This window comes from Lactobacillus sp. 23-2 (assembly GCF_044902225.1).
GTDB lineage: Bacteria > Bacillota > Bacilli > Lactobacillales > Lactobacillaceae > Lactobacillus > Lactobacillus absianus.
The window spans coordinates 142,972-200,444 of sequence record NZ_JAOQBX010000001.1 but is presented as its reverse complement, the minus strand read 5'-3'; the positions used below and the strand labels follow the sequence as shown (position 1 = coordinate 200,444).

54 protein-coding genes, 2 pseudogenes and 1 other annotated feature (1 of these 57 running past the window's edge) are annotated in these 57,473 nt (G+C 52.9%); of the genes and pseudogenes, 50 read left to right on the top strand and 6 right to left on the bottom strand.

Annotation, left to right across the window (positions count from 1 at the left end; translation table 11 throughout):
- The 16 genes and pseudogenes from purS to pcp all read left to right on the top strand — a co-directional run.
- Nucleotides 1–93 carry the 3' end of a phosphoribosylformylglycinamidine synthase subunit PurS gene (gene purS / locus OCH80_RS00885; RefSeq protein ID WP_154547736.1) on the top strand. 156 nt of this gene lie to the left of the window's left edge, so the window shows 93 of its 249 coding nt (coding positions 157–249); the start codon falls outside the window, past its left edge; its stop codon occupies nucleotides 91–93.
- Nucleotides 93–767 carry a phosphoribosylformylglycinamidine synthase subunit PurQ gene (purQ, locus tag OCH80_RS00880; protein ID WP_404537149.1) on the top strand — a complete coding sequence of 225 codons (675 nt, stop codon included), beginning with the start codon at nucleotides 93–95 and terminating at the stop codon, nucleotides 765–767. Before purS ends, purQ begins: the two co-directional genes overlap by 1 nt.
- Nucleotides 767–2,989, top strand: coding sequence for a phosphoribosylformylglycinamidine synthase subunit PurL (gene purL, locus OCH80_RS00875; RefSeq protein WP_404537148.1), 2,223 nt, complete (start codon nucleotides 767–769; stop codon nucleotides 2,987–2,989). Before purQ ends, purL begins: the two co-directional genes overlap by 1 nt.
- Nucleotides 2,965–4,449, top strand: a complete 1,485-nt coding sequence (gene purF / locus OCH80_RS00870) for an amidophosphoribosyltransferase (protein ID WP_404537146.1) — start codon at nucleotides 2,965–2,967, stop codon at nucleotides 4,447–4,449. Before purL ends, purF begins: the two co-directional genes overlap by 25 nt.
- A gap of 2 nt (nucleotides 4,450–4,451) precedes the next feature.
- The gene (purM, locus tag OCH80_RS00865; protein ID WP_302187808.1) at nucleotides 4,452–5,489 is read left to right on the top strand and encodes a phosphoribosylformylglycinamidine cyclo-ligase; all 1,038 of its coding nucleotides are present in this window, start codon (nucleotides 4,452–4,454) and stop codon (nucleotides 5,487–5,489) included.
- A gap of 14 nt (nucleotides 5,490–5,503) precedes the next feature.
- Nucleotides 5,504–6,052: pseudogene (purN, locus tag OCH80_RS00860) on the top strand (phosphoribosylglycinamide formyltransferase); the annotation flags it as partial.
- A 45-nt stretch (nucleotides 6,053–6,097) separates the two neighbouring features.
- Complete coding sequence (gene purH / locus OCH80_RS00855) at nucleotides 6,098–7,642, top strand: bifunctional phosphoribosylaminoimidazolecarboxamide formyltransferase/IMP cyclohydrolase (protein ID WP_404537172.1); 1,545 nt, start codon at nucleotides 6,098–6,100, stop codon at nucleotides 7,640–7,642.
- A gap of 12 nt (nucleotides 7,643–7,654) precedes the next feature.
- Nucleotides 7,655–8,920, top strand: coding sequence for a phosphoribosylamine--glycine ligase (gene purD / locus OCH80_RS00850; protein ID WP_404537144.1), 1,266 nt, complete (start codon nucleotides 7,655–7,657; stop codon nucleotides 8,918–8,920).
- Between the two features lie 596 nt (nucleotides 8,921–9,516).
- A complete protein-coding gene (locus OCH80_RS00845) occupies nucleotides 9,517–10,713 on the top strand; it encodes an ABC transporter substrate-binding protein (RefSeq protein ID WP_404537142.1) in 1,197 nt (398 codons plus the stop codon).
- Between the two features lie 130 nt (nucleotides 10,714–10,843).
- Nucleotides 10,844–11,722 (top strand): branched-chain amino acid ABC transporter permease, encoded by an 879-nt coding sequence (locus OCH80_RS00840; RefSeq protein ID WP_154547750.1) that lies wholly within the window; start codon nucleotides 10,844–10,846, stop codon nucleotides 11,720–11,722.
- A 14-nt stretch (nucleotides 11,723–11,736) separates the two neighbouring features.
- The gene (locus tag OCH80_RS00835) at nucleotides 11,737–12,714 is read left to right on the top strand and encodes a branched-chain amino acid ABC transporter permease (protein WP_302187805.1); all 978 of its coding nucleotides are present in this window, start codon (nucleotides 11,737–11,739) and stop codon (nucleotides 12,712–12,714) included.
- Nucleotides 12,715–12,726: 12 nt separating this feature from the next.
- Nucleotides 12,727–13,503, top strand: a complete 777-nt coding sequence (locus OCH80_RS00830; protein ID WP_404537140.1) for an ABC transporter ATP-binding protein — start codon at nucleotides 12,727–12,729, stop codon at nucleotides 13,501–13,503.
- Between the two features lie 13 nt (nucleotides 13,504–13,516).
- Nucleotides 13,517–14,221, top strand: coding sequence for an ABC transporter ATP-binding protein (locus OCH80_RS00825; RefSeq protein WP_154547801.1), 705 nt, complete (start codon nucleotides 13,517–13,519; stop codon nucleotides 14,219–14,221).
- A 422-nt stretch (nucleotides 14,222–14,643) separates the two neighbouring features.
- The gene (locus tag OCH80_RS00820) at nucleotides 14,644–15,801 is read left to right on the top strand and encodes a trans-sulfuration enzyme family protein (RefSeq protein ID WP_404537138.1); all 1,158 of its coding nucleotides are present in this window, start codon (nucleotides 14,644–14,646) and stop codon (nucleotides 15,799–15,801) included.
- Nucleotides 15,802–15,843: 42 nt separating this feature from the next.
- A complete protein-coding gene (locus OCH80_RS00815) occupies nucleotides 15,844–16,971 on the top strand; it encodes a trans-sulfuration enzyme family protein (RefSeq protein ID WP_404537136.1) in 1,128 nt (375 codons plus the stop codon).
- 1 nt (nucleotide 16,972) lies between these two features.
- The gene (gene pcp, locus OCH80_RS00810) at nucleotides 16,973–17,599 is read left to right on the top strand and encodes a pyroglutamyl-peptidase I (RefSeq protein WP_404537134.1); all 627 of its coding nucleotides are present in this window, start codon (nucleotides 16,973–16,975) and stop codon (nucleotides 17,597–17,599) included.
- 63 nt (nucleotides 17,600–17,662) lie between these two features.
- On the opposite strand, the gene OCH80_RS00805 is transcribed toward pcp, so the two are convergent.
- Nucleotides 17,663–18,367, bottom strand: a complete 705-nt coding sequence (locus OCH80_RS00805) for a YjjG family noncanonical pyrimidine nucleotidase (RefSeq protein WP_404537132.1) — start codon at nucleotides 18,365–18,367, stop codon at nucleotides 17,663–17,665.
- Between the two features lie 2 nt (nucleotides 18,368–18,369).
- On the bottom strand, nucleotides 18,370–18,729 hold the full coding sequence (locus OCH80_RS00800) for an arsenate reductase family protein (protein WP_404537130.1): 360 nt from the start codon (nucleotides 18,727–18,729) through the stop codon (nucleotides 18,370–18,372).
- A gap of 160 nt (nucleotides 18,730–18,889) precedes the next feature.
- Nucleotides 18,890–18,968: a sequence feature (ribosomal protein L21 leader region), on the top strand.
- Between the two features lie 14 nt (nucleotides 18,969–18,982).
- Between OCH80_RS00800 and rplU the strand changes: the two genes are divergently transcribed.
- The 13 genes from rplU to OCH80_RS00735 all read left to right on the top strand — a co-directional run bounded on the left by rplU (nucleotide 18,983) and on the right by OCH80_RS00735 (nucleotide 30,174).
- On the top strand, nucleotides 18,983–19,294 hold the full coding sequence (rplU, locus tag OCH80_RS00795) for a 50S ribosomal protein L21 (protein ID WP_154547766.1): 312 nt from the start codon (nucleotides 18,983–18,985) through the stop codon (nucleotides 19,292–19,294).
- A 15-nt stretch (nucleotides 19,295–19,309) separates the two neighbouring features.
- Entirely contained in the window at nucleotides 19,310–19,609 is a 300-nt protein-coding gene (rpmA, locus tag OCH80_RS00790; RefSeq protein WP_195837381.1) for a 50S ribosomal protein L27, read from the top strand.
- A 158-nt stretch (nucleotides 19,610–19,767) separates the two neighbouring features.
- Nucleotides 19,768–20,874, top strand: a complete 1,107-nt coding sequence (locus tag OCH80_RS00785; protein ID WP_404537127.1) for a M24 family metallopeptidase — start codon at nucleotides 19,768–19,770, stop codon at nucleotides 20,872–20,874.
- Nucleotides 20,875–20,943: 69 nt separating this feature from the next.
- Entirely contained in the window at nucleotides 20,944–21,510 is a 567-nt protein-coding gene (efp, locus tag OCH80_RS00780; protein WP_154547770.1) for an elongation factor P, read from the top strand.
- 19 nt (nucleotides 21,511–21,529) lie between these two features.
- Nucleotides 21,530–21,967 carry an Asp23/Gls24 family envelope stress response protein gene (locus tag OCH80_RS00775; protein WP_206988391.1) on the top strand — a complete coding sequence of 146 codons (438 nt, stop codon included), beginning with the start codon at nucleotides 21,530–21,532 and terminating at the stop codon, nucleotides 21,965–21,967.
- Complete coding sequence (nusB, locus tag OCH80_RS00770; protein WP_154547774.1) at nucleotides 21,967–22,365, top strand: transcription antitermination factor NusB; 399 nt, start codon at nucleotides 21,967–21,969, stop codon at nucleotides 22,363–22,365. The genes OCH80_RS00775 and nusB overlap by 1 nt, the downstream gene beginning before the upstream one ends.
- Before the next feature lie 52 nt (nucleotides 22,366–22,417).
- Nucleotides 22,418–23,269: a bifunctional methylenetetrahydrofolate dehydrogenase/methenyltetrahydrofolate cyclohydrolase gene (locus OCH80_RS00765; RefSeq protein WP_206988389.1), complete on the top strand. Its 852-nt coding sequence runs from the start codon at nucleotides 22,418–22,420 to the stop codon at nucleotides 23,267–23,269.
- A complete protein-coding gene (xseA, locus tag OCH80_RS00760) occupies nucleotides 23,256–24,635 on the top strand; it encodes an exodeoxyribonuclease VII large subunit (RefSeq protein ID WP_154547778.1) in 1,380 nt (459 codons plus the stop codon). The genes OCH80_RS00765 and xseA overlap by 14 nt, the downstream gene beginning before the upstream one ends.
- Nucleotides 24,628–24,870: an exodeoxyribonuclease VII small subunit gene (locus OCH80_RS00755; RefSeq protein ID WP_154547780.1), complete on the top strand. Its 243-nt coding sequence runs from the start codon at nucleotides 24,628–24,630 to the stop codon at nucleotides 24,868–24,870. Before xseA ends, OCH80_RS00755 begins: the two co-directional genes overlap by 8 nt.
- A 9-nt stretch (nucleotides 24,871–24,879) precedes the next feature.
- Nucleotides 24,880–25,749 (top strand): polyprenyl synthetase family protein, encoded by an 870-nt coding sequence (locus OCH80_RS00750; protein WP_154547782.1) that lies wholly within the window; start codon nucleotides 24,880–24,882, stop codon nucleotides 25,747–25,749.
- Nucleotides 25,749–26,564 carry a TlyA family RNA methyltransferase gene (locus OCH80_RS00745; protein WP_154547784.1) on the top strand — a complete coding sequence of 272 codons (816 nt, stop codon included), beginning with the start codon at nucleotides 25,749–25,751 and terminating at the stop codon, nucleotides 26,562–26,564. Before OCH80_RS00750 ends, OCH80_RS00745 begins: the two co-directional genes overlap by 1 nt.
- Before the next feature lie 15 nt (nucleotides 26,565–26,579).
- Nucleotides 26,580–28,268 (top strand): DNA repair protein RecN, encoded by a 1,689-nt coding sequence (gene recN / locus OCH80_RS00740; RefSeq protein ID WP_404537123.1) that lies wholly within the window; start codon nucleotides 26,580–26,582, stop codon nucleotides 28,266–28,268.
- 292 nt (nucleotides 28,269–28,560) lie between these two features.
- Nucleotides 28,561–30,174 carry a peptide ABC transporter substrate-binding protein gene (locus tag OCH80_RS00735; protein WP_404537121.1) on the top strand — a complete coding sequence of 538 codons (1,614 nt, stop codon included), beginning with the start codon at nucleotides 28,561–28,563 and terminating at the stop codon, nucleotides 30,172–30,174.
- A 101-nt stretch (nucleotides 30,175–30,275) separates the two neighbouring features.
- Here OCH80_RS00735 and OCH80_RS00730 read toward each other — a convergent pair whose 3' ends face one another.
- Complete coding sequence (locus OCH80_RS00730) at nucleotides 30,276–30,581, bottom strand: hypothetical protein (protein ID WP_404537119.1); 306 nt, start codon at nucleotides 30,579–30,581, stop codon at nucleotides 30,276–30,278.
- 343 nt (nucleotides 30,582–30,924) lie between these two features.
- Here OCH80_RS00730 and gmk point away from each other — a divergent pair, with 343 nt between their 5' ends.
- The 10 genes from gmk to OCH80_RS00680 all read left to right on the top strand — a co-directional run bounded on the left by gmk (nucleotide 30,925) and on the right by OCH80_RS00680 (nucleotide 42,592).
- Nucleotides 30,925–31,539 (top strand): guanylate kinase, encoded by a 615-nt coding sequence (gene gmk / locus OCH80_RS00725; RefSeq protein ID WP_154547262.1) that lies wholly within the window; start codon nucleotides 30,925–30,927, stop codon nucleotides 31,537–31,539.
- A 1-nt stretch (nucleotide 31,540) separates the two neighbouring features.
- Nucleotides 31,541–31,762, top strand: a complete 222-nt coding sequence (rpoZ, locus tag OCH80_RS00720) for a DNA-directed RNA polymerase subunit omega (protein WP_154547260.1) — start codon at nucleotides 31,541–31,543, stop codon at nucleotides 31,760–31,762.
- 61 nt (nucleotides 31,763–31,823) lie between these two features.
- A complete protein-coding gene (gene priA, locus OCH80_RS00715; RefSeq protein ID WP_404537116.1) occupies nucleotides 31,824–34,211 on the top strand; it encodes a primosomal protein N' in 2,388 nt (795 codons plus the stop codon).
- A gap of 18 nt (nucleotides 34,212–34,229) precedes the next feature.
- The gene (gene fmt, locus OCH80_RS00710) at nucleotides 34,230–35,186 is read left to right on the top strand and encodes a methionyl-tRNA formyltransferase (protein ID WP_404537114.1); all 957 of its coding nucleotides are present in this window, start codon (nucleotides 34,230–34,232) and stop codon (nucleotides 35,184–35,186) included.
- Entirely contained in the window at nucleotides 35,170–36,495 is a 1,326-nt protein-coding gene (gene rsmB / locus OCH80_RS00705; RefSeq protein ID WP_404537112.1) for a 16S rRNA (cytosine(967)-C(5))-methyltransferase RsmB, read from the top strand. The genes fmt and rsmB overlap by 17 nt, the downstream gene beginning before the upstream one ends.
- 5 nt (nucleotides 36,496–36,500) lie before the next feature.
- Nucleotides 36,501–37,256, top strand: a complete 756-nt coding sequence (locus OCH80_RS00700) for a Stp1/IreP family PP2C-type Ser/Thr phosphatase (protein ID WP_206988379.1) — start codon at nucleotides 36,501–36,503, stop codon at nucleotides 37,254–37,256.
- The gene (gene pknB / locus OCH80_RS00695) at nucleotides 37,246–39,270 is read left to right on the top strand and encodes a Stk1 family PASTA domain-containing Ser/Thr kinase (RefSeq protein WP_404537110.1); all 2,025 of its coding nucleotides are present in this window, start codon (nucleotides 37,246–37,248) and stop codon (nucleotides 39,268–39,270) included. The genes OCH80_RS00700 and pknB overlap by 11 nt, the downstream gene beginning before the upstream one ends.
- Complete coding sequence (rsgA, locus tag OCH80_RS00690; protein WP_302188393.1) at nucleotides 39,271–40,164, top strand: ribosome small subunit-dependent GTPase A; 894 nt, start codon at nucleotides 39,271–39,273, stop codon at nucleotides 40,162–40,164.
- 9 nt (nucleotides 40,165–40,173) lie between these two features.
- Entirely contained in the window at nucleotides 40,174–40,860 is a 687-nt protein-coding gene (locus OCH80_RS00685) for a thiamine diphosphokinase (protein WP_404537109.1), read from the top strand.
- Nucleotides 40,861–41,020: 160 nt separating this feature from the next.
- Nucleotides 41,021–42,592, top strand: coding sequence for an ATP-binding cassette domain-containing protein (locus tag OCH80_RS00680; RefSeq protein ID WP_404537107.1), 1,572 nt, complete (start codon nucleotides 41,021–41,023; stop codon nucleotides 42,590–42,592).
- Nucleotides 42,593–42,763: 171 nt separating this feature from the next.
- On the opposite strand, the gene rpmB is transcribed toward OCH80_RS00680, so the two are convergent.
- On the bottom strand, nucleotides 42,764–42,949 hold the full coding sequence (gene rpmB / locus OCH80_RS00675; RefSeq protein WP_154547246.1) for a 50S ribosomal protein L28: 186 nt from the start codon (nucleotides 42,947–42,949) through the stop codon (nucleotides 42,764–42,766).
- A 186-nt stretch (nucleotides 42,950–43,135) separates the two neighbouring features.
- Here rpmB and OCH80_RS00670 point away from each other — a divergent pair, with 186 nt between their 5' ends.
- The 11 genes from OCH80_RS00670 to OCH80_RS00620 all read left to right on the top strand — a co-directional run bounded on the left by OCH80_RS00670 (nucleotide 43,136) and on the right by OCH80_RS00620 (nucleotide 55,002).
- A complete protein-coding gene (locus OCH80_RS00670; RefSeq protein ID WP_154547244.1) occupies nucleotides 43,136–43,498 on the top strand; it encodes an Asp23/Gls24 family envelope stress response protein in 363 nt (120 codons plus the stop codon).
- A gap of 20 nt (nucleotides 43,499–43,518) precedes the next feature.
- Nucleotides 43,519–45,183, top strand: coding sequence for a DAK2 domain-containing protein (locus OCH80_RS00665; protein ID WP_404537105.1), 1,665 nt, complete (start codon nucleotides 43,519–43,521; stop codon nucleotides 45,181–45,183).
- Nucleotides 45,183–47,222 (top strand): ATP-dependent DNA helicase RecG, encoded by a 2,040-nt coding sequence (recG, locus tag OCH80_RS00660; RefSeq protein WP_404537103.1) that lies wholly within the window; start codon nucleotides 45,183–45,185, stop codon nucleotides 47,220–47,222. The genes OCH80_RS00665 and recG overlap by 1 nt, the downstream gene beginning before the upstream one ends.
- Nucleotides 47,223–47,248: 26 nt before the next feature.
- Nucleotides 47,249–48,241 (top strand): phosphate acyltransferase PlsX, encoded by a 993-nt coding sequence (plsX, locus tag OCH80_RS00655; RefSeq protein WP_404537101.1) that lies wholly within the window; start codon nucleotides 47,249–47,251, stop codon nucleotides 48,239–48,241.
- Nucleotides 48,242–48,347: 106 nt separating this feature from the next.
- A complete protein-coding gene (gene acpP / locus OCH80_RS00650; RefSeq protein ID WP_154547236.1) occupies nucleotides 48,348–48,590 on the top strand; it encodes an acyl carrier protein in 243 nt (80 codons plus the stop codon).
- 439 nt (nucleotides 48,591–49,029) lie between these two features.
- The gene (locus OCH80_RS00645; RefSeq protein ID WP_404537099.1) at nucleotides 49,030–50,028 is read left to right on the top strand and encodes an ABC transporter ATP-binding protein; all 999 of its coding nucleotides are present in this window, start codon (nucleotides 49,030–49,032) and stop codon (nucleotides 50,026–50,028) included.
- Between the two features lie 16 nt (nucleotides 50,029–50,044).
- Complete coding sequence (locus tag OCH80_RS00640) at nucleotides 50,045–51,001, top strand: ABC transporter ATP-binding protein (RefSeq protein ID WP_302188273.1); 957 nt, start codon at nucleotides 50,045–50,047, stop codon at nucleotides 50,999–51,001.
- A gap of 3 nt (nucleotides 51,002–51,004) precedes the next feature.
- Nucleotides 51,005–51,964, top strand: coding sequence for an oligopeptide ABC transporter permease (gene opp4B, locus OCH80_RS00635; protein ID WP_404537097.1), 960 nt, complete (start codon nucleotides 51,005–51,007; stop codon nucleotides 51,962–51,964).
- Nucleotides 51,965–51,975: 11 nt separating this feature from the next.
- The gene (locus tag OCH80_RS00630; RefSeq protein WP_404537095.1) at nucleotides 51,976–52,890 is read left to right on the top strand and encodes an ABC transporter permease; all 915 of its coding nucleotides are present in this window, start codon (nucleotides 51,976–51,978) and stop codon (nucleotides 52,888–52,890) included.
- Between the two features lie 154 nt (nucleotides 52,891–53,044).
- A complete protein-coding gene (locus OCH80_RS00625) occupies nucleotides 53,045–54,811 on the top strand; it encodes an oligopeptide ABC transporter substrate-binding protein (RefSeq protein ID WP_404537094.1) in 1,767 nt (588 codons plus the stop codon).
- Nucleotides 54,784–55,002 carry a hypothetical protein gene (locus OCH80_RS00620; RefSeq protein WP_404537092.1) on the top strand — a complete coding sequence of 73 codons (219 nt, stop codon included), beginning with the start codon at nucleotides 54,784–54,786 and terminating at the stop codon, nucleotides 55,000–55,002. The genes OCH80_RS00625 and OCH80_RS00620 overlap by 28 nt, the downstream gene beginning before the upstream one ends.
- Before the next feature lie 549 nt (nucleotides 55,003–55,551).
- Here OCH80_RS00620 and OCH80_RS00615 read toward each other — a convergent pair.
- Together OCH80_RS00615 and OCH80_RS00610 are read right to left on the bottom strand one after the other, a co-directional pair.
- On the bottom strand, nucleotides 55,552–57,159 hold the full coding sequence (locus OCH80_RS00615) for an NERD domain-containing protein (RefSeq protein ID WP_404537091.1): 1,608 nt from the start codon (nucleotides 57,157–57,159) through the stop codon (nucleotides 55,552–55,554).
- Nucleotides 57,160–57,211: 52 nt separating this feature from the next.
- Nucleotides 57,212–57,473, bottom strand: a pseudogene (locus tag OCH80_RS00610) (hypothetical protein); the annotation flags it as partial.

Sequence of the window (57,473 nt, the reverse complement as noted above, 5' to 3'; positions counted from 1 at the left end):
GCAGTTGAAGAATCCGTTAAGGAAATCTCAGAAGAGCTGCTGGTCAACTTCAACATGGAAACTTACACCTACAAGGTTCTGGAGGAAAAATAATGAAGTTTGCAGTCATTCAATTCCCCGGCTCAAACTGTGACATCGACCTCTACGAGGCTCTGCACACGGTTTGCGGCGCCGACGTCGAATACGTTCCTTCAAAGGAAAGCAGCCTGGACGGCTTTGATGCCGTAATGCTGCCAGGCGGCTTCTCCTACGGGGACTATCTGAGAGCAGGCGCGATTGCCCGCTTTACCAACATCATGCCCGCCATCGTCAAGATGGCCAACGAAGGCAAGCCAGTCTTTGGGACCTGCAACGGCTTCCAAATCCTGACTGAAGCCGGCCTTTTGCCAGGCGCCTTGAAGAGAAACGACTCTTTGAAGTTCATCTGCAAGACCGTTGAACTGGAAGTAGTCAACAACGACACGATCTTTACTTCCGAATACCAGCAGGGCGAAAAGATCAACCTGCCAATCGCCCACGCTGATGGCTCCTTCTACGCTGATGAAGCAACTTTGAAGGAACTGGAAGACAACCACCAGGTCGTTTTCCGCTACTCCAAGGAAAACCCTAACGGCTCCTTGCACGACATCGCCGGGATCACCAACAAGCGCGGCAACGTCTTGGGGATGATGCCTCACCCTGAAAGAGCCGTTGAAGCACTTTTGGGCAATACTGATGGTTTGCGTTTGTTTAAGTCAATTTTGGATCATGCGGAGGTAAAAGCATAATGGCTCAGGAAATGACTCCCGAAGAAATCAAAGAAAAGAAACCTTACCTTGATTGGAGCTTGTCGGAAGAAGAATACAACTACATTTCTGAAAAGCTGCTGCACCGCCTGCCGAACTACACTGAAACCGGCTTGTTCTCAGCAATGTGGAGCGAGCACTGCTCCTACAAGAAGTCCAAGCCAGTCCTGCGCCTTTTCCCAACCAAGGGCAAGCGCATCCTGCAAGGACCTGGTGAAGGGGCCGGGGTCGTTGACATTGGCGACGGCCAAGCCGTGGTCTTTAAGGCTGAAAGCCACAACCACCCAACTGCCGTTGAGCCTTATGAAGGGGCAGCGACTGGCGTTGGCGGGATTCTCCGCGACGTCTTCTCAATGGGTGCCCGTCCGGTAGCTACCCTTGACTCCCTGCACTTTGGTGAACTGAACGATGCCCACACCCGCTGGCTTTTGAACGAGACGGTTGCTGGGATCGGCGGCTACGGCAACTGCATGGGGATCCCAACCGTCGGCGGTGAATTGACCTTCGACGACATCTACAAGGGCAACCCGGTTATGAACGCCATGAGCGTCGGCCTTTTGGACGTCAAGGACATGCAGAAGGGGATTGCTGCCGGCTTGGGCAACGCCGTGATGTATGTCGGCGCCAAGACTGGCCGTGACGGGATTCACGGGGCTACCTTTGCTTCTCATTCCTTTGACTCAGAACACGAAAGCCAAAGATCAGCCGTGCAAGTCGGCGACCCGTTCATGGAAAAGCTGCTGCTTGAAGCCTGCCTGGAATTGACCCAAAAGCACGCTGACTGGCTGGTCGGCATCCAGGACATGGGGGCAGCCGGGATCGTTTCCTCAAGCGCGGAAATGGCCAACGAAGGCCAGTCCGGCATGGAGCTGAACCTGGACTTGGTACCGCAGCGTGAGCCAGGGATGTCAGCCTACGAAATCATGCTGAGCGAATCTCAGGAAAGAATGCTGCTCTGCGTCAAGAAGGGGCATGAAGAAGACGTCAAGAAGATCTTTGACTTCTACGACCTTGACGCCGTAGTCATCGGCCGCGTGACTGAAGGCCACAATTACGTACTGCGTCACCACGGCGAAGTCGTCTGCGACATTCCGGTTTCCAGCCTGACTGAAGACGTTTTGGAAGAACCAAGCGAAGAAAGCAAGCCAGCCCACATGATCGAAGCTGAAAATGCTGAAAACTGGCAACCGGAAATCAAGAACCTGGCTGCAGCCTACAAGCAGATGATGGGCCAAAGCACTGTCGCTTCCAAGCAGATGTTCACCCAAACCTACGACTCCATGGTTAGAACCTGCACGGTCGTAGGGCCTGGTGAAGACAGCGGCGTCTTGCGCGTGCGCGGCACCCACAAGGGGATTGCCATGACGACTGACGGCAATGGCCGCTTCATCTACCTTGATCCAGAAATCGGCGGCAAGCGGGCCGTCGTTGAAGCAGCGGACAACATCATCGCTTCAGGGGCTGAACCGCTGGCGATCACTGACTGCTTGAACTACGGGAACCCTAACGAGCCAGAAGTCTTCTGGGAACTCCACCACTCAGTCATGGGGATTGCCAAGGCTTGTGAAGTCTTGGAAACGCCAGTCGTTTCCGGCAACGTTTCCCTGTACAACGAAACTGACGAAAAGTCCATCTACCCAACGCCAATGATCGGGATGGTCGGCCTGGTCAAGAACATTGACCGCGTCGTGCGCGACTCCTTCCAAGAAGCCGGCGACAGCATCTACTTGGTTGGGCAGACCGGGGACGACTACGCTGGCTCGGAATTGCAAAAGATGCTGACTGGCGAAATCTCCGGCACTTTGAATGATTTGGACCTGGACCACATCCACGCTTACCAGCAAAAGCTTCTGGCGGAAATGGAAGCTGGCCGCGTAGCCAGCGCCCACGACCTCAGTGAAGGCGGCTTGGCCGCAACTTTGGCTGAAAGCTCATTTGGCCATGACATCGGGGCCGAAATCAAGAGCGACTTGACCAGCGCTGAATTCTTCAGCGAAACTCCAGGCCGCCTGCTCGTCAGCGTGCGTCCAGCAGACGAAGCCGAATTTGCCAAGGCTTTGGGCAAAGACGCGGTCAAGATTGGTACGACCGGCGGCAGCACGCTGAAGGTTCAATTAGCAGATCAGACTGCTGAATTGGCAGTTGCTGAACTGAAAGATATTTGGGGAGGGGCAGTTCCATGCCTTATGAAATCAAAGGATTAAACGAGGAATGTGGCGTATTTGGCGTCTATAACGTGCCTGACGCGGCCAACGTAACCTACTTTGGCCTGCATGCCTTGCAGCACCGCGGTCAGCAGGGCGCCGGCATCGTTTCCAGCGATGGCAGCAAGCTGCGCCAGTTCCGTGACCGGGGGCTTCTGTCAGAAGTCTTTTCAAACCCAGCCGATTTGGAATTCTTGCAAGGGAACATGGCCATCGGCCACGTGCGCTATGGTACCGCTGGCTCAGACTCATTTGCCAACGTGCAGCCATTCCTGTTCCACTTCCAAGATGGCGAAATCGCGCTTTGCCACAACGGCAACTTGACCAATGCCAAGACCTTGAAGAAGCGCTTGGAGGACTCAGGCTCAGTCTTCCAGTCAAGCTCTGACACGGAAATTCTAATCCACCTGATCAGACGCAAGGTCCGCATGCCGTTCATTGAAGCCTTGAAGGCCAGCCTGAACGAAGTCAAGGGGGGCTTTGCCTTCCTTTTGATGACTAAGGACACCCTTTACGCGGCCTTGGACCCGAACGGCTTCCGGCCATTGGTCTTAGGCCAAATGGACAACGGGGCATACGTGGTAGCCAGTGAATCATGTGCCCTGGACGCGGTTCATGCCAAGCTGATCCGTGACGTGCAGCCAGGCGAGCTTTTGATCATCAATAAGAATGGCCTGAAGATCGACCGCTACACGACCGAAACCCAGCTGGCCGTCTGCTCCATGGAATACATCTATTTTGCCCGGCCTGACTCAATCATGCACGGGGTCAACATCCACACCGCCCGCAAGCGGATGGGGATGCTGCTGGCTAAAGAGCAGCCAGCGCCAAAGGATGCCGACATGGTCATCGGGGTGCCAAACTCCTCACTGTCAGCCGCGACTGGCTATGCGGAAGCTGCTGGCCTGCCATACGAAATGGGCTTGATCAAGTCCCAGTACATCGCCAGAACCTTCATTCAGCCAACTCAAGCTCTGCGTGAGCGCGGGGTCAAGATGAAGCTGGCTGCCGTCCGCGGGGTGGTTGCCGGCAAGAACGTGGTAGTCGTTGACGACTCAATCGTCCGCGGGACCACCTCTCGGCAGATCGTGCAGATGCTGAAGGAAGCCGGGGCCAAGTCCGTGCACATGCGGATTGCCTCACCGCCTTTCAAGTACCCGCACTTCTATGGGATCGACATCTCACAGCGTCAGGACCTGATGGCGGCCAAGTACAGCGTTGAAGACATGCGGCGGATCATAGGCGCCGAAAGCTTGGGCTTCTTGTCCATTCCAAGCCTGATCAAGGCCATCAATATCCCTGATGCGGGCGACGCGCCAAATGGCGGCTTGACCGTGGCCTACTTCGACGGCAAGTACCCGACTCCTTTATATGACTACGAAGATCAAATCAAGGCTCCGTTGCACGTCGTGCCAGTTGAAGAAGTCTTGAAGAAGCAAAGACAAAGCAAAGGTGAATAATCGTGAATCGTTACAAAGATGCTGGCGTTGACGTCAACGCGGGTTATGAATTGGTGCGCCGGATCAAGGGCGCGGTTGCTTCGACCAAGCGGCCTGGCTATGTCGGGAATATTGGTGGCTTTGGCGGCCTCTTTGACCTGGATTCATTGGGCTACCAGCACCCAGTTCTGGTTTCCGGGACTGATGGGGTCGGTACCAAGCTGATGATCGCGCAAAAGATGGGCAAGAACGATACGGTCGGGATCGACGTCGTCGCCATGTGCGTCAACGACGTCCTGGCCCAAGGGGCAGAACCGCTTTTCTTCCTGGACTACATTGCTTGTGGCCACAACGACCCAGCCCTCTTGGCTGAAGTCGTTTCCGGCGTGGCGGAAGGCTGCCGGCAGGCAGGCTGCAGCCTGATCGGCGGGGAAACCGCGGAAATGCCTGACATGTATGCCGCTGATGAGTACGACCTGGCCGGCTTTACGGTCGGCGTGGCGGAAAAAGACCGCCTGCTCAGCCAGTCGACTCCGCAAGCCGGCGACGTCCTGCTGGGATTGGCTTCAACTGGCGTTCACTCCAACGGTTTCTCCTTGGTGCGCAAGATCCTCTTTAAGGACCACGCGGTCAAATTGACCGACCAGCCAGCCGCCCTTAACGGCAAGACCGTTGGCGAAGCCTTGCTGGCCCCAACCAGAATCTACATCAAGTCCGTTCTGCCAGCCATTAAGCAGGGGCTGGTACACGGCGTGGCCCACATTACCGGGGGCGGCTTGATTGAAAACGTCCCGCGGATGTTTACTGACGACCTGCAGGCAGAAATTCATGCAGGCACTTGGGAGGTCCCAGACGTCTTCAAGTATCTGCAAGAAATTGGCGGCCTGTCTCTGGAAGACTGCTGGCAAACCTTCAACATGGGCCTGGGCATGATCCTGGCCGTGCCAGCTGAGCAAAAGGAAGCAGCCAAGCAGGCCCTGGCCGCCAAGGGCGAAAAGGTCTTTGAAGTTGGCCAGCTGCAAAAGCGGGCTGAAGGTTCTGAAAAAGTAGTTATCAAATAGGTAAGAAAAGAACAATGAGAGTAGCGATTTTTGCATCAGGCAACGGTACCAATTATGAAGCCCTGGCCGAACGCTTTCAGTCTGGCGACCTGCCAGGCGAGCTGGCCTTGCTCTTCTGCGACCATCCAGACGCTCCCGTGATCAAGCGGGCTGAGAAGTTCAACACTCCAGTCGTGACCTTTACGGTCAAGTCTTGTGGCGGCAAGCAGGCATATGAGGAGAAGATCCTCCAGGTGCTTCATGAATACCGGATCGATTTTATTGCCATGGCCGGCTACATGCGGGTCATCGGGCCAACGATTTTGAATGATTATGAAGGGCGCATCGTCAACCTGCACCCAGCCATGCTGCCGGACTATCCAGGTCTGCACGCGATCGAACGGTCCTTTGCAGATCGCTCTGAGCGTTCAGGCGTAACCGTGCACTATATTGATGCTGGCCTGGACGATGGTCCGGTCATCGCGCAAAAGCACGTGCCAATCAAGGATGACGACACTGAAGAAACCTTTGAGGCGCGGCTGCATGCTTGTGAGCACGAGCTCTATCCAGCTGCCCTCAAGGATGTATTGACTAAGTTTGAAGCAGAAATAAAGGAGTCCAATAAACAAATGAAGCGTGCATTGGTAAGCGTATCAGATAAGAGCAACTTGGTACCCTTTGTCAAGGGGCTGGAAGAAAACGGCTTTGAAATCGTCTCAACCGGCGGCACCAAGAAGGTTCTTGACGAAGCTGGCGTAAAGACGATTTCCGTTGAAGACGTTACTGGCTTCCCGGAAATTCTTGACGGTCGCGTCAAGACCCTGAACCCTTACATCCACGGTGGCCTCCTGGCCCGCCGCGAGTTGCCAAGCCACGTGGAAACCTTGAAGAAGCACCACATTACGCCAATCGACCTGGTCTGCGTCAACCTGTACCCATTCAAGCAGACGATTGAAAAGCCGGACGTAACCCTGGCTGACGCCATCGAAAACATTGACATCGGCGGCCCGAGCATGGTCCGCTCAGCTGCCAAGAACTACCGCGACGTCACCATCGTGACCGACAAGGCTGACTACGACAAGGTGCTGGAAGAAATCAAGGAAAATGGCGCAACCACTCTGGAAACCAGAGCTGAGCTGGCAGCCAAGGCCTTCCGTCTGACGGCTTCATACGACGCCTTGATTTCCCAATACCTGTCAAAGCAAGTCGGCGTGGAAGCACCTGAAAAGCTGACTTTGACCTACGACCTGAAGGAAACCATGCGCTATGGGGAAAACGGTCACCAAAAGGCTTGGCTCTACGAAGACGCCCTGCCAAAGAGCTACTCAATCCTGGAAGCTGAGCAGCTGAACGGGAAGAAATTGTCCTACAACAACATCAAGGACGCTGATGAAGCCCTGCGCTGCATCCGCGAATTTGCCGACAAGCCAACCGTTGTAGCCATGAAGCACATGAACCCATGCGGCATTGGCCAAGGGGACACTTTGGAAGAAGCTTGGGACAGAGCCTACGAGGCTGACTCAGTCTCTATCTTCGGCGGCGTCATTGCCTTGAACCGGAAGGTTGACCTGGCAACGGCCAAGAAGATGCACAAGATCTTCCTGGAAATCATCATTGCGCCAGACTACGATGAAGACGCTCTGGAAGCCTTGAAGACCAAGAAGAAGAACATGCGGATCCTGAAGTTGGACTTCTCCAAGAAGGATGAGCCAACCCGCCACGAAACCGTTTCAGTCATGGGCGGTCTCTTGATGCAGGACCAAGACGTTCTGGCCGAAGATGCCAGCGACTGGGAATGCGTAACTGCCGTCAAGCCAACCGAAGACCAGCTCAAGTCTTTGATGTTTGCCTGGAAAGCAGTCAAGCACGCCAAGTCAAACGCGATCGTCGTTGCCAACGACGAACGGACCCTGGGCGTTGGTGAAGGACAGCCAAACCGGATCGACTCTGAAAAGATTGCCATCGACCACGCTGGCGATGCCCTTGACGAGCGGGCAGTCATTGCTTCTGACGCCTTCTTCCCATTCAGCGACTGCGTTGAATACGCTGGCAAGCATGGCATCAAGGCTATCGTGCAGCCTGGTGGCTCTGTGCGCGACCAAGAATCAATCGACATGGCCAACAAGTACGGCATTGCCATGGTCTTCACTGGCGTGCGTCACTTTAGACACTAAAAGGCAAGCATCATGAAAGATAATTTAAACATTTTAGTCGTTGGGTCAGGCGGCCGCGAATTCGCGGTGGCCCGGGCCTTGAAGAAGAGTCCGCACGTTGCCAAAGTCTACGTGGCACCTGGCAATAGCGGCTTGGCAAGCATCGGCGTAGAGGCCGTGGACATTCCTGAAGACGACTTCAAGGGCTTGAAGGACTTTGCGATTGCCCACCAGGTGGCTTGGACCTTTGTCGGCCCAGAAGATGCCCTGGTGGCCGGCATTGTCGACTATTTCCAGGCCTTTGGCTTGAAGATCTTCGGGCCAAACGCGCGGGCCGCGCAATTGGAAGGGTCCAAGGACTATGCCCTGAAGTTCATGGAAAGGTACGACGTGCCGCACCCACGCTATGAAAGCTACGAAGACGCCGACAGCGCCATCGCGGCTTTGAGCGACTTTGGCCTGCCGGTCGTCCTCAAGGAAGACGGCCTGGCCGGCGGCAAGGGGGTCGTAATCGCGGAAGACGAGTCAACGGCCAAGGAAACCCTGCGCTGGATGTTCGACAACGGGCAAAAGCGGGTCGTTCTGGAAGAATTCTTGACCGGTCCGGAATACTCAGTCTTCGCCGTCATGCAAAATGGCGAATATCGTCTGCTGCCAGTCGCCCAAGACCACAAGCGGGCCTATGACGGCGACAAGGGACCAAATACTGGCGGCATGGGCTCTTACAGCCCAGTCCCGCAATTGACGGCTGAGCAAAGAGCAGCCATCATTGATGAACTGGTCAAGCCGGCCGCCAAAGGCTTGGAAAAGGGCGGCTACAACTACCATGGGGTCTTGTACCTGGGCTTGATGATGACTGAGAAGGGGCCAAAGATGATCGAATACAACGTTCGTCTGGGCGACCCTGAAACTGAAGTCGTTTTGCCCCGCCTGGCCACTGACTTTGCCGAATTGATCGATGCCAACGTCAACGATGAGGAAATGCCAGAGGTCAAGGAAAATGACCTGGCCATCCTGGGCGTCATTCTGGCCGCCAAGGGCTACCCAAAGAACCCGGTCAAGGGCCAGGCGCTGGGAACCTTGCCGGCTGAAGACGGGATTGCCATCGACTATGCCAACGTCAAGGGCCCTCTGACTGACCTGAAGGGCAATGGCGGCCGGATCTTGATGGTCCGTGCTGAAGCTGCCAGCTTGGACGCTGCCCAAAAGCACGTCTACGACTACCTGGCCAAGCTTGATGAGCCAGAATGCTTCTACCGCCGCGACATTGGCGCTAGAGCAACTGGCAAGACCTATTAAGCCATCTTTATCTATTTTTTCATCGATAATCAAGACAATTACCAACTTTATCAACTAACAGACACACTCCAAATCAATTAATATCGACACTTATGAGAGGACCGCGCAGGCGGTTCTCTTATTTTTTACTTATTATCATCTGTTGATTATGAGAATCGTCCGGTATTTTTTAATTTTTTGAAGATAAAATTAGCTAAAGCAACATTTAAGTTAGACTCTGGTCGAAGCACATAAAGCGAGTACAAGCAAAAGGTTGATTAAAAACAAAAATGAGAGAAAAATAATAAAAACCGTTGACAATCCCCCGGAGATTACATAGAATATAAACAACTTAAGATTAAAAGGAGCTGAGAAAATCATGGAAAAGCAAATGTGTCAACAAAGGAATAATGCAATGATGTTCTCAGCGAATGTCATAGCTCGCTTGCAAATTATTGGCTAGAGCCCGGAGTCGCCCGAGCTCTTCTTTAGCAAGTCTGTGAGTGAGCTCAAGAGGGAATTTGATGAGTCTTCACTCAAGGCTGAGTGAAGACTTTTTAATTTTAAACTAAGACAATCAGAAAAATTATCATGTTGTACTGAGAGGGGAATCTACCATGAATTTTAAGAAAATGTTTGGATTAACTGCTGCTACGATGATGTCAGCTGCCGCACTGACTGGCTGTGCCACTGCCAAGACCGCTTCTAACGGCGGGAACAAGACCAGCGACAACAAGTTCCGCATCGGCCTTAACCTGGAACTTTCCGGTGCTGCCGGCAGCTACGGCCAGCAAGAAAAGAAGGGTGCCACTTTAGCAGCCGACGAAATCAACAAGAAGGGTGGCGTGAAGATCGGCGGCAAGACTTATAAGATCAAGCTTTACGTTTCCGACAACAAGTCATCCACTTCAACTGCCGCATCTGTTGCCGCGCAAATGGTCAACTCCAACAAGGTCGTGGCACAAGTTGGTCCAGCCGCCACTGCCTACGCAACGGCTTCAATCGCCAACTTAACCAAGGCCGGCGTGCCAATGGTTGGTCCTTCAGCTACTGCAGCTGCCTTTACCCAAACCAAGTCTGGCCAAACGCAAAAGTATGCCTTCCGTGCCTGCTTCATCGACCCGTACCAAGGGAAGAAGGCTGCCGAATTCATGTACAACAAGCTTAAGAAGCGCAAGGTTGCGATCGTTGCCGACAACTCAACTGACTACGGTACTGGCTTAACCAAGTCCTTCTCAGCTGAATTCAAGAAGCTTGGCGGCAAGGTTGTAACTACCCAATACTTCCAAGCTGGTGACAAGGACTTCAACTCAACTCTGACCACGGTTAAGAACAAGAAGCCTGACGCAATCTACCTGCCAGGCTACTACACTGAAATCGGTCTGGTTGTCAAGCAAGCCCGCGAAATGGGGATCAGCGTGCCAATGGTTGGTGCCGACGGTATGGGCTCACCAAAGCTGGCCCAAATCGCTGGCAAGAAGAACGCCTCAAACATCTACTACACGACTCACTTCTCAACCAAGTCTAAGGAACCACAAGTCGTGAAGTTTATGAAGGCTTACAAGGCTAAGTACGGCGAAGAACCAGCAACCTTTACTTCACTGGCATACGACTCAGTCAACATGGTCGTTGAAGCAGCCAAGAAGGAAGGCGAAGTTTCCTCAAGCGCTGTCCAAAAGGGTCTGGCATCTCTGAAGAACTTCAAGGGCGTTACCGGGAACATCACCATGGACTCCAAGCACAACCCACAAAAGTCCGTTGTTGTTGAAGAAATGGAAAAGGGTGCCGTAACCAAGGCCTACACTGTTAAGTAATTGCTTATTGACAAATTTATGACTGATTTTTAACTGATTTCGGTTTACTGTTGTAATTGTTTTCGAAAATTGACGATTGGATAAAAAGCTCTAGAAGCATAGCGCAGACAATTCAAGGAGGTTTTGAATTTTGCAAACTTTTCTCCAGCAATTAATCAATGGTCTCTCGCTCGGCAGCATTTATGCCTTGCTGGCGCTGGGATACATGATTGTGTATGGCATTTCCAAGCTGCTGAACTTTGCCCACGGCGACGTGTACATGCTCGGCGCTTACTGGGGCTACTACACGATCAACTACCTGCACTTCGGTTTCTTCACCGCCTTGATTACTGCTATGATTGCCTGCGGCTTGGCCGGGGTGATTATTGAGGCGGTAGCCTACCGGCCATTAAGAAACGCGCCCCGCGTCGCGGCCCTGATCACGGCCATTGGGGTTTCCTTCTTCCTGGAAAACGGGATGTCCTACCTCTGCTCATCAGACACGCGCAACTTCCCGCAGGTAATCAAGCGCAAGGCCTTTGACTTGGGCGGGGTGACCATTTCCAACATTCAGCTGATCATTCTGGTGACGACCATCATCTTGATGTTCGGCTTGATGTGGATCATCAACTACACTAAAGTCGGCCGGGCCATGCGGTCAGTCTCAACTGACTACGACGCGGCCAGCCTGATGGGGATCAACATCAATCACGCGGTTTCGATCACTTTTGCCCTCGGCTCAGCCTTGGCTGGGGCCGCCGGCGTCTTGATCGGGCTCTACTACAACTCAATTGACCCCCTGATGGGGATGACGCCAGGCATCAAGGCCTTCGTTGCCGCCGTCCTCGGCGGGATCGGGTCCATCCCTGGGGCTGCCGTTGGTGGCTTCTTGATTGGGCTTTTGGAAACCGGGGTTACGGCTCTGGGCTTCTCAGCCTTCAGAGACGCCGCGGTCTACCTGGTCTTGATTGTGATTCTGTTGGTTCTGCCAGGCGGTCTGTTTGGCAAGAAGCAAGTTGAAAAGGTTTAGAAGGGGTGAGTCAGATGAAGAAGAATTGGAAATACAATCTTTGCTGGCTGCTCGTGATGGTCGCGGGCTTCTACCTGATCAACTCTTTGATGCTGGCGGGCGTGATCAATACTTTTATTGAAAACATGCTCGTCACCATCGGGATCAACATTATTTTGGCGGTCGGCTTGAACCTGGTTATCGGCTTTTCAGGGCAATTCTCCCTGGGCCACGCGGGCTTTATGGCCCTGGGTGCCTACTCAACTGGGATCTTGACCCAGACGATGAGCACCGCTGGCGGCTTCTACCTGTCTATCGTGGTCGGCGTCGTCATTTCAATCATCGTTGCTTTGATCGTCGGGATTCCAACCTTGCGTCTGCACGGCGACTACTTCGCCATCGCGACGATGGGCGCGGCTGAAATCATCAGAATCGTGATCAACAACCTGAAGATTACCAACGGCGCGGCTGGTCTGTTTAACATTCCGCAGTTCGCGACCTGGGACGTGGTCTACATCTTCGTCTGCTTGACGACGATCGTGACCGTCAACTTCATCCACAGCCGCGACGGGCGGGCAGTCATCTCCATTCGTGAAAACGAAATTGCCGCTGAAGCCATGGGGGTCAACACCACTAAGTGGAAGCTGGGGGCCTTTGTCTTGGGTGCCGCTACGGCAGCCATCGCCGGCTCACTTTACGCTTCATACCTGCAGACCATCGTGCCATCCAGCTTCGGGATCATGGAATCAATTACGATTCTGATCTACGCCGTGCTTGGTGGTCTGGGCAGCATCACTGGCACTTTCGTGGCTACGATCCTGCTGGGCGTCCTTGACACGGCTCTGCAAAGCTTGGGCGTTCTGCGGATGGTCTTCTACGCTATCGCCTTGATCGCGATCATGATCTTCAAGCCAGGCGGTCTATTCGGCAAGTGGGAATTCTCATTCAAGCGCCTGTTCACCAGAAAGCAGGACGGCGATATGGCCGAAGTGCAAAAAGAAGAAGACAAGTAAGGAGGCAGAAGCATGACCAAAGCATTGAACGCAGAGCATATTACCAAAGTGTTCGGCGGTTTGACTGCAGTTGACGACGTTTCTCTCCACGTTGACGCCAAGGAATTGGTGGCCTTGATCGGCCCCAACGGGGCGGGCAAGACGACCTTCTTCAACTGCTTGACTGGCGTCGCGCCAGCAACCTCAGGCACGGTTACCATCGGTGGCTATGAGGTCAAGAAAAACACCAAGGCTTACAAGGTAGCCCAAATGGGAATTTCCCGGACCTTCCAGAACATCAGACTGTTCTCAGAACTATCAGTCTTGGAAAACGTCCTGATTGCCTTGACCAACCAATACAAGGAAGGCTTTTTCACGGCAGTCCTGCGTCTGCCAAGCTTCTACAAGACGGAAGCTTCCATGGAAGAGCATGCCAAGCGCCTGTTGAAGGACTTTGAACTGGAAGACGTAATGTATTTCCCAGCCGGCAACCTGCCTTACGGGGTTCAGCGGAAGGTGGAAATCGTCCGCGCCCTGGCCACCAACCCGAAGATCATCTGCCTGGACGAGCCAGCAGCCGGGATGAACCCGGAAGAAACGGCCGACTTGACCAAGCTGATCAAGAAGATCCAGACTGAATACGGGATTGCCGTCCTGTTGATCGAGCACGACATGTCGCTGGTCATGAAGCTGGCGGAAAGAATCTACGTTTTGGCGGAAGGCAAGCTTCTGGCCGAAGGGACGCCTCAGGAAATTCAAAACAACCCAGACGTCATCAACGCATACCTCGGAGGTGGAACAAATGCCTGAAACAGCAGAAACCATGCTTAAAGTCGACCATCTGTCAGTCAACTACGGGGCCATCAAGGCCGTCCGTGACGTCAGCTTCGACTTGAAGAAGGGGGAAATCGTCACTTTGATCGGGGCCAACGGTGCCGGCAAGTCAACGATTTTGAAGACCGTTTCCGGTCTTTTGCACCCAGCCAGCGGCGATATCCTGTTTGAAGGCCGGTCCATTGCCAAGATGAGCGCCCCAAAGATCGTGGCGGAAGGAATCTCCCAGGTCCCTGAAGGCCGGCGGATTTTTGCGGGGATGACCGTCAAGGAAAACCTCCAGCTGGGGGCCTACCTGAGAAAGGACAAGGACGGGATTGAAAAGGACATGGAAGCCATGTTCAAGCGCTTCCCGATCCTGAAAGAGCGGCTTAAGCAGGACGCGGCGACCCTTTCCGGTGGTGAGCAGCAGATGCTGGCCATGGCCAGAGCCTTGATGGCCCGGCCAAAGGTCCTTTTGCTGGATGAGCCGTCAATGGGGCTGGCGCCAATCTACATTCAAGAAATTTTCGATATCGTCAAGAGCATCAACAAGGAAGGCATGACCGTGCTCTTGATTGAGCAAAACGCGCGGCAGGCCCTGTCAATCGCGGATCGCGGCTACGTTCTGGCTTCTGGGGAAGTCAAGATGTCCGGGACCGGCCATGACCTGCTCAATGACCCAGCCGTCCAAAAGGCATACCTGGGCGGTTAGCAGCAAATCAGTTAAAAACAAACGCCAGGCATCTCGCCTGGCGTTTTTGCTGGGCAAAATGCTAACTATTGCTTGAAGAAGTTGGAAAAAGCCAGTATAATGAGTTTTAAATTAAAATAGTTTAAGCGTTGATGAGAAGAGTAGGAAGAAGCTGCCTCAACAGTGACCGCTGCTGGTGAGAAGGCGGGAGGGGACTTCTTTTGAAGATGAGCTCGGAGCTATGGCAAGGGGTCTGCCGGCTGCTTGCCCGTTAGGAGACGTTATCCTCTCAAGCATTCATCTGGATGCTGAGGCCGGTCTGACTGGGATTTTTGCATTAGTTTTTGTGCTTTCAAGTCATATCCGGCAAACAAGGGTGGTAACGCGATGATTCGTCCCTAGGCCAGTGGCCTAGGGACTTTTTTAATGAATGGAGGATTTACATGCAGGGCTTCAATACGCGCTTGGTTCATGTGCCAATTGAAAGTGAAGACGAGACTGGTTCAGTGACGGTGCCGATCTATAAAGCCACGACCTTCCGCTACCCTAAAATCGGGGCGCCGGTGAAGTACGACTACTCCCGCTCGGGCAACCCGACCAGACAAGCGGTGGAAGAGCAGCTGGCCAATCTGGAAGGCGGAGACGCGGCCTTTCTTTTTGGCTCAGGCATGGCGGCGATTCATGCCGCCTTGGCCATCTTTAAAGCCGGCGACCACATTATCGTGGGCGATCAGATCTATGGGGGGACCTTCAGAATTCTCCACCAGTTTTTTGAGGACTGGGGACTTGAGCTGACCGCGGTTGACACCAGAGACCTAAGCGCGGTCGAAGGGGCCATCCAGGCCAACACCAAGGCCATCTACTTTGAGCCGGTCACCAATCCCTTGCTGCAGGTAACGCCAGTCAAGGGGATTGCCGAAGTGGCCCAAAAGCATGGCCTGCTGACGATCGTTGACAACACTTTTCTCAGTCCTTACCTGCTCAACCCCCTCAAGTATGGGGCGGACATCGTCGTGCATTCAGCTACCAAGTACCTGTCCGGCCACTCAGACGTCAGTGCCGGGGCCGTGATCGTCAAGGGCCAGGACTTGGCCAAGCGGGTCTACTTCGTGCAGAACGCGATCGGCGGCATCTTGTCGCCGGAAGACTCAAATGAGCTGGGCCGCGGGATCAAAACCCTGGCCATTCGTCTGGACCGCCAGCAGGAGAACGTCTTGAAGCTGGTGGACTTCTTCAAGAAGCTGCCAGGGATTGCCAAGGTCTACTATCCAGGCGACCCGGACCTGGCCGGCTATGCCGAGCTCAAGCAGGAAGCAGCTGGCGCTGGCGGTGTCTTCTCTTGTGAATTGGACGATCAAGTCTATGATCCGGTCGTCTTCGTCAACTCCCTGGAAATTTTTGCTCTGGCCGTCAGCCTGGGCGCAGTGGAAAGCCTGGTTGAGCTGCCAAGCAAGATGAGCCATGCTGAGCTTTCGCCAAAAGAGCAGCTGGCCGCGGGGATCAAGCCGGGTTTGATCCGCTTCTCAGTCGGCATTGAAGACGCCAGCGACCTGCTGAGCGACATCAAGCAGGCCTTGGATAAAGCCAAGCTGGCACGCTAATGGAAATGTTTTTTACAGATTATTAGGAAATAGGAGAGCACAATGACTGAAAAAGACAAGCGCGCGTTTGAAACGATCGTGGCCGAAGCCGGCTCAATCAAGGACGGGGCCAACCCCGTCTCCCAGCCGATCTATCTGTCGGCTTGCTACCGCCATCCGGATTTGCAGCAGGCAATAACTTTTGACCGCTTGCGGGGCTACACTTACTCTCGGGTTGAAGCGCCCAATCGCAAGGTGGTTGAAGAAACCTTGGCCGCTTTGGAAGAGGGCTGCCAGGGCTTTGCCGTGGCCAGCGGGATGGCGGCCATCCAGCTGGTCTTGAGCGTCCTGCACACGGGCGATGAGCTGGTTTCTTTGGATGACCTTTACGGCGGCGACTTCCGCTACTTCCGCCACGTTGAAAGTCACTACGGCGTAATTTTCAAGCAGTGGGACGGACGGAAAGTGGCGGATTTGGTCAATCTGTTGAACGAGAAGACCCGGATCGTCTGGCTGGAAACCCCGTCCAATCCAACCATGAAGAAACTGGACATCCAGCAGATCGCTGCTGCCGTTCACGCCTACAACAAGGACATTATCGTCGCGGTCGACAATACTTTTTACACGCCTTATTACCAAAAGCCACTGACGGAGGGCGCTGACGTAGTCATTCATTCAGCCACCAAGTACCTGGGCGGGCACAACGATATCTTGGGCGGAATCGTGGTCGTCAAGGATGAAAAGCTGGCAGATGACTACTTCCAGTTCACGATCACGGTCGGCGATACCATGTCCAACTTTGATGCCTGGCTGCTGACCAGAAGCTTGAAGACCCTGCCGCTAAGAATGAAGCAGCATACCGCCAGCGCCAAGAAGATCGCCAAGTTCCTGGAAACCGCCCCGCACGTGGAAAAAGTCCTGTATCCTGGCAAGGCCGGCATGATCTCCTTCTACTTGGACAGCGAGGCAGAAGTCGAGCGGGTCTTGAACAGCGTCAAGGTGATCACTTTCGCGGAAAGTCTGGGCGGGGCGGAAAGCCTGATCACCATTCCCTACTACCAGACCCACGATGACGTGGAAGCAGACCAGCGCGTCCGCCTGGGGATCACGACCAAGCTCTTGCGCTTGTCGGTTGGCCTGGAGGATCCGGATGACTTGATTGCCGACTTGCGGCAGGCATTGGGGGACTAAAATGGCTAATACGAGCGAAACAAAGAAAATCCTGGTCACCGGCTTTGACCCTTTTGACGGGCAGAAAGTCAATCCGGCCAGCCAGGCGGTCTTCCAGCTGCCAGATGAGATCAGCGGCGCGGCCGTGATCAAGCTGGAAGTGCCGACCGTTTTTGGCCGGTCAGCGCAAGTCGTCCGGGAGGCCATCATCAAGGAGCAGCCTGACTGCGTCTTGTGCGTGGGCCAGGCCGGCGGCCGGGCCTGCCTGACGCCGGAACTGGTCGCGATCAACTATGACGACGCGGGCGTTCCCGACAATGCCGGCCAGCAGCCAGTCGAGCAGGTGATCCAGGCAGACGGGCAAGCAGCCTACTTTACCCAGTTTCCGGTCAAGAAGCTGGTGAGTGCCATGCGGAAGGCAGGCGTGCCGGCCAAGGTTTCAACTACGGCTGGAACTTTTGTCTGCAACCACCTGATGTATCAGGTGCAATACTTGCGCGAGCAGGAATTCCCCCAGCTTAAAGCCGGCTTTATTCACGTGCCGTTCGTTCCTGAACAGGTGACCCGCCGGCCCAACTCGCCGTCAATGGCATTGGCAACCATCGTCAAGGGCCTGGAAGCGGCAATTGCCGTGATTGTCGAAAATTAGGGCAGATTAAAAGCTTTGACGAGTTTTCGCCAAAGCTTTTATTTTTGGAAATTCAGTTGTTGTCTAGCCATTCACGATTTCTTCCAGCTCAAGCAGGTCGCTGATCGTATAGGTCGGGTGGACCAGGGTCTGGTTTGGCCGCTTGTGGCGGTTGTACCAGACGGAGTCCAATCCCGCCCGCTTGGCACCCAGCATGTCAGTCTTAAGCGAGTCGCCGATGACCAGGGTGTTGGCGGTGTTGCACTTGGAGTGGGCCAGGACGTATTCAAAAAATTCCGGGTTTGGCTTCATGTGGCCGATCTCCCGGGAAATGAACAGGTCATTGAAGCAGTCTAAGAGCCCCACGTCGGCCAGCTTGGCCTGCTGGACCTTGAGCAGGCCGTTGGAAACAATTGCCAGGTAGTGGCCTTGCTGGTGCAGGCGGCGGATGACCTTGGCCGCGTTGGGCAAGAGCTCATGGCTTTCAGCCAGGCCCTGCTGGTAGATCTTGACCAGCTCGGCATTGTTTTCCAGCTGCAAGCCATATTCGTTCTGGAAGAATTCTGGAAAGCGGCGGGCCTGCATCTCGTCACGGGTCAAGCGGCCGGCATCGATGTCATCCCAGAGCTCCTTGTTGAAGGCAGTGTAGTGCTGGTGGTCCTCATGGCTCAGCTTCATGTCCAAAGCCGCGTAGACCTTCTCCAGTCCGTGCAGCTCCGCGGCTGGGAAGTCAAAAATCGTGTCATCCAGGTCAAAAAGAAAGTGCGTGTAGATTTTGCGTTCGTCCATGGTTACTTCTTCCAGGTCTCCTCGTAAACGGCTTCTTTAAAGCCACAGGTCAGGCGGTTATCGTCAACCAAGAGCGGCCGCTTGATTAATTTGCCGTCTTTGGCCATCATGTCGGCGGCTTCAGCAATCGTCATGTCCTTGATCTTGTCTTTTAAGCCCAGCTGCCGGTAGTGCTGGCCGCTGGTGTTAAAGAAGTAGCGCAGGCCCCGGTCCTGGTACTTGGTCAGCCATTTGACCAGGTCAGCCTTGGCCGGTGGCTTTGCTACCAGATCTTGAAACTCATATTCAACTCCGTGCTCGTCCAGCCACTTCTGGGCTTTCCTGGAAGTGGAGCAGCGCTTGTAGCCGTAAAATTTCTTCATGAAGGAATCCTTTCCTTAATATTGCAGCCGTGGCTGCAGCTTCTGACCCTTCCATTTTATAGCATTTTGCTGGGAAAAAATAGCAATATACTTAGAGAAAAAGCTTGAGTTTATTCCCTTGCCCGTGCTATACTATGAACGTTGCAATTTGAGAGATACCTCGATTCTGCAACCGCACAGAAGAGGTTTGCAAGACCGCGAAATCCGCGGCACCTTTGATGGCGAGTCTAAGTATTTACACGGAGGTGTACTAATGTACGCAGTTATTAAGACCGGTGGCAAGCAATACAAGGTTGCCGAAGGCGAAAGTATCTTCGTTGAAAAGCTTGACGTTCAAGCTGGCGAAGAAGTTGTTTTTGACCAAGTAATCCTGGTTGCCAATGGTGAAGACGTTAAGGTCGGTACTCCATTGGTAGAAGGTGCTAAGGTTGTTGCTTCTGTAGACAAGCAAGGCAAGGAAAAGAAGGTCGTAACCTTCAAGTACAAGCCAAAGAAGCACTCACACTCTAAGTACGGTCACCGTCAACCTTACACCAAGGTTACTGTCAAGAGCATCGAAGCTTAGTAAGAGGTGAACACTATGATGATGAACATTCTTTCAAACGCAAAGTTACTCGCCCACCACAAGGGTGGTGGTTCAACTGCCAACGGTCGTAACTCAGCTGGTCGTCGTTTGGGCGCAAAGCGCGCTGACGGTCAACTTGTAAACGCCGGTGCTATCATCTACCGTCAACGCGGTACTAAGATCCACCCAGGCAAGAACGTTGGCCGCGGTGGCGACGACACTTTGTTCGCATTGACTACCGGCGTTGTTAAGTTTGAACGTCTTGGCAAATACAAGAAGCAAGTTTCTGTCTTGCCAGAAGAAGACGCTGAATAATTTAAACAGCCAACCAAAGAGCAGGAAGCACAAGAGCTGCCTGCTTTTTCTTTTGGATCGCAAAAACTTATCACGACTTTTGCAAGTCAGGCGAGCGGTGGTAAGCGATTTTTTGTATAATAGAAGCATCACGAAAATCTCATAAAAGGATGGTGCTTATGTCAAAAAACGAAGAACTGCTCAGCCTCTTGACGCGCAGAATCGCCAAGACGACTGAACTGATCAAAGAACAAGCTGCCGATGCCTTGCTGGTCTTCAACCGGGCCAACTATCGCTATTTGACCAATTTTACTGGTGAAGAAGCGCAATTGATCCTGACCAAAGACGGCGACCGGATTTTGCTGTCCGACTCCCGCTTTGCTCCGCAGATCAAGAGCCAGGCAGTCGGTGAACTGACCGTCATTATGAAGCACGGCCATGAAGCAGCCGAAATTGCCGAACAGATCAAAGCTACCGGGGCCAAGAAGGTCTTAGTGGAAGCTGAATTCGTTTCAGCCTACGAATTCGCGGCCATCAAGGAGCTGCTGCCGGAAGTAGATCTGGTCATGGCGGCCGAAATCGTTGAACGCGTCCGCAATGTCAAGGATGACCTGGAACTGGCCACCTTGCGCAAGGCCGTGGAGATTTCCCAGATTGCCTTTGAAGGCATTCTGCCGCTGATTAAGCCAGGTGCCAAAGAGCGCGACGTAGGCGCTAAACTTGACTACCTCTTCAAGCTTAACGGCGGGGATGGCCCAGGCTACGATTCAATCGTGGCCTCAGGCTACCGGTCATCATGGGCCCACGGGGTAGCCAGCGACAAGCTGATGCAAGAGCATGAACTGGTCGTGATCGATGCCGCTGCCGCCTACAACGGCTATACAGCCGACATTACCAGAACCTACGCGATCGGCTCCGTTTCTCCAGAACTGGAAAAGATCTACAAGATCGTCCATGAAGCCCAGCGCCGCGGGATTGCCGCGGCCAAGGCGGGGAACACGGGCAAGGACGTCGACCAGGCGGCCCGCGGCTACATCAACGAGCAAGGCTATGGTCAATACTTTGGCCACGGCATCGGTCATGGGATTGGTCTGGAAATTCACGAAATGTGCCAGCCAGCCTTTCTCTTCCGGGACACGACCTTGGAAAACGGCATCGTGCATACCGTTGAACCGGGCATCTACCTGCCAGAAGGCGGGGTCCGGATTGAAGATGACATCTTGGTCAACGGCGACACGCCAGAAGTCTTGACGACGCTGCCGAAGGACGAACTGATTCACCTCTAGAATTAGTTTTTGTGGTCAAAACAAGTCTTTATTGGTACAATTTATTATGTAGAAATGGGGGATTTTCAGATGACAATGATTTCTGTTAACGAATTCAAGAACGGCCTGACGATCGAATACAACAACGATCTGTGGCGTATCGTTGAATTCCAGCACGTTAAGCCAGGCAAGGGCAGCGCCTTTGTCCGTTCAAAGCTGAAGAGTCTGCGGACCGGCGCGACTCAGGAATACACTTTCCGTTCAACGGCTAAGGTGGAAACTGCTGACATTCAAACCCGGGAAATGCAATACCTGTACAACGACGGCGCAAGCTATGTCTTCATGGATACCAACACTTACGAGCAATTGGAAGTGCCAAACGCCCAAATTACTGACGAAGCCAAGTATCTTAAGGAAAACATGGTTGTGAACGTAATTTCTCACAACGGCGAGACTTTGGGGATCGACCTGCCAAACACGGTTGACCTGGAAGTCGTTGACACCGAACCAGGCATCCGCGGCGATACCTCTTCCGGTGGTGGCAAGCCAGCTACGATGGAAACTGGGCTGGTTGTCAATGTGCCATTCTTCATCAATGTTGGTGACGTTTTGACGATCAACACTAGTGATGGTTCATACGTATCACGTGCTAAGTAAGATTTTTTGAGGTGGAAAAATGGCTGATAATTCTACGATTGTTTTAAGCGGCAACGACGATGGCGACCAAATCAAGATTGACTTGACGGTCCTGGAAGTAATTCTGGGCATTTCAGCCAAGAAGGTTGATGGCGTTGCCGGCATGCGGGGCGGCCTGAAGTCAGGCTTGAACCGGGTGCTGGGCCGTGAAGATCGGGGCAAGGGCGTTAGCGTAACGGTTGACGAAAACGGTGATTTGACCGCTGATGTCTACGTTTACCTCAAGTATGGCGTAAACGTTCCTTCAGTTGCTGCTAAGATCCAAGAAGCTCTCAAGCAGCAATTGGCGCAAATGACCGACATGAATTTGAAGTCAATCAATGTTCACGTTGTTGGTCTCGTCTTCCCAGAAGATGAACATAATTTCGAAGATGACGATCAACCACTGTTTCCTGATCAAGAAGAAGAAGCTAAGTAATGAATCAACACCAAAGTCGCAAGATTGCACTGCAAGCCATTTACCTGTACAACCAAGACCCAGGCCTGAGCGTGGAGGAGCTTGAGCAGAGCGTGGCGTCTGCCCTGGACCTCAAGGCCTTGCCAGACTACAGCAAGGAACTGATCGCCGGCGTGATTGCCTGCCAAGGCGAATTGCGCGAGAAGATCTCCTCCAAGCTGAAGCAAGGCTGGCGGATCGAACGTTTGAGCAAAACCACGCTGGCCATTTTGGAAGTGGCTCTTTATGAAATGCTGCACAGCACAGTCATCGAAGACAAGTCCGCGATCAATGAAGCATTGAACCTGTGCGATGAATTTGATGATCCGAAATCAAAGCCGTTTATCAATGGCTTATTGGCAAATTTTGTGCAAGAATAATTTGGAAGCCGGCATTTTTGCCGGCTTTTTTTGTTAAGGAGACCTGCAAAACTTGGGAAAGATCTTAGATGGAAAAGCCTTGGCCCAGCATTTGGGCCGGAATTTGGCTGAAGAAACGAATTCTTTAAAAAGCCACGGCATAAATCCAAAATTTTGTGTAATTAATATAGGGGAGGACCCAGCCAGCAAGGTCTATGTCCGCTCTAAGCGAAAGAAAGCCGAAAAGATCGGCATCAAGCAGGTGGTCTACCAACTGCCGGAAGACGAGAGCGAAGAGGACGTCTTAAGGCTGATCGACCGCCTCAACGCCGATGCGGAAGTCGCGGGCTTGATGGTGCAGTTGCCCGTGCCCGACCAGATTGACGTCGACAAGGTGATTGAGCGCATCGATCCGGAAAAGGACGTTGATGGCTTGACGCCAGCCAATATTGGCCGCTTGTGGATGGGCAAGCATTTCGTTGAGCCAGCGACCGCGGCGGGGATCATTGCCCTCTTGGACCACTACCAAATTGATCTGAACGGGAAGAATGCCGTGATCGTCGGCCGCTCCAATATCGTGGGCAAGCCTTTGGCGGCATTGATGCTGGAAAGAAATGCTTCCGTGTCCATCTTGCACTCGCACACGCGCGACCTGGGCGAATTGACCCGCCGGGCTGATATTCTGGTATCAGCCGTGGGCAAGCCCCACATGATCAAAGCCGAGATGGTCAAAGAAGGAGCGGTGGTCATCGACGTCGGGATCAACCGGGTAGATGGCCAGCTGATGGGCGACGTGGACTTTGACCAGGTCAAGGACAAGGCCAGCTGGATCACGCCGGTTCCTGGCGGCGTCGGTCCCCTCACGGTTGAATTTCTGATGGAAGAAGTCATCAAGTTGACGAGGAGACAGCATGGACTCGATTAAGCAAACAGGGCCAGGGGAGCAAAAGTACCTGACCGTCTCTGATTTAAACTGGTACATCCGGCAAAAATTTGACAAGGACCACTTTCTCCACCAGGTCTTTTTGCAGGGTGAACTGTCCAACTTCCGCTACCGGCGGGGAGGACACCAGTATTTTTCATTAAAGGACGACCACGCCAAGATCAACGTGGTCATGTTTCGGAATGACTTTGAAAAGGTCAAGTTTGAGCCAGAAGAGGGAATGAAGGTCTACCTGACGGGGCGCGTGTCGACCTATGAAGTGCAGGGCAGCTACCAGTTTTATGCCCGCACCATGGAGCCGGCCGGCCTTGGGGCCTTGTATGAACGCTTCCTGCAGCTGCAGAAGAAGCTGAGCAGCGAAGGCCTGTTCAATCCCGATCACAAACGCCGCCTGCCGCTTTTCCCGGACAAGATTGCCGTGGTTACTTCGGCTTCCGGGGCGGTCATCCACGATATCATGGTTACGGCCAACCGCCGCTTTCCGCACGCGGAAATTGACCTGTATCCGGCCCAGGTTCAGGGCGAGGAAGCCGCAGCCAGTCTGGTGGCGGCCATGCAGCAGATTCAGGCCAGAAGCAGCGAAGTAGACGTGATGATCATTGGCCGGGGGGGCGGATCGCTGGAAGACTTGTGGCCTTTCAATGAAGAAGCCGTCGTGCGCCAGGTCTACGCCATGAACATGCCAGTCATTTCTTCGGTTGGCCATGAAACGGATACGACCTTGTGCGATTTGGCCGCTGATGCCCGGGCCGCGACCCCAACCGCGGCTGCGGAACTGGCCACGCCTGACCTGGCCAGCGTCTTGACTGACCTGGCCCAGCTGCAGGCGCGTCTTTTGCACGGCATTCGCGCCGTGATTGAGGTCCGCAAGCAGGCCCTGGCAAGATTGGACTCGTCAGTCGTCATGCGCGAGCCCCAGCGCTTGTATGAGCAAAAGGCCCAGCAGGTCGACATGCTCACCCAGCGAATGGGTGACTTGATGAAGCTGCGCTTGCAGGGAGCCAGCCAGCGGGCAGGCAATCTGACCCAAAGGCTGCAGGCCCAGTCGCCTGACAAGCGGGTCATGCAGCTGCTTCAGCAGGCTGATTTCCTGGACAAGCGCCTGGTGACGGCCATGAAGCACCTGCTGGAGGGCAAGGGCAGCGAATTTGGTCAGCTGGTTCAGCAGCTGAATGACTTTAGCCCCTTGCAGACCCTAAGCCGGGGCTACACGTATACGACGAATGAAGACAATGAGATGATCGTTTCCGTTAAGCAGCTGCAGGCTGGCAGCCAGGTCCAGATCCACTTCGCGGACGGACGCGCCAAGGCAACGATTGATGAAGTAAAGGAAGAAGAAAATGGCTGAGAAAAAGAACAATTTTGAAGAAGAGCTGCAGCAGCTGCAGCAGATCGTCTCCAGCTTGGAGAATGGGCAGGTTTCCCTGGATGAGGCCTTGACCCAGTTCCAAGCCGGGGTAAAGATCAGCAAGGACCTGAAGCAGCAGCTGACGGCAGCTGAAAGCACGGTGGCCAAGCTGATTGACGCCGACGGCCACGAAAAGCCGCTGGATCCAACCGACGCGTCGGCGCCAAAGGAATAGGGGAAGACAATGACGACTTTTAAAGAATTGCAAGCAAAGTACACCCCGCTGATCAATGACTTCTTGGAGAAGCAGCTCTACGGGGAGACCAATGACCAAAAGATTGCCGAGATCATGGCTTATTCAGTCATGGCCGGGGGCAAGCGCCTGCGGCCTTTGCTCTTTCTGGCGACCCTGGACAGCCTGGGCCGGGAAATCGGCGAAAGCGAATTGCGGATTGCCTGCGGGATTGAACTGATCCATACCTACTCTTTGATTCATGATGACCTGCCGGCCATGGACAATGACGATTACAGAAGAGGCCGCCTGACCAGCCACAAGAAGTGGGGCGAGGCGGAAGCCATCTTGGCCGGGGATGCCCTTTTGCCTTTGGGGATCAAGTGGATCGCCCAAGGCAGCCGGTCTTATGAGCTGGCGGAAATCATCACTGAAGCCGTGGGGCCAAATGGGATGGTTGGCGGCCAGTACCTGGACATCGACTCAACCAACAACGCGGCCGTGGCCAATGATGCCGAATTCATCAACCGGATGGAATGGCTCAAGACCGGCTGCCTGATCCTGGCCAGCGTGGAAATGGCCACGGTCTACGGGCAAGCCCCAAGCGGGGTCAAGGAGAAGTACCTGGCTTTTGCCAAGCACTTTGGCCGGGCCTACCAGATCTATGACGACCTGGTCGACGTCGTTGAAAGCCAGGAAGAAGCCGGCAAGGCCACTCACAAGGACCAGGAAGTGGGCAAGAACAACACCTTGACCATGCTGGGCGTTGACGAGACCAGAAATGACCTCCGCCACTTGATCAAGCAGGCGCAAGGCGATTTGACGGGTGAAAGCGCGGAAGCCCTCTTGGGCTTCCTGGATCTGTATCAGAAGGTGCTTTAATGGCTAAAAAAGAACGTGCCGACGTATTGCTCGCGGCAAAAGGTATTTTCAACTCAAGATCTCAGGCCCAGCGGGCGATCATGGCGGGCCTGGTCACTGACCACAACCACCAGCGGATCGACAAGGCCGGGGAAAAGTTCCCGGAAGATGAGGAATTCTTCGTCAAGCAGGATCGCTTGAAGTACGTCTCCCGGGGCGGCTTTAAGCTGGAAAAGGCCGTCAAGGTCTGGGACATCGACTTACAGGACAAGACCTGCCTGGACATTGGCGCTTCAACTGGCGGCTTTACCGACGTGGCCCTGCAAAATGGGGCAAAGCTGGTCTACGCCTTGGACGTTGGCTACAACCAGCTGGCCTGGCAATTGCGCGATGATCCCCGGGTGGTGGTCATGGAGCGGCAAAACTTCCGCTACTCAGTGCCGGCCGACTTTACCCAGGGACTGCCGGATTTTGCCATGACCGACGTGTCCTTTATTTCCCTGGACCTGATCATGCCGCCAATGTACCAGATTCTGAAGGATCAGGGGGAGGCAGTCTGCTTGATCAAGCCCCAGTTTGAAGCCGGACCGGAAAACGTCGGCAAGCACGGGATCGTCCGCGACCACGCGGTGCACGAGGCTGTCATCCGCCATACCATGGACTCAGCCCTGAAGATCGGCTTTGACGTCTTGGGGATTGACTATTCGCCAATCAAGGGCGGCAAAGGCAATATCGAGTTCCTGATCCATTTGAAGAAGGATTTGGCCAACCCCGGCGTGAATTACTGGGACGGGCAGATCCAAGACGTGATCGCGGCGGCCGACCAAGGCCTGTAGAAAGGATAGGCAGCAATGCTTGTTGAATTGGACATTCAAAATTTCGCAATCATCAAAAATCTCAAGATCAAGTTCCAGCCCCAAATGACGGTTTTGATCGGGGAGACCGGGGCCGGCAAGTCCATCATGATGGATGCCATGTCCCTCCTGCTTGGCCACCGGGCTCAAAAAGAAATGGTCCGCTCCGGCCAAAGCAAGGCGACCGTGACTGGCCTGTTTACCCTGAAGCCTGAAGAACTGGCCGCGGTGGCGGAAATCGCCGATGAATACGGATTGCCAATGGATGGCGACGATCTGATCATCAGCCGGGAAATCTCCAGCAAGGGGCGCAACGTCATCCGGATCAATGGCCAGCTGACGACGATCACGGCCCTAGGCAAGATGGGCAAGTACTTGGTCGACATCCACGGGCAAAACGACCAGCAGATGCTGATGGACCAAAGACGGCAGATTGACCTGGTGGATGAGTATGCCGGCAAGGAGCTCAAAGAGGAGCTGGTCAAGTACCAGGCTGACTACCAGGTCTGGGTCAAGCTGACCGACCGCCTGGCGCACCTGCAAAAGGATGCCCAGGAGCTGGCGCAAAGGCAGGACATCCTCCAGTTTCAGGTCGATGAGCTGACCCAGGCCAATTTGGAAGATCCAAATGAAGACCAGGAACTGGAAGATGAATTCAACAAGCTGAACAACTACCAGAAGATCGCCCAGCAGGCCAGCTTCTTGATGCAGCTGTTTGATGACGATGAGCATGGTCTGTCAACCCTTCTGGGGGATGCCCAGGGGTCAGCGGACGAGCTGGCTGACCTGGACAAGGACTTCAAGAACGTTTCCCAGTCTATTACGGATGGCGTCTACTCCTTGAACGATGCCAGAAGTGAATTGGGCGACATCATGGACAGCATGGAATTTGACGAGGAGCGCTACCAGTTTGTCCAGGACCGCTTGGACACCTTGAACAATTTGAAGAAAAAGTACGGCCCCAGCCTGGAAGACGTTTTTGCCTTTTACAGCAAGGTTTCCAAAGAGCTCAGCCAGTTTGAGACCGGCGGCCTGGATGAAGAAGCACTTAAGAAGCAGATCGCCCAAGTGGCCGAAAAGCTTGATGATGAAGCGGCCAAGCTGCACCAGCTGCGCCTGCAGACCGGCCAGCGGCTGGAGCGCGACATCAAGCAGGAATTGGCTGACCTTTACATGGAAAAGGCCCGCTTCTCCGTGCACTTTGCCAAGTCCGCGACCTACAATGCCAAGGGGACGGATGAATTGGCCTTCTACATCGCGCCAAACCCGGGCGAGGAGCTGCTGCCCCTGGTCAAGATCGTGTCCGGCGGTGAGCAGTCCCGCCTGATCCTGGCCCTTAAGTCCATCTTCTCCAAGGTTGAGCCGGTCGGGACCATGGTCTTTGATGAAATCGACACCGGGGTCTCTGGCCGCGTGGCCGCTGCCATCGGGAAGAAGATGCATGCCATCGCCCAGGACAAGCAGGTCATTGCCATCACGCACGCTCCGCAGGTTGCAGCCAGCGCCGACCACCGCTTCGCCATCAGCAAGCAGGTGGCAGACGGGGAGACCTTCACCAAGGTCAGGGCCCTGGATGAGGCTGAGAGCGTGAAGATGATTGCCACGATGATGGCCGGCAACCGGGTTACGGAAGCGGCCGAAAAGAATGCCGCCGACTTGATCACCAGTCAGCGGGTTGAAAATTAAGAAGAAAATAAAGCAGTCGCGTGAAAAACAAATCGCTCTGAAACTAAGCAAAAGTTTCAGAACGATTTTTTATAAAAAAGAAAAGCAGAGCCCGGCAAATTAATCAAATAGTAAAGCCAAAGATCAATAATTGCTTGAATTAGCAGGAATCACTTTCCGAGTCTCTTGCAAGCGTTGACATTTCCTTAAATTCACTCTAAGATTATTTTAATCAAGAAAAGAGGAGCATAGCAAAATTGACTAGTTAAATGACTGCCTGCTTAGCGGGCACTAGGTGAAAGAGGGAACAAAAATGCGCTATTCAAAGTTAGCAGTTGGCGCCATTGGCGCTTTGTCAGCAATTCTGCTGGGGGGCTGCGGGAGCAAGTCCGCCAGCACGGCGAAGAAGGACAGCTTTTCCTGGTCAACGGGGGCGGAAATATCCACCATCGACATGTCCAAGGCCTCAGATACGGTCAGCTTTGACCAGCTGCGCAACACCATGGAAGGCTTGTACCGGACGGGGAAGAAGGGGAAGCTGATGCCGGCCTTGGCCACCAAGAGCACCGTGTCCAAAGATGGGAGGACCTACACCTTCTACCTGCGCAAGTCCAAGTGGAGTGACGGCAGTCCGGTCACGGCCAGGGACTTTGTTTACTCCTGGCGCCGAACCTGCGATCCCAAGACGGCATCTGAATATGCCTACCTGTTTGAAGGCATCAAGAACGCGGCGGCCGTGACGGCGGGCAAGAAGCCGGTCAGTTCCTTGGGCGTGAAGGCGGACGGGGACTACAAGCTGGTCGTCAGCCTGGACCGGCGGATTCCTTACTTCAAGCACCTGATGTCTTTTGCCCTCTTTTTCCCGCAATCGGAAAAGACGGTCAAGAAATACGGGGACAAGTACGGGACGGCCTCAAAGTACATGCTCTACAATGGGCCTTTCGTGCAAAAGGGCTGGACGGGGTCTAACTTGTCCTGGAAGATGGTCAAGAACAAGTACTACTGGGACAAGAAGAACGTGAAAGTCTCCAAGATCAGCTGGAGCGTGCAGAAGACGCCGTCAACGGCCTACAACCTTTACCAGTCCAACCGGCTTGACGCCTTGTCGCTTGACTCTTCCCAGACCAAGCAGCTGAAAAACAACGCGGCCTTTACCCTGATCAACAGCGGTGGGACGGCCTACCTGCAGTACAACCTGCAAAAGGACAAGAACCTGGCCAACGCCAACATCAGAAAGGCCATTTCCTTGGCCGTTGACCGGGCGGGCCTGTGCTCAACTTTAGGCGGCAACAACCAGCCGGCCAAGACCTTTACGACGGCTGACCTGCTCTATGTAAACGGCAAGGACTACGTCAGTGGGGTGGCCAAGTCCAGCACGGTCTACAACAAGTATGATAAAAAGCTGGCCAAGAAGTACTTCAAGCAAGGACTGGCGGAACTAGGGACCAGCAAGATCTCGGTCAGCATCCTGGCCGATGACACCGACTCCGGCAAGAAGACGGTTGAAGCCTTGCAAAGCCAGCTGGAGCAGACCTTGCCTGGCATCCACGTCGACACGGTGACGGTTCCGTTCAAGACGCGGATGGCCCGGCGGGAAGCCGGCAAGTTCGACATCATGGTTTCAACCTGGATCGCCGACTTTACTGACCCGATTTCCTTCCTGGACCTGCTGACCAGCGGCAACACCCGCAACTACGGGAAGTGGAAGAGCAGCCAGTACGATGCTTTAATTGCCGATTCCAAGACCACCGCATCCAGCAGCCAGCGGATCAGCGACCTGCAAAAGGCTGAAGGCATCCTGATGAAGGATGAAGGGATCACGCCTTTGTACTACATGAGCACGGCCTGGCTGATCAGAAAGGACATCCACGCGGTCTACAACGACAACTTGGGTGGCTGGCAGTTCAAGTATGCTTACGTGAAATAACAAAAAAGATTCTAACGAACAAAATAAAAAAGGCTTCCAGAAGTGAAAAAACTTCTAGAAGCTTTTTATGTATCTCAAATCACAGCACCAGAACTCCAGTTCTAGGGCAGCTCGACGGTCAGAATGTGGTTGACGTCGATCAGGTAGAAGATCTTGTTGTCGGCGTCGCGCAGGACGAAACGGCTGGATGAGATGCGCTTGGTAATCTGGCCCACCTGGACGTCCCCGTTGTCAAAAGTGATCAGGGCATATTCCCGGTGCAGGAAAGCCCGCTGGAGGTTGGCAATGTTCTCGTCCATGCTGTCTGGCAGAATGCGCAGACGGTCAAGGTCGTAGCCAAACAGGTAGTGAAAGGCATTCTTAAACGGCTTGACGGCTTGTTGAGCCAGTGATGCAAATTGAGTCATATTGGTAAAACCCCTTTTCGAAGATTGGTAAATTGTAAATAATCAGTTGAATTGCTGTTGATAGCTAGCTGCAGATTGGCCGAAGAGAAAGTTCGCGAACGTCCGTTCAATCTTTACAGTTAGTATTATACGAACGCACGTTTACAAAAGCAAGCAAAAAGCGAAAATTTGTTCGAAAAAATTCTGAAAATTGCTGCTGCCGGCCAGGGCGGGCTGAATTATAATATCTGCAAAAGCCATTAGTGGCCCAGATCAGGCCAGGGAATGACTTTTTTCAGTTAATTACTTGACCTGACCTGTGATATGGTCCAAGATAGAATTATTAGTCAAAAAAGGAGCTATCATGGCAGATAAAGGATTATTGTTGGTTTTGTCAGGACCGTCTGGTGTTGGCAAAGGCACTGTCAAAAGTGCAATCGTTGAACACAAGGTTTTCCCTTTTGAATATTCAGTCTCAATGACCACGCGCAAGCCACGCGAAGGCGAAGTTGACGGCAAAGACTACTACTTCGTCAGCAGAGAGCAGTTCCAGCAGGCGGTTCAAGACAACCAGCTTTTGGAATATAATGAATATGTCGGCAACCTGTATGGCACCCCTTTGGGTCCGGTCAAGAAGATGCTGGCCCAAGGCAAGGACGTCTTGCTGGAAATCGACGTCAACGGGGCCAGAAAGGTTCGCGAACAAATGCCAGATGGCGTCTTTATTTTCTTGACGCCGCCAGATTTGCACACTTTGCGTGATCGCTTGGAGCACCGGGGCACTGAATCAGAAGAAGTGATCCGGGGTCGGATTGCCCAGGCCCGCAAGGAAATTCTGGTGATGCAGGACTATGACTACGCGGTTGTCAACGACACGGTCGCCAATGCCGTGGCCCACATCAAAGCCATTGTTGACGCCGAACACGTCAGCGTGAAACGCGTGATCGATGACTATCGGAGAATGGTACAGGAGGACTAAAATGCGCATTACCTATCCATCAATTGACAAGCTGTTGGACCAGATTGACTCAAGATACTCACTGTCAGTCTTGGCCGCTAAGAGAGCCCATGAACTTGAAGCCGGCAAGCCTGGCGCTTTGGACAACTACCACAACCTGAAGCCAGTTGGCCAGGCTTTGGAAGAAATTGCTGCCGGCAAGGTGACGGTTGACCCAGATCACCACGGTGATCCTGAAGAATAATCCTTAAATTAGAGCGGACGTCCAGCCCGCTCTTTTTTTCTGTAGCGCGAAAGGTGAGAAAATGATCGCACAAGTCATCGTCGACGTGGCGGCCAAGCAGACCGACCGCGTCTTTGAATATCACGTGCCCGCCAGCCTTGAAGTCAGCATTGGCGACCGAGTGGTCGTGCCCTTTGGCCGGCGGAAGGTGCAGGGCTTCATTGTTGGCTTGACCGACCGGACGGACTATCCCGGCCAGCTCAAGGACCTGCTCTTGGTCTTGGACGAGCTGGCACCGCTGACTCCGGAACTGGTCCAGCTGTCCAGCGACCTGGCCCAGGATATTTTTGCCTACCGGATCAGCATCTTGAAGGCCATGCTGCCGGGCGTCATGCGGGCGGGCTACCGCAAGCTCCTGGTGCCGGCCAGCGAGCGGGCCAAGGAGCTCTTGATGTTTCAAGGCGACCCCTTGGACGTCAATGAGCTGAAGACGCCCAAAGACCTGGCCTTGGCCCGCCAGCTCTTGAAAAACGGGGATGCCAGGATTGAATACCTGGTTGAAAACAGGGCCAAGAAGAAGACGGTCGCCGTCTATAGCGCCAAATTGCCGCCAGCGGAGTACCAGTCCATCCTGGACGGCCTGCGGGCCAACGCGGCCAAGCAGCGGCTCTTGCTGACGGACCTGCTGGAAGACCGGGCTTCCTACCCGAAGAAGCAGACTGACCTGGAAAAACTGGGCTTGGCGGCCGGCAACCTGAATGCGGCCGTCAAGAAGGGGTGGCTGGAGAAGCAGCAGGCCGAAGTCTACCGCAAGCCGCAAGTGGCCAAGCCACTGAAAAACAAGCGCCCGCTTCCGTTAAACGATGAGCAGGAGCAGGCCTATCAAGCAATCAGTGCCGATATCGTGCGAAAAAAGAGCGAGACTTTCTTGCTGGAAGGCGTGACCGGCAGCGGGAAGACGGAGGTCTACCTCCACGCCATCAGCAAGGCCCTGGAAAATAGCCGCAACGCTTTGATGCTGGTACCGGAAATCTCCCTGACCCCCCAGATGGTCAAGCAGGTCCAAGCCCGTTTTGGCGATCAGGTGGCAGTGCTGCACTCCGGCCTTTCAGAAGGGGAGAAGTACGACGAATGGCGCCGGATTCGCCGGGGCGAGGCCCGGGTGGTCGTTGGCGCCCGCAGCGCCGTTTTTGCCCCGATAGCCAACTTGGGCTTGATCGTCATTGATGAAGAACATGAAGCTTCTTACAAGCAGGACAGCAATCCCCGCTACGATGCGCGCAAGGTGGCGATTTGGCGGGGCAAGTACCACCACTGCCCCGTGGTCTTGGGAAGTGCCACGCCGGCTTTGGGCACCCGCGCCCGGGCCCAAAAGGGGGTCTACCGGCTTTTGACCCTGAAGAAGCGGGCCAACCGCCAGCCCTTGCCCAAGGTCGACTTGGTTGACCTTAAGCACGTTCAGTTTGCCGGCAGTCAGTTTGACCTTTCGGTCAAGCTGACTTCGGCGATTGGCGAGCGTCTGGCCAAGAAAGAGCAGGTCATCCTGCTCTTGAACCGCCGCGGCTTTGCCAACTTCATGCTCTGCCGGGACTGCGGCTTTGTCTTAAAGTGTCCGAACTGCGACCTGTCCTTGACCATGCACAAGGATACGGGCATGATGCAGTGCCACTACTGCGGGCACGCCGAGCCAGTGCCGGAGCTGTGTCCGAATTGCCGCAGCCGCCAGATCCGTTTTTTGGGGACGGGCACCCAGAAGGTGCAGGAAGAATTGGCGGCCCTCTTCCCTCAGGCCCGCGTCTTGCGCATGGATGTGGATACCACCCGGCGCAAGGGCAGCTATGAAAAAATTCTGGATGCCTTTGGCAATGGAAAAGCGGATATCCTGTTGGGGACGCAGATGATCGCCAAGGGGCTGGACTTTCCCAACGTCACTTTGGTCGGGGTCATCAATGCCGATACCGGATTGTGGCTGCCTGACTACAATGCTTCAGAGAAGACCTTTGAGCTGCTGACCCAGGTTGCTGGCCGGGCTGGGCGGGCCGAGAAGGATGGGGAGGTCATGATCCAGACCTACAACCCGGATCACTATGCCATCAGCTTGGCGCAAAAGCAGGACTATGAGCTTTTTTACCGCAAGGAGATGCAGATGCGCCACGCGGGCAACTATCCGCCTTACTTCTACACGGTGCTGATCTCCATTGCTTCCAAAAATGAACAGAATGCCGCCAGGGAGTCCTTTAAGATCAAGCGCCGCCTGCAGGCGCGGCTTAAAGCGCCCACGATCATCCTTGGGCCGGCCCCGGCGGCAATTAGTCGGGTAAAAAATCAGTATTATTACCAAATACTGGTAAAATATAAAAGAGAGCCGCGCTTGAACGCGCTCCTGCATCAAATTCAAGACGACGCGCAGGAGATCAAAAAATATGGTTTAACGGTTGACATTGACAGTGAACCGGAAAGAATCATGTAAAAGGAGAAAATAATCAAAGTGAACTCAGTAATTTTCTTAGGGACGCCGCAATTCGGCGCCACGGTCTTGGAAGGCCTGGTCAAAGCAGGCTATGACGTCAAGGCCGTTGTCACCCAGCCGGACAAGAAGGTTGGCCGCAAGCAGAAGATCGTTTATTCCCCAGTCAAGGACCTGGCCTTAAAGCACGGGCTGCCGCTTTACCAGCCGCCCCGCTTGTCCCGCTCAGAGGAATTGGACGAGGTCTTGATGAACATTTGCCCGGACTTTATCGTGACGGCGGCTTTTGGCCAGTTTCTGCCAAGCCGCTTTCTGAAGACCGCCAAGATCGCGGCCGTCAACGTGCACGGGTCGCTTTTGCCTAAATACCGCGGCGGCGCTCCAATCCAGTACGCCCTCAGGAACGGGGACAAGGAGACCGGGGTGACCATCATGGAAATGGTCAAGGAAATGGATGCCGGCGACATGTATGCCCAAGCCACCCTGCCAATCAGCGAAGAGGATACGGCGGGCACGGTCTTTGAGAAATTGGCGTCGCTGGGCAGCCAGCTCTTGCTGGAGACTTTGCCGAAAATTGCCGACGGCAGCTGCCAAAAGCAGCCGCAAGACCCAGACCAGGTCGTCTTCTCCCCAACCATCAGCAAGGCTGAGGAAAGAATCCTGACCTCAATGACGGCTGAAGAAGCCAAGAACCTGGTCAGAGCCCTGAACCCGGATCCAGGCGCATACTTGCTGGTCAAAGGGCAGCGCTTGAAGGTCTGGCGGGCTGAAGTCGCCTCAGACAACTCCAGCCTGCCGGCCGGGTGTCTGTTGACCAACTCAGGCCGCTTTGCCATCAGCTTTGCCGACAACACGGTCTTGAACCTGCTGGAAGTGCAGCCGACTGGCAAGAAGGCCATGAAGATCAAGGACTTCTTGAACGGCCAGGGCAAGAAGTTCGTGCCAGGAGAAAGGATTGTCGATGAAGACAAAGACTAGTGCCCGTTCAGTGGCCCTGGCCACCTTGATCAAGGTCATCAAACAGGGCTCATATTCAAATATCAGCCTCAACCATGCCTTGAAGGAGGCCAAGCTGGCTAGAGAAGACCAGAATCTGGCCACCAAGCTGGTCTACGGGACCATCCAGTACCAGCTGTATTTGGAATACCAGTTAAAGGACCTGGTCAAGGGCAAGCTCAAGGAAAGCTATCTTAAGCCCCTGCTTTTGATGTCGGCCTACCAGATCTTCTTCCTGGACAAGGTGCCAACCCGGGCCGTCCTGGACGAAGCCAACAAGCTGGCCAAGGAATTTGGCCGCCGCAACTCCGGCGGCTACCGCTTGGTCAACGGGGTGCTGCGCTCCTTGCAAAGGCGGGGCGAGCTTTTGCCGGATCAAGGGGATGAGCCGCGCTATTCCAGCGTCAAGTATTCCATGCCTGAATGGCTGGTGACTTATTTCTTTGACAATTGGGGTCAGAACCGGGCCAAGAAGATCATGGCTAGCCTGAATGAGCCGGCCAAAAACGACGTGCGCGTTTCTGCCCTGGCCGCTGAAGGCAGCGTGGTCAAAGGCTTGCAGGAAGCTGGCTTTGACCCGCAGCCGTCCAGTCTGACCGCTGGCTCATACGCGCTCAGCCGCGGGGGGATCGTTCAAAGTGCTTTCTTTAAGGAAGGCCTGCTGACCGTGCAGGACGAGGCAGCCAGTCTGGTCGCGAAAGCCTTTGCCTTTAAGCCTGACGACCAGGTGCTGGATGCCTGCTCAGCCCCTGGCGGCAAGACCATCCAGATGGCCGAGCAAGTGCCGGCCGGGCAGGTGACGGCCCTGGACATTCACGAGAACAAGCTGGGCTTGGTTCGCCAAAATGCCGCCAGAATGCATGTCGCCGGCCAGGTTTCCACCAAGGCGGCTGATGCCAGAAAGGCCGGGGAGTATTTTTCCGCCGGGCAATTTGATAAGATATTGATAGATGCACCATGCTCGGGTTTGGGACTTTTGCGCCGCAAGCCAGAAATCAGGTATACTAAGAGCATGGCAGATCTGAAAAATTTAGCGAAGATTCAATTGGCAATTTTGGATCACGTGGCTCCATTGCTGAAGCAGGGCGGGGAGCTGGTTTATTCAACCTGCTCCATTTCAGTTGAAGAGAACGAGGACAATGTGCGCGACTTTTTGGAAACGCACCCGGACTTTGAGCTGAAGCCTTTTGCCACGGAGAAGGTCGCCAGTCAGAGCGGGATGCTGAAGATCCTGCCGGATACTTATCACAGCGACGGATTCTTTATTGCCAAGTTTACGACTAGAGGTTAGTACTTTTGATTAAGACGGCATTTGCATCAAGCATTGGTAGAGTTAGAAAGAGCAACCAGGACTTTGTCCAGATTTTTGAAAATCAAGCCGGCGTGACCATGGCCGTCGTCTGCGACGGGATGGGCGGCCATCAAGGCGGGGACGTGGCCTCAACCATGGCAGTCAGCCATTTGGGCCACAACTTCCTGACCACTGATCTCCATGACAAGAAAATGGCCAGAATGTGGCTGGACGTCCAGCTGCGGTCGGAAAACGAGACCATCCTGAAGGCCGCGGACCGCTTCCCGGACCTGAATGGGATGGGGACGACCATCGTCTTGGCCATCTTTTTTGACCAGGACGTCCTGATTGCCCACCTGGGCGACTCCCGTGCCTACTCTTACTCAGAAGGCAAGTTCATCCAGGTGACGGAGGACCACTCTTTGGTCAATGAATTGGTCAAGATGGGCCAAATCACCAAGGAGCAGGCCAAGAACCACCCGCAGAAGAACATCATTACCCAAGCCTTGGGCGTGTCCAGCACCATTGATCCAGAATACAATGAGCTTGACATGAAGGATGGCGACATTTTCTTGCTGTGCACCGATGGCCTGACCAATTCCTTGTCAGATCCGCTGATCCAGCAGATTCTGGCCACCAAGGGGCTGTCTTTGAAAGACCGCTGCAACAAGCTGATCAACGAAGCAAACCGCTTGGGCGGCGGAGACAACATTACCGTATGCCTTGTACAAAATGAGGAGGATGGTGCGAGTGATCAATAAGGGTTATCTGCTTGGAGATCGATACCGCATCGTTGATACTTTGGGTGAAGGCGGGATGGCCAACGTCTACTTGGCTGACGACATTATCCTGAAAAGACAGGTTGCCGTCAAAATCATCCGCCTGGACTTGCAGAAGGATTCGCAGGTGACGGCCCGCTTTGAAAGAGAAGCGTTGGCCACCAGCGAATTGAGCCACCCCAACATCGTGTCAGTGTTTGATGTGGGCTCCGACCACGGCTTGCCCTACATGGTGATGGAATACGTCAAAGGTCCGGATTTGAAGGAATACATCCAGGACAATACGCCAATTCCGTTGCCCAAGGTGATCAAGATCATGGACCAGATTCTCTCGGCCATGTCCTTGGCCCACAAGCACGGGGTCATCCACCGGGACCTCAAGCCGCAGAACATCTTGATGGATGAAAATGGCAACATCAAGATTGCCGACTTTGGGATCGCCGTAGCCCTCAACCAAACGACGATTACGCAGACTAATTCGGTCCTGGGCTCAGTCCACTATATGTCACCAGAACAGACCCGCGGGGGAATGGTGACCAAACAGTCAGATATTTATTCTTTAGGGATCATCTTGTATGAGCTGCTGACCGGGCAGGTGCCGTTCAATGGTGAAACGCCAGTGGTCATTGCCTTGAAACACGCGGAAGACGAGATCCCTTCTTTGCGCAAGCAAAACAAGGATATTCCCCAAGCCTTGGAAAACGTCGTCTTAAAGGCGACGGCCAAGGATCCGCGGGACCGCTATGCCTCAGTTGACGAGATGAAGGCCGATCTGGACACCAGTCTGGATCCAAGCCGCCTCAATGAGCCGCTCTTCCGGCCGAGCCACAATAATGACGACAAGACCAAGATCTTGCCTGCCTTCAACGGCAAGGTCATGCAAGCGGCCAAACAGGAAGCAGCGTCCAGAGAGCAGCAGGAGCCAAAGAAGCAGAAGCATTCGCTTTTGGCCAACATGAAGAAGTACAAGTGGTGGTGGATCGGGTCAATCTTCCCGGTCTTTGCCATCCTGCTCTTCATGGTTCTTTCGGTCGGCCACAACAACGTGCGCGTGCCTAACGTGACGAACATGAGTGAAGTGGCAGCCAAGGCTTCCCTGCAGGGGTCCGGGCTGGTAATCGGCTCAGTCGTTGAAAAGAATTCAAGTGAAGTCAAGAAGGGCAAGGTCATCTCGACCACGCCGCCAGCTGACAGTCCGGTCAGCCGGGGGCACAAGGTCAGTCTGGTCATCTCCAAGGGCCCGGTCTTGACCAAGGTGCCTGACGTTGAGGGGACTTACGTGAACGCGGCCAAACAGAAGCTGACCAAGCTCGGCTTCAAGGTCAAGGTCAAGGAAGCCCCGTCAAACGAATACTATGCCGGCCTGGTCATGTCGCAAAGCGTCAAGGCTGGCAGCAAGATTGACGCCAAGAAGCAGGCGATCACCTTGATCGTTTCGGCGGGTTTTGACCAGGAGGAGAGCCGGCCAACGGCCAGTTCCTCCAGCAAGGCCAGCTTCAAGCTGGCTGACCTGACGGGCAAGTCTTTGAAAGAGGCGCAGGACTACGCCAAGGCCAAGGGCTTGGCTTTGAAGGTCACGAAAGACTATTCAGATTCGGTGGCCAGCGGCAAGATCATTTCCACTGATCCAGATGCCGGCAGCAGCATGAAGGAAGGCGACAGCCTGGCGGTTACCATTTCAGAGGGCGAGAAGAACAAGACGGTCAAGAAGACCTTCTCCGTGGCTTACAAAGCTCCGGCAAGCAGCGCAAGCGACGACGATAATGATGATTCTTCATCGGCCTCCTCGTCTTCAAGGCGAGGCAACCACATCCGCATCTACATTCAAGACGACGATCACAGTCTGGGCAATATCTACCGTGACCAGTACATTACCAAGGACACGGACTTCACGATCACCTTCAACGTGACCAAGGGTGACGGGAAGATCAAGATCATGCGCGATGACGACACGGTCGTTGATGAAACCGTTGCGGCAGATGAAAGCGGGGATTAAATGACGGAACTAGCAGAAGGCACGGTCATTTCACTGATTGCCGGCTATTACGACGTAGAGACTTCAGCTGGCCTGGTCCGAACCAGAGCCCGGGGCGTCTTTCGCAAGACAAAAGAAAAGCCCCAGGTCGGCGACCGGGTCAAGATCAAGCTGGATGACCAGGGCTTGGCCTATCTGGTGGAGATTATGCCCAGAAAGAACCGGATTGGGCGGCCAGCCGTGGCCAATGTCGACCACGTGCTGCTGGTAATTTCAGCCGTGGAGCCAGACTTCTCGCTCCAGCTGCTGGATCGCTTCTTGACCTTTTTTGCCTGGCAGGGGGTTGATGTCGCAATCTATCTGTCAAAGAGCGACCTGGTCCAAGCAGACCGGCTGGCTGAAATCAAGGACCAGCTGGCCTACTACCAAAAGATCGGCTATCCGGTCTATTTGAGCCGGGACGTTCTGGCTGCAGAATTGCCTGGGGCAATTGGCCAGGAACGGATCTGGACTTTGGCTGGCCAGTCCGGGGCAGGGAAGAGCACCCTGCTCAACTTTATCAAGGCTGACGCCAACCAGGCGACGGGGGCGATTTCGACCAGCCTGAACCGGGGGCGGCACACGACCAGAAGAGTTGAGCTGTTTAAATTGGGAGCGGGCTTTTTGGCTGACACGCCAGGCTTTTCGGCCATTGACCTGACCCCGATCAAGCTGAACGAGCTTTGCGGGTATTTTGCCGAGTTCAAGCGGCTGGCCGGGGGCTGCAAGTTCCGCGGCTGCCAGCACTTGAAGGAGCCCAAATGTGCCGTCAAGGAAGCCCTGGAAGCCGGAGAAATCGCGCAGAGCCGCTATGATGACTATCTGGCCATGCGGACGGAAATTTCTGAAGGCCGGATTCCAGAATACTTGAAGTAGGAATAACAAATGGATGCTTGCGCTTTACTGGGCGGGCCGAAGGAAAACTGGCCCGCTGACTTGAAAGAACGGCTGGCCGCGGCAAAAGCAGCAGGTCAGCTCTTGATTGGCGTTGACCGGGGCGCCTTATTTATGCTGGAGATGGGCCTGGCGCCGGATTTGGCGGTAGGAGATTTTGATTCGCTTAAGCCGCATGAATTGAGCTGGGTTGAGGGCGTGGTGCCTGATATCCGCTACTCAGTGCCCAAAAAGGATTGGACTGATTCCGAGCTCATGCTGGGGATTGCCTTTGAAGACTATCAGCTTGACCGGCTCAAGCTTTATGGAGCGACGGGCGGCCGAATGGACCATTCATTGATCAATCTCTTTGGCATTTTGAATCCGGATCTGCGTCCCTATGCCAACCAGGTCAGCCTGGAAGACAAGCAGAATCTGATCATCTATCGCAACGCGGGCAGCTACGCGATTCCCCAGGAAGGGGACTACGCTTATTTTGGCGTGACCTGCCTGACCCCGGTCCGCCAGCTGACGATCAAGGATGCCTTGTATGAATTGGCGCCGTATGACGGGGACTACCTGCGCTCATTTACCTCTAATGAATTTTTGCCGGGAAGGGCTGATTTTAAGCTGTCGCTGGCCTCTGGGGCAGTGGCGGTCGTATATTCCAAGGACTTGATCCGCTTTGACCAAGTTTGAGGGCAAAGAATAACCGAATTCACTTAAGTCTCGCTGAAAAGCGGGACTTTTTTGTTAAGAAAAAATGAAAAAGAAGGTTGAACGGATTTAATTTATGTCGTATGATAAGAAACATATTTGAGCGCTTAAATGAATAATCATCAGGGTACGGAGGAAAAATATGACATTAAAGTATGCCAGCAAGTGGAAAATGCTTGCTTTTATCATTTTCGCGGCGGCGAAGGCCTTGCAGGCGGTGTTTATCGCTTATATGTTCCAGCAGTTCGTCAACTTTGCCCAAAATCCGCAAGGCAGTCTGCTTGAGATGACCGTGAAAGCCGTTGCCGGCATTCTGCTCTTCGCGGTCTTGGCCTTGGTCTACCGGATCTTGAAGGCGGAGATCATCAAAGAGGTCAACCTGGAGATCAAGCGGCGGGCCAGCAGGTACCTATTGTATTCAGAAAATGCTGATCCCAAGCTTGACCTGTCATTCATGACCAATGACTTAAAGCAGGTCGAGAGCCACCGGGTGGAAGCTGAACTGGAGATCGTCTTCAACGGCTTGCAGTTCGTCGCGGCTTTTGCGGCAGGAATTGCGGCTTCTTGGTACTTGTCCTTGATCTTCTTTGCGGCCTCATTGGCACCCGGAATTCTGCAGAACCTGTTTGGGCCAAAAATTGAAGCGGCCTCAAAGGACTGGGAGCAGGAGAACAGCAGGTATACGGAAGCCATGGCTGACACTATCAGCTTTGCCTCTTTTGCCCGGCTGTATGACGTTGAAGACAGTATTTTTTCCAGAATTCTGCATTACAGCCGGCGAATGGAGAGGGCCTTAGCCAAGATGAACCGGGCGCAGCTGATCACGACCGAGCTGATCACCTCTTTTGCCTATATTTGCAGCCTGGTCCTGCCATTAAGCATTGGGATCTACTTTGTGACCCAGAAGCAGGTCAGCTTTGGGACTTTCATGATGATTACCCAGCTGGCCAACAACTTTATCAACCCAATCGTTGGCATTTTTGCTTCAGTCAATGACATTAAGACCAGCAGTCCAATTTGGGAAAAGTTTGCCAAAGTGGCCAATTATGATTGCCAGAAAAAGCCTGCTGCGAAAAGGGCCTTTAAGGAGCTGGAACTGGATGACGCGACCGTGCAGCTTGGCAAGCGCCGCCTGCTTAACGGTCTGGACTTAAAAGTCAAGCGGGGCGAGAAGGTCCTGCTTGAAGCGCCATCCGGCTGGGGCAAGTCAACCCTGCTGAACGTGCTGGTCGGCCGGATTCCGCTGGCCAGCGGGGAATACGAAATCAATGGCCAGAAATTGGCGGGCGGCTGGAATGAGGCTCATGAATATTTTGCTTTTGTCCAGCAGAAGCCATACATTCTCGATGATACGATTGAATACAATATTGCCTTAGGCAGAAAGGCCAGCCGTGAGGATTTGCTGGCGGTCTGCCAAAAGGCTGGCTTGGGCAGTCTGGTGCAGGAAAAGGGACTGGACTACCAGGTCGGCAAAAATGGCGAGAAGCTCTCAGGCGGGCAAGGGCAGCGCTTGGAGATTGCCCGCGCGCTCTTGGCCAAGCGGCCAGTCTTGCTCGCGGATGAGGCAACGTCAGCTCTGGATCCACGCCTGTCCAGCCAGATCCACCAAACCATTCTGCAGAACTTTCCTGGGACAGTAATTGAGGTAGCCCACAAGATTTCAGATGAAGAAAGGGCCATGTTTGACCGGGTCGTCAAGCTGGATGAAGAATAAAGCCAAAAGTACGCGACTACTCAAGAAGCTTTCAATAACAAAAATAAGCCTCATTTCAAACGAAGTGAGGCTTATTTTTTCAGCGAAACTGATGCACAAATTACTTTGATGCACGTTTTTAGAGCAAAATAAAACCCGCCAGATCATTGATCTGACGGGCTTTTCTGTCAATTAGACACGGGTAACTTTACCGGACTTCAAAGTCTTGGTTGAAACCCAAACGCGCTTAGGCTTGCCGTTAACAAGAATGCGAACTTTTTGAAGGTTTGGCTTCCAAGAACGACGAGTTGAGTTCAAGGCGTGTGAACGTCTGTTACCAAAAGTGGTCTTCTTACCGGTTACGAAATCTTTTGCCATGCTGCTAAACCTCCTTTACTTGTGTTCTCATACTTAATAACCTTACCATAAACTTTGGGGCATTTCAACGCCTTTTTGAAAAAAGTATTTCGCTATTTTCTGGAAAAATGAGGGGGAAAATGCTGGCTTTACCCAAGGTTATGTTAAAATAAATATGTATATTGGATGAAAAGACGGAGGATGAACATGGCTGTTAAAATCAAAACAAAGTATGGTTTGATTGATATTTCAAACGGTGTAATTGCAACTGTTGTTGGTGGTGCAGCTACGTCTAACTATGGCGTTGTCGGAATGGCATCAAAGAATGCTCTTAGAGATGGCGTAAGCAGCATCTTGAGCCGGGCAAACTACAAGCGTGGCGTTGTAGTCAAGTCCACGGAAAATCAAGTTACGGTCGATGTTTACATTATTGTCGGCTATGGCTTGAAAATTTCAGAAGTAAGTCGTAATGTACAAGACAGTGTCAAATATAACTTAAGAAGCCAGCTGGGAATCGACACCAAGGCGGTCAACGTGATCGTTCAAGGCGTCAAGGTTCTTGATGACTAGGCTAAGCGGAGGATTTGAGATTGGTTTTAAGTGAAATTAGCAGTAAAGAATTTAGAGACATGGTCCGGATTGCATCCCACCGCATGAGCAAGAACGTGCAATTCGTCAATGATCTAAATGTTTTCCCAGTTCCTGACGGTGACACTGGTACCAACATGAACTTAACCATGGAAAGCGGCGCTAAGGCCGTTTCCGAAAATACCAGCGACAAGGTCAGCGACTTGACCGAAAGTCTGGCCAGAGGGATGCTGATGGGAGCCCGCGGCAACAGCGGCGTAATTACTTCCCAGCTGTTCCGCGGCTTCTACAAGGCAACGCAAGGCATGGATACCTTGAACGCCCAGGAACTGGCAAACGCCTTCAGCAACGGTGTAGCTACTGCCTACAAAGCTGTCATGAAGCCCGTTGAAGGCACGATTTTAACGGTTGCCAGAGTGGGTGCCCAAGAAGGGGCCAACAAGGCAAACGAAACCAGCGACGTGGAAGAGGTCATGAAAGCAGTTGTTGAAGGGGCCAAGAAGGCCTTGAAGACGACGCCAGACCTGCTCCCAGTTTTGAAGCAGGTTGGCGTGGTTGACTCCGGCGGCCAAGGGCTGGTCTTCATCTATGAAGGCTTCCTGGAAGGGCTGCTTGGCGAAAACTTTGACGACAAGTACGTTCCAGACGCCGATGACATGAGCGCCTTGATCAACGCGACCCACCACCAGTCAGTTCAAGGGCAGCTGGCCACCCAGGACATCGCCAACGGCTACTGTACGGAAATCATGGTTGACTTGAAGGCCGACGTGCCTGACAAGAAGCCATTTGACCTGGAAGAATTCCGCCAGCACCTCTCCCAGCTGGGTGACTCACTGCTGGCCGTTTCAGATGGTGAAATCGCCAAAGTTCACGTCCACACTGAACACCCAGGCGAAGTCTTCCTGTACGGGTCACAATTTGGCCAACTGGGCAAGATCAAGATCGACAACATGCGCATTCAGCACGAGACCATCGTCGGTCATGAAGAAGAGCAGCAAGAAGCCGTTGACTTTGCCGTGATCGCGGTGGCATCCGGCAATGGGGTCCGGCAGCTGTTTGAAAGTGAAGGGGTCAACCGGATCATCTCTGGTGGTCAAACCATGAACCCGTCAACGCAAGACATCATTGATGCCATTACCAAGTCAGGCGCCAAGAAGGCCATCATCCTGCCAAACAACGGGAACATCATCATGTCCGCCAAGCAGGCGGCTGAAGTGGCCGAAATTCCGGTCGGCATCGTGCCAAGCAAGACCATCCAACAAGGCTTGACCGCGATGCTGGCCTTCAACCCAGACGCCAGCGTTGACGAAAACGTGGAAGCCATGACTGACGAGCTTGACTCAGTCAAGTCCGGTGAAGTTACCCGGGCAACCCGGGACACGGTCATCAACGACGTTGAGATCCACAAGGACGACTACATCGGGATCGTTGACGGGACCATTGAAGTCGACAACCCGGACGTCATCGCCGCTACTGTAGCCATGACTGAGAAGATGCTTGACGAAGATTCCGAGATCATCACCGTGATGTACGGCAGCGATTCCAGCCAAGAGCAAGCTGAAAAGATCTTGGATGCCCTGGAAGCCAAGCACCCGGACGACGACTACGAGTTTGAAGTGCACGACGGCGGCCAGCCAGTCTACAACTTCTTGGTCTCAGTAGAATAATGACAATAAATGAAGCAGCATTCAGTCCGGCAACTGATTTGAAGGGCGTCGGGGTCAAGACGGGGGAAGGCCTGCGCACGCTAGGCATCTGCAGCATCTATGACCTGCTCTTCTATTTCCCTTACCGTTATGACGAATTGGCCAGCCTGCCGCTGGACCAGCTGATGGACGGCCAGAAGGTCATGCTGAAGGGGATCGTCGCCACCGCCCCATACCAGAACTTTTTTGGCTATCACAAGAGCCGGGTGAGCTTCAAGATGAGAATTGATCATGATATTATCATGGTCAATTTTTTTAATCAGCCATGGCTGACCAAGCAGCTGGAGATCGGCCAGGAAGTCGCCATCTACGGCAAGTACAACCTGGCCAAGCAAAGCCTGTCAGCTTACAAGCTGGTCGCCAAAAGCCACGGCGATGACGGAATGGCTCCGGTTTATTCGGTCAACCGCCACATCAAGCAAAAGAAGCTGCAGAGCCTGATTGATGAGGCAATTGCTGAATATGGCAGCCAGATCGGCAACGCCGTTCCTGACTGGCTCAGGAAGAAGTACCAGCTCATGAGCGACCAGGAATTGGTTGAGGGGATGCACCACCCCAAGAGTCCGGCACAAGCCAAGGCGGCCCGGCGCAGCGCGGTCTTTCGTGAATTCTTCATCTTCCAGATGCAGATGGCCCTCATGGCCAGCAGCAACCGCCAGCACCAAGGCCAGGCCAAAAAGTATGACCTCAAGGAGATCGCGGCTTTGACCAAGGCCCTGCCTTTTGACCTGTCGCCAGACCAAAAGCAGGCAATCAATGAAATTTTTGCCGATATGTTCGTCGACCGGCAGATGCACCGCCTGCTTCAAGGGGACGTTGGGTCCGGGAAGACGATCGTGGCCGTGTTCGCGATCTACGGGGCCATTACGGCCGGCTATCAGGCAGCCTTGATGGTGCCAACGGAAATTCTGGCCAGCCAGCACTTCAAGAAAATTGACGACCTCCTGCGTCCCTTTGGGGTCAGAGTCGCTCTTTTGACCGGGTCAACCAAGGCCATGGAGCGGCGGGAGATCTACAAGGAGCTGGCCGATGGGACCATCAACTGCGTGATCGGGACCCATGCCTTGATTCAGGACAAGGTGGCCTTCAAGAAGCTGGGCTTGGTCATAATCGACGAGCAGCACCGCTTTGGCGTGGCCCAGCGCCTGGCCCTGCTGAACAAGGGAGATCACCCGGACCTGTTGGCCATGACCGCGACGCCAATTCCGCGGACTTTGGCCCTGACGGTCTATGGGGACATGGACCTGTCTGAGATCCGCCACCTGCCGGCAGGGAGAAAGCCGATCATTTCCAGCTGGAAGACCAGTTCGGAAATGGACCAGGTCTACGCCTTGATGCGCGAGCAGCTGGCCCAGGGCTTCCAGATCTATGCCGTCACGCCCTTGATTTCCGAATCAGCAACGATTGACTTGGAGAACGCGGAGGAATTGTACAAGAAGCTGGCCCATGATTTTCCGGACCAGCATGTCGTCCTCCTCCACGGACAGATGAGCGGGGAAGAAAAGGAAGAGATCATGTCCCAGTTCTCAGCAGGGCAGATCGACATTCTAGTGGCCACCAGCGTCATTGAAGTCGGGGTAGACGTGGCCAATGCCAACATGATGGTCATTTTTGACGCGGACCGCTTTGGCCTCAGCCAGCTGCACCAGCTGCGCGGCCGGATCGGCCGGGGACAGACCCAGAGCTACTGCGTCTTTTTGGCAGACCCGAAGACGGCCGCGGGCAAGCAGCGGATGCAGATCGTGGCGGCAACGACTAACGGCTTCAAATTGGCTGAAGAAGACTTGAAGATGCGGGGGGAAGGCGACCTGTTTGGCAAGGCCCAGTCTGGTCTGCCGGAATTCAAGGTCGGCAATGCCGTGACCGACTACAAGACCCTGGTCGCAGCCAAGGAAGTGGCCAGTGAGATCGTCGCCAGCGATCCGGACCTGGCCGGAGATGAATTGGCTGACCTGAAGCGGGTGTTAGACTATAATAGACTTGTACAGGCCAGAGCCTAGACACAAATGGAAAAGAGTACAGAATCATGAGAAGAATTGCAGTAGACGCCATGGGCGGCGAAAATGCCCCACAGGCGATCGTAGAAGCCGTGCTTAAGGCAAAGAAGGAGCTTCCTGAAACTGAATTTATCCTGTTTGGCGATGAGGCTAAGCTCAAGGAGCTGGTGGGCAGCGACTGCGAGCAGGTGCAAATCGTGCCAACCACGGAAGTCATCCAGGATGAGGACGAGCCAGTCAAGGCCATGCGGACCAAGAAGGACTCCTCAATGGTCGTCGCGGCCAACTGGGTCAAGAAGGGGCAGGCAGACGCCCTGCTGTCCTTGGGCAACACTGGGGCCCTGCTGGTCTGCGGGATCTTCATCGTGGGCCGGATCAAAGGGGTTGAGCGTCCAGGCCTGATGCCAACCATGCCCGTGCAGAATTCCGATGATGGCTTCAACATCATTGACGTTGGCGCCAATGCCGAATCCAAGCCGGAATACCTCCTGCAATGGGCGGAAATGGCCTCCTACTACGCGGAGAAGGTCCGCGGGGTCAAGAACCCGCGCGTAGCCCTCTTGAACAATGGGGCCGAATTTGACAAGGGCGATGCCCTGCATAAGGAAGTCTACCAGCTGCTCAAGGACTCCAATTTGAACTTCATCGGCAACATCGAAGGGCATGAATTGCTGACCGGCAAGGCGGACGTCGTGGCGACTGACGGCTTTACCGGCAACGCGGTCCTCAAGTCCATTGAAGGCTCAGCCTCTGTCATCATCCACCTGCTCAAGGACAGCCTGATGAGCAACGGCTTGAAGGTCAAGCTCGGGGCATTAATGGCCAAGCCTGCCTTTAAGGAAGTTGCCAGCCGCTTTGACACGGCCAAGTACGGCGGGGCCGTCTTAATGGGGCTTAAGTCCCCAGTAGTCAAGCAGCACGGCCGGGCAGACGCGCGCGGGATCTACTATGCCATCAAGCAGGTCGACAAGATGCTGGCTGAGAATCTGATTGAAGCCTTCAAGGAAGAGTTCAGCAAGTAGTCAGTGAGCATAAATGCTGTAATCTGCCCTTGGATAGGCTATAATTGGCAAAGCAAGCAAATAGCAGACAAATAGCTTAATAAATAAAGAATTCAGGAGAAAAAAGATGACTGAAGAAGAAATTTTCAACAAGATTGCCGAATTGATTGCTGACAACTTTCAATTAGACAAGGACAAGATCACCATGGACACCAACTTCACCAAGGACCTGGATGCAGACTCAATTGACTTGGTGGAATTCATCATGCAGCTTGAAGATGAATTTGGCGCGGAAATTCCTGACGAGGACGCGGAAAACATTGCCACGGTCGGGGATGCCGTAAAGTATATCAAAGCCCACCAAGGATAATTTTGATTATCAAAGGGCAGTGAAGATTCTTTAAAAAATCACAAAAAAGAGGATGGGCATTCATCCTCTTTTTTTGCGCCATATATTAACGATAACGGGAGCAAAAAGTTAAATGAATGGCCCTGGCGGCAAGCCTTAGCTGGTTATGCGAAAAAACGGAGCATAAAAGCACTATAATCCCCATCACCGTGACAATGTACGCATATTCATCAATTCACTGATCAAAAAATGCTTAATTAACAGAAAATGGCAATATGTCAGGCTTTGTTAGGAAAAATTATCATAAAAATCTGGAAGAATTCGCAAAAAAGCCATAAAAAACTCACAAAAAAAGCCGAATGGCCATTGAAATTGCCTGTCAAAGAGTTATGCTAGAAAAGTATAAAAAAAGCACGATGAGAGTTGCATTAAATCTTTAATGAATTCTGAAGGAGAAGATATGGATAATCATCAAGACATTCTATTAGACGTAGAAAATCTCCATACCGGTTATCGCCTGCAAGGCAAGTTCTATGATGCCGTCGACGGCGTTGACTTCACATTGAAGCGCAACGAAGTTCTGGCAATCGTCGGGGAATCCGGCTGCGGCAAGAGCACCATTGCTTCCAGCATTGTTGGCTTGTACGACCGCAAGAACACCCGCGTGACAGGCGACATTAAATATAAGAACCTGAACCTGGTCAGCTTGACGGACGACTTGTTTGACCAGATTCGCGGCAACGACATTGGCATGATCTTCCAAGACCCAATGTCCAGCTTGAACCCCTTGATGAAGGTCGGTGACCAGGTAGCCGAATCCTTGCTTTACCACACCGAGATGAACAAGAAGCAGCGGCGGGCCAGAGTCATCGAACTCTTCAAAGAAGTCGGGATGCCAAAGCCCGAAACGATGTACGACATGTACCCGCACGAGTTGTCAGGCGGTCTGCGGCAAAGAGTCGTGATCGCCATGGCAGTGGCCTGCAAGCCGGAGATCATCATCGCTGACGAGCCAACCACGGCCCTGGACGTAACCATCCAGGCCCAGATCCTGGACTTGCTCAAGGAAATCCAGAAGGAATCTGAATCCGGGATCATCCTGATCACCCACGACTTGGGCGTCGTGGCGGAAACGGCTGATGAAGTCGCCGTCATGTACGCGGGCCAGATCGTGGAAAAGGCCGACGTTAAGACCTTGTTCTCTCATCCGCTTCACCCATATACCAGATCGCTTTTGAACTCCATGCCCCAGTCGGACGCTGACGACGAAGACCTGCACGTCATTCAAGGGACGGTGCCGTCTTTGAAGAACATGCCAAGAGAAGGGGACCGGTTCGCCGCTAGAATTCCTTGGATTCCGGCCAGCGAGCATGAAAAGGTGCCGGTCATGCACGAGGTTGCGCCAAACCACTTCGTCCGCTGCACCTGCTGGAAGAATTTCCACTTCCAAAATGATTGAGAGGGTTTAGAAAAATATGGCAAATGAAATCATTCAAATCAAGGACCTGAAGGTCCACTATCCCGTTCGCTCAGGTTTTTGGAACCGCATCACCGACTACGTGCGGGCCGTCGATGGCATCAGCTTCTCCATCAAGGAAGGCGAAACCTACGGCCTGATCGGGGAATCCGGCTCCGGCAAGTCAACGACTGGCAAGGCCATCGTTGGGGTTGAGAAAGTTACCAGCGGACAAATCATCTACAAGGGCCAGGACATTACCAAGGCCTCAGTCAGACGCAAATTGAACTACAACAAGGACGTGCAGATGATCTTCCAGGACTCCATGTCCAGTCTGAACCCCCGCAAGCGGATTGAAGACATCATCGCTGAACCGATCAGAAACTTCGAAAATCTGACGACTGACCAAGAGCGCGACCGGGTTCAAGAATTGCTCGACATCGTCGGGATGCCCAGCGACTCCATCTACAAGTTCCCGCACGAGTTCTCTGGCGGCCAGCGGCAAAGAATCGGGATTGCCCGGGCCGTGGCCACCAACCCGAAGCTGATCGTAGCTGACGAGCCGACCAGTGCCTTGGACCTGTCCGTTCAGGCCCAGGTCTTGAACTTCATGAAGCACATTCAGCAGCAGTACAACATCGCCTTCTTGTTCATTTCCCACGACTTGGGCGTCATCAAGCACATGTCCAAGAACCTGGCAATCATGCACCGGGGCCGGCTGGTTGAAGTCGGCAGCTTGGAAGAGATCTACAAGAACCCGATGCACATCTACACCAAGCGCTTGCTGGCCGCCATTCCGCAAGTTGACGTTGAAAACCGTGACGCCCACGCAAACGAGCGGCGCAGAATTGAGCGTGAGTTCCAAAAGAACCAAAAAGACTGGTACGACAAGGACGGCCGGGTCTACCCGCTGCAGGAGGTTGCGCCAAACCACCTGGTAGCCTTGCCTAAGGAACAAATCGATGGAGGAGAATAGCATATGTGGAAAACAATTTTGAAGCGCGTGCTGATCATGATTCCGCAATTGATCCTGCTCAGCATGATCGTTTTCATCCTGGCCAAGATGATGCCAGGGGACCCATTCACGGGCTTGATCAACCCTAACTCAAGCCAGGCCACGATCAATCACTTAAAGCACGTCTATGGCCTGGACGACCCAGTGCCGGTTCAGTACCTCCGCTGGGTGAAGAACCTGCTGCACGGGGATTTGGGGCAAAGCTACATTCAGCACGTTTCCGTATCTTCCCTGATCGCGGACCGAGCTCAGAACACCTTCTGGCTGTCGCTTTTGTCAACGCTGCTGCTCTACGGCATTGCCATCCCGATGGGGATCGCGGCCGGCAAGCACGAAGGCGAATGGCAAGACAGAGCGATCTCAATCTTTAACTACGTAACCTACGCCATCCCAGGCTTCGTCTTCTACCTGCTTGGCTTGTGGCTCTTTGGCTTCACTCTTGGCTGGTTCCCAATCAGCGGGACCGTGTCCGCCAACGCTTCAGGCTTCTGGGGCGTCTTCTGGAGCCGGCTGGACCACATGATCCTGCCAGCCATCTTGTACGCGATCATCGCGACGACTGGGACCGTCCAATATCTGCGGACCGGGATCATCGACAACAAGGTTGAAGACTACGTCAAGACGGCCCGGTCAAAGGGCGTTCCGGAAAAAGTGGTCTTTGACAAGCACATTCTCCGCAACTCCTTCCTGCCAATTGCGGCCTTCTTGGGCAACACCATTACCGGCCTGCTTGGCGGTTCAATGATCATTGAAACGGTCTTCTCCTTCCCAGGGATGGGGAAGCTGTTCCTTGACTCAATTGGCCAAAGAGACTATACGACCCTGACGGCCTTGATCATGATTTATGGGACCTTGACCCTGCTGGGCAACTTATTGTCCGACATTATCATGAGTTTGGTCGACCCGAGAATTCGCGTGAAGTAGAGGTGGAATAAATGGCTTTATTTACTATTGGCAAAAAGAAAAAGCAAGACGAAGAGCGAGTTATTCCACCATCAGCCCTGAAAGTGGCCTTTCAGGAAATCTTCCGCAGCAAGACCGCTACGGTTGCCTTCTGCACGATTGTCGTTATTCTCCTCTTTACCTTTGTTGGCTCTTTGTTCTTGAAGAGCAGTCAGGTAACTGAGATGCACATTCTGGAATCCTATGCCGGATGGGGGGAGAATGGCCACATCTTCGGGACTGACAACGGGGGCCGCGACATCTTCAAGCTGTTGATCATGGGCGGGAGAAACTCGATCATGATCGGGCTGATGGTCACGCTTCTTTGTGAAGTCGTCGGCTTGGTCGTTGGTCTGGTCTCCGGCTACTTTGGCGGCGCCATTGACAACATCATCATGCGGATCGTGGACTTTATCCAGATTTTGCCGCAAATGCCAATTTTGATCGTCTTGGTTACCGTCGTGCCAAATTACAACGCGATGACTTTGGTCTTGCTGATCTCCATGTTTGGTTGGACCACTGAAGCCAGATACTACCGGTCATTCGTCCTGTCGCAGCGTGAGCGCGACTACGTCCTGGCTTCAAAGACTTCTGGCTCATCCAATGTCAAGATCATGTTTAGAGAAGTGCTGCCAAACATTGCCTCAATGATCATCATTGACGTCGTATTGAGCGTTTCAGGCAACATTGGGATTGAAACCGGTCTGTCCTTCATCGGCTACGGCTTGCCGCCAAAGACGCCATCATTGGGGACGCTGATCGGCTATGCCAACGACCCAGTCAACATCATCGACCGTCCATGGCTTTGGCTGCCAGCAACAATCATGCTGCTGATCATCTGCTTGAGCATCAACTACGTTGGCCAAGCCCTGCAGAAGGCCGGGGATGCCCGTCAAAGAGAGAACTAGCCTGCTTTTTAACAAGATAAAAATAAAATTAGAATTATCATTGACTTTTAATTGCAAAAGACTAGAATAAGCAAATGAAGATCAATTTATCTTTTCCTATGAGACTTGGGGAAAAGATAGTTGAGTTTAATATATATCTGGAGGTAGAAAAATTATGAAGAGAAGAGCACTTGGTGCGTTCGGCGTATTTATGGCCGGCGCGATGCTCTTAGCCGGATGTGGCAAGAGCAGCTCGACGAGCAGCAACAGCGGCGCTAAAGACGCTAAGAAATTCCCAGAACAAACGGCAATGACCACGGCCAAGAACGGTGGCAGCATTACCGTTGCTGAAGAAACTGATACCCCATTTACCGGGATTTTCAACGATGAACTTTCTGATTCACAGCCTGACAGTGATGTAGCCCAATTTGGTGATGAAGCCCTGTTTGGGACTGACGACCAATACAAGATCAACAACTCCGGCTCAGCCACCTTCAAGCTCAACCGCAAGGCCAAGACGGTGACGATCGAAGTGAAGAAGGGCGTCAAGTGGTCTGACGGCAAGCAAGTTACTGCCAAGGACGTTGAATATGCCTATGAAATCATCGCCAACAAGGACAGCCAATCAACCCGCTACACCAGTTCATTGGCGGACATCGTTGGCCTGGCTGCTTACCACTCAGGCAAGGCCAAGACTATTTCCGGGATTGACATGCCAGATGGGGCAAATGGCCGCAAGGTTGTCATCCACTTCAACACGATGAAGCCAGGGATGACCCAATCAGGCAACGGCTTCTTCTGGGAATACGCCGCTCCTTACCACTACTTAAAGGACGTGCCTTTCTCCAAGCTGAAGTCAAGCGACAAGATCCGCAAGAATCCTTTGTACTACGGTCCATTCAAGGTATCTAAGGTGGTTCGTGGCCAATCAGTAACCTGGGTAAGAAACCCATACTACTGGCGTGGCACTCCAAAGCTGAAGAAGATCACTATCTCAGTCGTATCACCAAACACTGCCTCACAATCTATCAAGTCTAAGAAGTTTGACGTCATCGATGTTGTCAACTCCCAATGGAAGGAAGTTAAGGGCACTAAGGGCTACAACTTCGTTGCCAAGGTTCCGCTTAGTTACGACTACATGGCTTACAAGGTCGGCAAGTGGGACAAGAAGTCCGGCTCAGTCAAGATGAACAAGAACAGCAAGATGGGCAACCGCTACCTCCGTCAAGCCATGGCATATGCAATGAACATTGATGAAGTCGAAAAGCACTACACTCAAGGCCTGTCTTTCAGAGTTAAGACTTTGATTCCAGAACAATTTGGCGACTTTTACAACAGCAAGCTGGCCGGCTTCCCAGAAAACCTCAAGAAGGCTAACGCCCTGCTTGACAAGGCTGGCTACAAGAAGAAGAAGGGTGAAACCTACCGCCGGGATCCAAATGGCAAGAAGCTGACCATTCACCTGGCTGCCATGAGTGGTGCACCAAACCAAGAAGCTATCATCCAAAACTACATCCAGCAATGGAAGAAGGTCGGCCTGCACGTCACTCTGACCACTGGCCGTCTGATTGAATTCAACTCATTCTACGACAAGGTTGAAAACGATGACCCATCAGTTGACGTCTTCATGGGCGCCTGGTCACTGTCAAGCGAGCCTTCACAAGACGACCTGTACGGCGCTAAGGCTCCATTCAACTTCTCACGGTTTGCAACGGCTGAAAACACCAAGCTGCTGAAGGAAATGAACAGCGAAAAGTCCTTCAACCACGCATACCGCGTAAAGAAGTTCCACGAATGGCAAGCATACATGCAAAAGGAAGCCTATGTTGTACCTATGTACAACAGTTACGGCATTACTGCTGTCAACAGCAAGCTGGTCAACTACTCACTTAAGCCTTCACAATCTGGCTTAGTATGGTACAAGACTGGCTTCAAGAAGTAATCAGATCCCAAAAACAAGCACAAGCAACTCCTTATACACACGATAAAATCAACAGTACATTTGCTTTTAGGGTTAAAGCAAGAAAGACGGAAGCATGGCTTCCGTCTTTTTTTGCACAAAAAATCCTGCGCCAAGCAGCACAGGATAGGGCTAAAAAAGCAAAAATGCCACTAGATAAAGTGACATTTTAAAAATTGTGTCGTTGAATTTCCAAAGCAACGATGATTTTCCGAAAGAGGTACACACCAATAGTTAAGCCAAGAAAGTTTGACCAAAATGTACTAAATGACAATTTCTCAAATAAGTATTGGATTGGCAGAATGCAGGCAAAAAAGATTGTCAATGAGATTGCAGCTCTTGCATACTTATTTTTCGGCATTTTCTTTTTTAGCTGATCCATATTTTCTCCCATCTTAATTTAGATAATATCAAATTACACCATATAACACAGCGGCTGCTGATTTTGCTGCCCACTTCGGCACATAATCCTTCACTATATAATTATATGCCTGTTCGCTGACTTTTCCTGCTACACTACCTAAGAAAAGATCATTCCAAGCTTTTTCGAACTTCTTTAATGTGATTTTTGGATGACAGCTTTTGGCAATTTGCCATAGATTATTCGTGGCAATTTCTTGGTTACAAATTTTTTGACAAATTTCTTGCCAATTGTACTGCCTACGCTTGCATCAACTTCCTCAGAGTTAGCATCCACAACAATATGATACCGATGGAGCCGGCTAACTCAGGAATTTTTTCTCAAAAAGCGCCCGAGCTCGCTGTTTGTCAGGCTCAGACAAAGCCAAGTTTGCCGAGATGTTGTCCAAATATTTATCGGCGCTATACACGGCTAGCAGTTCCTGGGGGTTAATCTTGTCAAAGGAAAAAGTGATCGCGACAATTTCGTTATTCCGTCCCCGTTTGAGCTCATATTTAAGATCTCGGAAAAACGGTGCCAACTGCAAAACAGCCTCGTCTAGCTTTCTTACAACATAAGTATTTCGGTAACATGGCTGAATGCCAAGCAGGCTGCGCAAGTCCGGGAACGACGCTTGGTAAGCCCCTTGGTTGGCCAATTGAACAAACTTGCGAAACAAGGTTTTAGCATTATTTGATTTAATCTTGCTAAAAAGCCAATTATTCCAAGAAATAAAGTCTGGCGTGTACTGGTTAAACAGCGGCAAGTCCCGGTTATTCAGCGTCACGCTTAAATTACCAGACTCAAACTTTGCCTGCCGGAAAACTGGCATTTCCTGCATTACGGCAGCAAGGTTGCCGATCAGCACATCAAACTTTTTATGGTCTTTGCCGCGATAACCCGCTGACTCTTTCAGCTCATTAGCGGTTAAACTGATCCTTTGCCGGCCTTGACCATAGAGCCGCCCAACAATAATCCAAAAAAGATTCTGCTGCGTAGCATTTAGGCCAGTCATCGGCAAATCGTTAAGCTCTTTGGCATAGCAAATATTCTGTTCAACTGGCAGATGCCAGTTAACTGTTTGTTCCATTTGTACCAGTTTGTCAAAATGCTGCTGAGTTAGCTTAAAGCGAACATTATCCAGATACACTCGCTTATTTGGAAGTCGACTTTTCTGAATAATCCGCGTAATATCCTGAATTTGCTCTGCCCTTAAATAGCACTGGTTAAAGCCCTCGCTCACGGTTATTGTGAGCTCACCTAAGGTGCTAACCCTAGCCCCTTTATGCTCTAGGCTAGTTTGGCCGTTAAAATCAAAGTTTTCATGATTATCTCGAGCAATGACGACAACAATATTTTTGACAAGGGTATTAGGAACAGAATATCCTGCACTTTGCAAAGCTTGTTTGACAGCTTCTTTATGGAAGGTAATTTGTTGGTAGATGGCTGGCGAAAGTTTTTTTACATTAAAGTAATTGCCGGTAAAATTGCGCACCTTAACTTCAATGCAGTAAATGCCAGTACTGGTAACGACCAAATTATCAATTTGATTATCAAAGTCCCCATTTCTTTGCCCGTATTGATAAGGCAGAAGAACATCATGAAAAACGATGGTAGTCTGGTTAACTAGCTTCTTTAGTGCTTGATCAACTAGTTGCTCGCCAGCATCCCCAGTGAGCAGATAGTTGGCATTGTTCAACTGATCCTGGGACAAAATCGGGTACGGATCGCTAAGTTCAAGCTGGTTGTAACTATTTAAAATGTTGTTTATCCAATTGATTCCGGGCATGTTAGTCGTGGACAGCTGAACCGGATAGGTATAACTAGGATTGTAAATCAGCTCACTTTTGCGGGCTGATTCAATAACGGTGTTATTATCGATTTGTTCTTCATTGGTTGTGGTAAACCAATGGTCAAAAATTCTGTTCATGGTAATCCCCCTTCACTTATTATTACAACAAAAAAAGCCAAAATTACCGAAATTAGTGGCTAAAAAGTAGGTGATATTTGACAGTTTTCGTTTTTGTAAAGTATGAAGGTAGGTGGTTGGTGCGGCTGGGGTGGCCGATGCAGCCCCCAAAGTATGTCAACCGATTGCAATTTGGCGTTTTTTCGCCCCCAAGTTGACTCAACCGGTGTGGGATTTTCCATTTTTTGCCCCCAAGTTGACTCAACCGGGCTGGTTTTTGCCGTTTTTCGCCCCCAAGTTGACTCAACTGGGCTGTTTTTTGATATTTTTCGCCC

Bases quoted from the DNA above. Each gene is read 5' to 3' on its own strand.
- purQ (WP_404537149.1), top strand. From the start codon at position 93: ATGAAGTTTGCAGTCATTCAATTCCCCGGCTCAAACTGTGACATCGAC.
- purL (WP_404537148.1), top strand. From the start codon at position 767: ATGGCTCAGGAAATGACTCCCGAAGAAATCAAAGAAAAGAAACCTTAC.
- purF (WP_404537146.1), top strand. From the start codon at position 2,965: ATGCCTTATGAAATCAAAGGATTAAACGAGGAATGTGGCGTATTTGGC.
- purH (WP_404537172.1), top strand. From the start codon at position 6,098: ATGAAGCGTGCATTGGTAAGCGTATCAGATAAGAGCAACTTGGTACCC.
- purD (WP_404537144.1), top strand. From the start codon at position 7,655: ATGAAAGATAATTTAAACATTTTAGTCGTTGGGTCAGGCGGCCGCGAA.
- OCH80_RS00845 (WP_404537142.1), top strand. From the start codon at position 9,517: ATGAATTTTAAGAAAATGTTTGGATTAACTGCTGCTACGATGATGTCA.
- OCH80_RS00835 (WP_302187805.1), top strand. From the start codon at position 11,737: ATGAAGAAGAATTGGAAATACAATCTTTGCTGGCTGCTCGTGATGGTC.
- OCH80_RS00830 (WP_404537140.1), top strand. From the start codon at position 12,727: ATGACCAAAGCATTGAACGCAGAGCATATTACCAAAGTGTTCGGCGGT.
- OCH80_RS00825 (WP_154547801.1), top strand. From the start codon at position 13,517: ATGCTTAAAGTCGACCATCTGTCAGTCAACTACGGGGCCATCAAGGCC.
- OCH80_RS00820 (WP_404537138.1), top strand. From the start codon at position 14,644: ATGCAGGGCTTCAATACGCGCTTGGTTCATGTGCCAATTGAAAGTGAA.
- OCH80_RS00815 (WP_404537136.1), top strand. From the start codon at position 15,844: ATGACTGAAAAAGACAAGCGCGCGTTTGAAACGATCGTGGCCGAAGCC.
- pcp (WP_404537134.1), top strand. From the start codon at position 16,973: ATGGCTAATACGAGCGAAACAAAGAAAATCCTGGTCACCGGCTTTGAC.
- OCH80_RS00805 (WP_404537132.1), bottom strand. From the start codon at position 18,367: ATGGACGAACGCAAAATCTACACGCACTTTCTTTTTGACCTGGATGAC.
- OCH80_RS00800 (WP_404537130.1), bottom strand. From the start codon at position 18,729: ATGAAGAAATTTTACGGCTACAAGCGCTGCTCCACTTCCAGGAAAGCC.
- rplU (WP_154547766.1), top strand. From the start codon at position 18,983: ATGTACGCAGTTATTAAGACCGGTGGCAAGCAATACAAGGTTGCCGAA.
- rpmA (WP_195837381.1), top strand. From the start codon at position 19,310: ATGATGATGAACATTCTTTCAAACGCAAAGTTACTCGCCCACCACAAG.
- OCH80_RS00785 (WP_404537127.1), top strand. From the start codon at position 19,768: ATGTCAAAAAACGAAGAACTGCTCAGCCTCTTGACGCGCAGAATCGCC.
- efp (WP_154547770.1), top strand. From the start codon at position 20,944: ATGACAATGATTTCTGTTAACGAATTCAAGAACGGCCTGACGATCGAA.
- OCH80_RS00775 (WP_206988391.1), top strand. From the start codon at position 21,530: ATGGCTGATAATTCTACGATTGTTTTAAGCGGCAACGACGATGGCGAC.
- nusB (WP_154547774.1), top strand. From the start codon at position 21,967: ATGAATCAACACCAAAGTCGCAAGATTGCACTGCAAGCCATTTACCTG.
- xseA (WP_154547778.1), top strand. From the start codon at position 23,256: ATGGACTCGATTAAGCAAACAGGGCCAGGGGAGCAAAAGTACCTGACC.
- OCH80_RS00755 (WP_154547780.1), top strand. From the start codon at position 24,628: ATGGCTGAGAAAAAGAACAATTTTGAAGAAGAGCTGCAGCAGCTGCAG.
- OCH80_RS00750 (WP_154547782.1), top strand. From the start codon at position 24,880: ATGACGACTTTTAAAGAATTGCAAGCAAAGTACACCCCGCTGATCAAT.
- OCH80_RS00745 (WP_154547784.1), top strand. From the start codon at position 25,749: ATGGCTAAAAAAGAACGTGCCGACGTATTGCTCGCGGCAAAAGGTATT.
- recN (WP_404537123.1), top strand. From the start codon at position 26,580: ATGCTTGTTGAATTGGACATTCAAAATTTCGCAATCATCAAAAATCTC.
- OCH80_RS00735 (WP_404537121.1), top strand. From the start codon at position 28,561: ATGCGCTATTCAAAGTTAGCAGTTGGCGCCATTGGCGCTTTGTCAGCA.
- OCH80_RS00730 (WP_404537119.1), bottom strand. From the start codon at position 30,581: ATGACTCAATTTGCATCACTGGCTCAACAAGCCGTCAAGCCGTTTAAG.
- gmk (WP_154547262.1), top strand. From the start codon at position 30,925: ATGGCAGATAAAGGATTATTGTTGGTTTTGTCAGGACCGTCTGGTGTT.
- rpoZ (WP_154547260.1), top strand. From the start codon at position 31,541: ATGCGCATTACCTATCCATCAATTGACAAGCTGTTGGACCAGATTGAC.
- priA (WP_404537116.1), top strand. From the start codon at position 31,824: ATGATCGCACAAGTCATCGTCGACGTGGCGGCCAAGCAGACCGACCGC.
- rsmB (WP_404537112.1), top strand. From the start codon at position 35,170: ATGAAGACAAAGACTAGTGCCCGTTCAGTGGCCCTGGCCACCTTGATC.
- rsgA (WP_302188393.1), top strand. From the start codon at position 39,271: ATGACGGAACTAGCAGAAGGCACGGTCATTTCACTGATTGCCGGCTAT.
- OCH80_RS00685 (WP_404537109.1), top strand. From the start codon at position 40,174: ATGGATGCTTGCGCTTTACTGGGCGGGCCGAAGGAAAACTGGCCCGCT.
- OCH80_RS00680 (WP_404537107.1), top strand. From the start codon at position 41,021: ATGACATTAAAGTATGCCAGCAAGTGGAAAATGCTTGCTTTTATCATT.
- rpmB (WP_154547246.1), bottom strand. From the start codon at position 42,949: ATGGCAAAAGATTTCGTAACCGGTAAGAAGACCACTTTTGGTAACAGA.
- OCH80_RS00670 (WP_154547244.1), top strand. From the start codon at position 43,136: ATGGCTGTTAAAATCAAAACAAAGTATGGTTTGATTGATATTTCAAAC.
- recG (WP_404537103.1), top strand. From the start codon at position 45,183: ATGACAATAAATGAAGCAGCATTCAGTCCGGCAACTGATTTGAAGGGC.
- plsX (WP_404537101.1), top strand. From the start codon at position 47,249: ATGAGAAGAATTGCAGTAGACGCCATGGGCGGCGAAAATGCCCCACAG.
- acpP (WP_154547236.1), top strand. From the start codon at position 48,348: ATGACTGAAGAAGAAATTTTCAACAAGATTGCCGAATTGATTGCTGAC.
- OCH80_RS00645 (WP_404537099.1), top strand. From the start codon at position 49,030: ATGGATAATCATCAAGACATTCTATTAGACGTAGAAAATCTCCATACC.
- OCH80_RS00640 (WP_302188273.1), top strand. From the start codon at position 50,045: ATGGCAAATGAAATCATTCAAATCAAGGACCTGAAGGTCCACTATCCC.
- opp4B (WP_404537097.1), top strand. From the start codon at position 51,005: ATGTGGAAAACAATTTTGAAGCGCGTGCTGATCATGATTCCGCAATTG.
- OCH80_RS00630 (WP_404537095.1), top strand. From the start codon at position 51,976: ATGGCTTTATTTACTATTGGCAAAAAGAAAAAGCAAGACGAAGAGCGA.
- OCH80_RS00625 (WP_404537094.1), top strand. From the start codon at position 53,045: ATGAAGAGAAGAGCACTTGGTGCGTTCGGCGTATTTATGGCCGGCGCG.
- OCH80_RS00620 (WP_404537092.1), top strand. From the start codon at position 54,784: ATGGTACAAGACTGGCTTCAAGAAGTAATCAGATCCCAAAAACAAGCA.
- OCH80_RS00615 (WP_404537091.1), bottom strand. From the start codon at position 57,159: ATGAACAGAATTTTTGACCATTGGTTTACCACAACCAATGAAGAACAA.